The sequence below is a fragment of the Pseudomonas fluorescens genome (assembly GCF_900636825.1).
GTDB classification, from domain to species: domain Bacteria; phylum Pseudomonadota; class Gammaproteobacteria; order Pseudomonadales; family Pseudomonadaceae; genus Aquipseudomonas; species Aquipseudomonas fluorescens_BG.
Window position 1 is genome coordinate 4,191,296 of sequence record NZ_LR134318.1, and the last position, 57,671, is coordinate 4,248,966.

At 57.0% G+C, this 57,671-nt stretch carries 50 protein-coding genes (2 of these 50 running past the window's edge); 19 read left to right on the plus strand and 31 right to left on the minus strand.

The window, feature by feature from the left end; translation table 11 throughout:
- The 4 genes from hxsB to EL257_RS18985 all read left to right on the plus strand — a co-directional run.
- Positions 1–647, plus strand: partial view of a His-Xaa-Ser system radical SAM maturase HxsB gene (hxsB, locus tag EL257_RS18970; protein ID WP_126365202.1) — the 3' portion only. 811 nt of this gene lie to the left of the window's left edge; only the last 647 of its 1,458 coding nucleotides appear in the window; its start codon lies beyond the left edge, outside the window; its stop codon occupies positions 645–647.
- Positions 641–1,804: a His-Xaa-Ser system radical SAM maturase HxsC gene (hxsC, locus tag EL257_RS18975; RefSeq protein ID WP_095007812.1), complete on the plus strand. Its 1,164-nt coding sequence runs from the start codon at positions 641–643 to the stop codon at positions 1,802–1,804. Before hxsB ends, hxsC begins: the two co-directional genes overlap by 7 nt.
- A 517-nt stretch (positions 1,805–2,321) precedes the next feature.
- On the plus strand, positions 2,322–2,933 hold the full coding sequence (locus tag EL257_RS18980; RefSeq protein ID WP_126365204.1) for a hypothetical protein: 612 nt from the start codon (positions 2,322–2,324) through the stop codon (positions 2,931–2,933).
- A gap of 190 nt (positions 2,934–3,123) precedes the next feature.
- Positions 3,124–4,002 carry a hypothetical protein gene (locus tag EL257_RS18985; protein WP_197722575.1) on the plus strand — a complete coding sequence of 293 codons (879 nt, stop codon included), beginning with the start codon at positions 3,124–3,126 and terminating at the stop codon, positions 4,000–4,002.
- Positions 4,003–4,344: 342 nt separating this feature from the next.
- Here EL257_RS18985 and EL257_RS18990 read toward each other — a convergent pair whose 3' ends face one another.
- Positions 4,345–4,950 (minus strand): arylesterase, encoded by a 606-nt coding sequence (locus EL257_RS18990; RefSeq protein WP_172604504.1) that lies wholly within the window; start codon positions 4,948–4,950, stop codon positions 4,345–4,347.
- A 10-nt stretch (positions 4,951–4,960) separates the two neighbouring features.
- Here EL257_RS18990 and EL257_RS18995 point away from each other — a divergent pair, with 10 nt between their 5' ends.
- The 3 genes from EL257_RS18995 to greB are packed head-to-tail and all read left to right on the plus strand — an operon-like array spanning position 4,961 to position 8,680.
- Positions 4,961–5,644: an ABC transporter ATP-binding protein gene (locus tag EL257_RS18995; RefSeq protein ID WP_007964778.1), complete on the plus strand. Its 684-nt coding sequence runs from the start codon at positions 4,961–4,963 to the stop codon at positions 5,642–5,644.
- On the plus strand, positions 5,644–8,148 hold the full coding sequence (locus tag EL257_RS19000; RefSeq protein WP_126365209.1) for an ABC transporter permease: 2,505 nt from the start codon (positions 5,644–5,646) through the stop codon (positions 8,146–8,148). The genes EL257_RS18995 and EL257_RS19000 overlap by 1 nt, the downstream gene beginning before the upstream one ends.
- Positions 8,149–8,182: 34 nt before the next feature.
- Complete coding sequence (gene greB / locus EL257_RS19005; protein WP_126365211.1) at positions 8,183–8,680, plus strand: transcription elongation factor GreB; 498 nt, start codon at positions 8,183–8,185, stop codon at positions 8,678–8,680.
- 6 nt (positions 8,681–8,686) lie between these two features.
- Here greB and EL257_RS19010 read toward each other — a convergent pair whose 3' ends face one another.
- The 3 genes from EL257_RS19010 to EL257_RS19020 all read right to left on the minus strand — a co-directional run bounded on the left by EL257_RS19010 (position 8,687) and on the right by EL257_RS19020 (position 11,214).
- Positions 8,687–8,995, minus strand: coding sequence for a class I SAM-dependent methyltransferase (locus EL257_RS19010; protein ID WP_126365213.1), 309 nt, complete (start codon positions 8,993–8,995; stop codon positions 8,687–8,689).
- 249 nt (positions 8,996–9,244) lie between these two features.
- Positions 9,245–9,679 carry a DoxX family protein gene (locus tag EL257_RS19015; RefSeq protein WP_126365215.1) on the minus strand — a complete coding sequence of 145 codons (435 nt, stop codon included), beginning with the start codon at positions 9,677–9,679 and terminating at the stop codon, positions 9,245–9,247.
- A 113-nt stretch (positions 9,680–9,792) separates the two neighbouring features.
- Positions 9,793–11,214, minus strand: a complete 1,422-nt coding sequence (locus EL257_RS19020; RefSeq protein WP_126365216.1) for a transglycosylase SLT domain-containing protein — start codon at positions 11,212–11,214, stop codon at positions 9,793–9,795.
- Between the two features lie 235 nt (positions 11,215–11,449).
- Between EL257_RS19020 and EL257_RS19025 the strand changes: the two genes are divergently transcribed.
- The 3 genes from EL257_RS19025 to EL257_RS19035 all read left to right on the plus strand — a co-directional run bounded on the left by EL257_RS19025 (position 11,450) and on the right by EL257_RS19035 (position 14,462).
- On the plus strand, positions 11,450–12,256 hold the full coding sequence (locus EL257_RS19025) for a TatD family hydrolase (RefSeq protein WP_126365218.1): 807 nt from the start codon (positions 11,450–11,452) through the stop codon (positions 12,254–12,256).
- 170 nt (positions 12,257–12,426) lie between these two features.
- Positions 12,427–13,908: a methyl-accepting chemotaxis protein gene (locus EL257_RS19030; protein ID WP_126365220.1), complete on the plus strand. Its 1,482-nt coding sequence runs from the start codon at positions 12,427–12,429 to the stop codon at positions 13,906–13,908.
- Positions 13,909–14,096: 188 nt separating this feature from the next.
- Positions 14,097–14,462, plus strand: a complete 366-nt coding sequence (locus EL257_RS19035) for a terminase (RefSeq protein ID WP_126365222.1) — start codon at positions 14,097–14,099, stop codon at positions 14,460–14,462.
- A gap of 1 nt (position 14,463) precedes the next feature.
- On the opposite strand, the gene EL257_RS19040 is transcribed toward EL257_RS19035, so the two are convergent.
- The 3 genes from EL257_RS19040 to EL257_RS19050 all read right to left on the minus strand — a co-directional run bounded on the left by EL257_RS19040 (position 14,464) and on the right by EL257_RS19050 (position 16,628).
- Entirely contained in the window at positions 14,464–15,258 is a 795-nt protein-coding gene (locus EL257_RS19040; protein ID WP_126365224.1) for an acyl-CoA thioesterase, read from the minus strand.
- Positions 15,259–15,480: 222 nt separating this feature from the next.
- The gene (locus tag EL257_RS19045) at positions 15,481–16,239 is read right to left on the minus strand and encodes a CHAD domain-containing protein (RefSeq protein WP_126365226.1); all 759 of its coding nucleotides are present in this window, start codon (positions 16,237–16,239) and stop codon (positions 15,481–15,483) included.
- Positions 16,240–16,349: 110 nt separating this feature from the next.
- Entirely contained in the window at positions 16,350–16,628 is a 279-nt protein-coding gene (locus EL257_RS19050) for a hypothetical protein (RefSeq protein WP_016770894.1), read from the minus strand.
- A gap of 216 nt (positions 16,629–16,844) precedes the next feature.
- Between EL257_RS19050 and EL257_RS19055 the strand changes: the two genes are divergently transcribed.
- Positions 16,845–17,891, plus strand: coding sequence for a patatin-like phospholipase family protein (locus EL257_RS19055; protein ID WP_126365228.1), 1,047 nt, complete (start codon positions 16,845–16,847; stop codon positions 17,889–17,891).
- A 155-nt stretch (positions 17,892–18,046) separates the two neighbouring features.
- Here EL257_RS19055 and EL257_RS19060 read toward each other — a convergent pair whose 3' ends face one another.
- From EL257_RS19060 to kdpF, 6 genes are all read right to left on the minus strand, one after another.
- Complete coding sequence (locus EL257_RS19060) at positions 18,047–18,742, minus strand: response regulator (protein ID WP_126365230.1); 696 nt, start codon at positions 18,740–18,742, stop codon at positions 18,047–18,049.
- A gap of 48 nt (positions 18,743–18,790) precedes the next feature.
- Complete coding sequence (locus tag EL257_RS19065) at positions 18,791–21,442, minus strand: sensor histidine kinase (RefSeq protein ID WP_126365232.1); 2,652 nt, start codon at positions 21,440–21,442, stop codon at positions 18,791–18,793.
- Positions 21,443–21,665: 223 nt separating this feature from the next.
- Entirely contained in the window at positions 21,666–22,211 is a 546-nt protein-coding gene (gene kdpC, locus EL257_RS19070; RefSeq protein ID WP_126365233.1) for a potassium-transporting ATPase subunit KdpC, read from the minus strand.
- Positions 22,212–22,441: 230 nt separating this feature from the next.
- A complete protein-coding gene (gene kdpB / locus EL257_RS19075) occupies positions 22,442–24,499 on the minus strand; it encodes a potassium-transporting ATPase subunit KdpB (protein WP_126365235.1) in 2,058 nt (685 codons plus the stop codon).
- 10 nt (positions 24,500–24,509) lie between these two features.
- Positions 24,510–26,204: a potassium-transporting ATPase subunit KdpA gene (kdpA, locus tag EL257_RS19080; protein WP_126365237.1), complete on the minus strand. Its 1,695-nt coding sequence runs from the start codon at positions 26,202–26,204 to the stop codon at positions 24,510–24,512.
- A gap of 8 nt (positions 26,205–26,212) precedes the next feature.
- Positions 26,213–26,302, minus strand: coding sequence for a K(+)-transporting ATPase subunit F (gene kdpF, locus EL257_RS19085; protein WP_007899818.1), 90 nt, complete (start codon positions 26,300–26,302; stop codon positions 26,213–26,215).
- A gap of 415 nt (positions 26,303–26,717) precedes the next feature.
- On the opposite strand from kdpF, the gene eat reads away from it, so the two are divergent.
- The gene (eat, locus tag EL257_RS19090) at positions 26,718–28,082 is read left to right on the plus strand and encodes an ethanolamine permease (RefSeq protein WP_126365239.1); all 1,365 of its coding nucleotides are present in this window, start codon (positions 26,718–26,720) and stop codon (positions 28,080–28,082) included.
- Between the two features lie 1,297 nt (positions 28,083–29,379).
- Positions 29,380–29,547, plus strand: coding sequence for a DUF2897 family protein (locus EL257_RS19095; protein ID WP_100847753.1), 168 nt, complete (start codon positions 29,380–29,382; stop codon positions 29,545–29,547).
- Between the two features lie 52 nt (positions 29,548–29,599).
- Here EL257_RS19095 and fabF read toward each other — a convergent pair whose 3' ends face one another.
- From fabF to EL257_RS19115, 4 genes are all read right to left on the minus strand, one after another.
- Complete coding sequence (gene fabF / locus EL257_RS19100) at positions 29,600–30,874, minus strand: beta-ketoacyl-ACP synthase II (RefSeq protein ID WP_126365241.1); 1,275 nt, start codon at positions 30,872–30,874, stop codon at positions 29,600–29,602.
- Positions 30,875–30,903: 29 nt separating this feature from the next.
- Positions 30,904–31,698, minus strand: coding sequence for an SDR family NAD(P)-dependent oxidoreductase (locus tag EL257_RS19105; protein ID WP_126365243.1), 795 nt, complete (start codon positions 31,696–31,698; stop codon positions 30,904–30,906).
- A 205-nt stretch (positions 31,699–31,903) separates the two neighbouring features.
- On the minus strand, positions 31,904–32,239 hold the full coding sequence (locus EL257_RS19110) for a ComEA family DNA-binding protein (protein ID WP_126365245.1): 336 nt from the start codon (positions 32,237–32,239) through the stop codon (positions 31,904–31,906).
- A 110-nt stretch (positions 32,240–32,349) separates the two neighbouring features.
- Positions 32,350–34,344, minus strand: coding sequence for a polysaccharide biosynthesis protein (locus EL257_RS19115; RefSeq protein ID WP_126365247.1), 1,995 nt, complete (start codon positions 34,342–34,344; stop codon positions 32,350–32,352).
- A gap of 401 nt (positions 34,345–34,745) precedes the next feature.
- On the opposite strand from EL257_RS19115, the gene EL257_RS19120 reads away from it, so the two are divergent.
- From EL257_RS19120 to EL257_RS19145, 6 genes are all read left to right on the plus strand, one after another.
- Positions 34,746–36,911, plus strand: a complete 2,166-nt coding sequence (locus EL257_RS19120) for a glucosyltransferase domain-containing protein (protein WP_126365249.1) — start codon at positions 34,746–34,748, stop codon at positions 36,909–36,911.
- Positions 36,908–38,935 carry a hypothetical protein gene (locus tag EL257_RS19125; protein WP_126365251.1) on the plus strand — a complete coding sequence of 676 codons (2,028 nt, stop codon included), beginning with the start codon at positions 36,908–36,910 and terminating at the stop codon, positions 38,933–38,935. Before EL257_RS19120 ends, EL257_RS19125 begins: the two co-directional genes overlap by 4 nt.
- A gap of 81 nt (positions 38,936–39,016) precedes the next feature.
- The gene (locus EL257_RS19130) at positions 39,017–40,126 is read left to right on the plus strand and encodes a DegT/DnrJ/EryC1/StrS family aminotransferase (protein ID WP_126365253.1); all 1,110 of its coding nucleotides are present in this window, start codon (positions 39,017–39,019) and stop codon (positions 40,124–40,126) included.
- Position 40,127: 1 nt separating this feature from the next.
- Positions 40,128–41,063 carry a glycosyltransferase family 2 protein gene (locus EL257_RS19135; RefSeq protein WP_126365255.1) on the plus strand — a complete coding sequence of 312 codons (936 nt, stop codon included), beginning with the start codon at positions 40,128–40,130 and terminating at the stop codon, positions 41,061–41,063.
- Entirely contained in the window at positions 41,060–42,007 is a 948-nt protein-coding gene (locus EL257_RS19140) for a WxcM-like domain-containing protein (RefSeq protein ID WP_126365257.1), read from the plus strand. Before EL257_RS19135 ends, EL257_RS19140 begins: the two co-directional genes overlap by 4 nt.
- Positions 42,008–42,012: 5 nt before the next feature.
- A complete protein-coding gene (locus EL257_RS19145) occupies positions 42,013–42,408 on the plus strand; it encodes a GtrA family protein (RefSeq protein WP_331852505.1) in 396 nt (131 codons plus the stop codon).
- Positions 42,409–42,496: 88 nt separating this feature from the next.
- Here EL257_RS19145 and EL257_RS19150 read toward each other — a convergent pair whose 3' ends face one another.
- The 14 genes from EL257_RS19150 to rpsA all read right to left on the minus strand — a co-directional run.
- Positions 42,497–43,522, minus strand: coding sequence for an MraY family glycosyltransferase (locus tag EL257_RS19150; RefSeq protein ID WP_126365259.1), 1,026 nt, complete (start codon positions 43,520–43,522; stop codon positions 42,497–42,499).
- Positions 43,523–43,629: 107 nt separating this feature from the next.
- Entirely contained in the window at positions 43,630–47,817 is a 4,188-nt protein-coding gene (locus EL257_RS19155; protein WP_126365261.1) for a glycosyltransferase, read from the minus strand.
- The gene (locus tag EL257_RS19160) at positions 47,814–49,124 is read right to left on the minus strand and encodes an ABC transporter ATP-binding protein (protein WP_419866631.1); all 1,311 of its coding nucleotides are present in this window, start codon (positions 49,122–49,124) and stop codon (positions 47,814–47,816) included. The genes EL257_RS19155 and EL257_RS19160 overlap by 4 nt, the downstream gene beginning before the upstream one ends.
- Positions 49,111–49,929 carry an ABC transporter permease gene (locus EL257_RS19165; RefSeq protein ID WP_126365265.1) on the minus strand — a complete coding sequence of 273 codons (819 nt, stop codon included), beginning with the start codon at positions 49,927–49,929 and terminating at the stop codon, positions 49,111–49,113. Before EL257_RS19165 ends, EL257_RS19160 begins: the two co-directional genes overlap by 14 nt.
- Before the next feature lie 116 nt (positions 49,930–50,045).
- The gene (locus EL257_RS19170; RefSeq protein ID WP_126365267.1) at positions 50,046–50,987 is read right to left on the minus strand and encodes a glycosyltransferase family 2 protein; all 942 of its coding nucleotides are present in this window, start codon (positions 50,985–50,987) and stop codon (positions 50,046–50,048) included.
- A 466-nt stretch (positions 50,988–51,453) separates the two neighbouring features.
- Positions 51,454–52,407, minus strand: coding sequence for a UDP-glucose 4-epimerase family protein (locus EL257_RS19175; RefSeq protein ID WP_126365269.1), 954 nt, complete (start codon positions 52,405–52,407; stop codon positions 51,454–51,456).
- Positions 52,404–53,327, minus strand: a complete 924-nt coding sequence (locus tag EL257_RS19180; RefSeq protein ID WP_126365271.1) for a glycosyltransferase — start codon at positions 53,325–53,327, stop codon at positions 52,404–52,406. The genes EL257_RS19175 and EL257_RS19180 overlap by 4 nt, the downstream gene beginning before the upstream one ends.
- A 54-nt stretch (positions 53,328–53,381) precedes the next feature.
- A complete protein-coding gene (rfbA, locus tag EL257_RS19185; RefSeq protein ID WP_126365273.1) occupies positions 53,382–54,272 on the minus strand; it encodes a glucose-1-phosphate thymidylyltransferase RfbA in 891 nt (296 codons plus the stop codon).
- The gene (gene rfbD, locus EL257_RS19190) at positions 54,269–55,162 is read right to left on the minus strand and encodes a dTDP-4-dehydrorhamnose reductase (RefSeq protein WP_126365275.1); all 894 of its coding nucleotides are present in this window, start codon (positions 55,160–55,162) and stop codon (positions 54,269–54,271) included. Before rfbD ends, rfbA begins: the two co-directional genes overlap by 4 nt.
- Entirely contained in the window at positions 55,159–56,235 is a 1,077-nt protein-coding gene (gene rfbB, locus EL257_RS19195) for a dTDP-glucose 4,6-dehydratase (RefSeq protein WP_126365277.1), read from the minus strand. Before rfbB ends, rfbD begins: the two co-directional genes overlap by 4 nt.
- A 223-nt stretch (positions 56,236–56,458) precedes the next feature.
- Complete coding sequence (locus EL257_RS19200; protein WP_126365279.1) at positions 56,459–56,698, minus strand: lipopolysaccharide assembly protein LapA domain-containing protein; 240 nt, start codon at positions 56,696–56,698, stop codon at positions 56,459–56,461.
- A 27-nt stretch (positions 56,699–56,725) separates the two neighbouring features.
- A complete protein-coding gene (gene ihfB / locus EL257_RS19205; RefSeq protein ID WP_003189779.1) occupies positions 56,726–57,022 on the minus strand; it encodes an integration host factor subunit beta in 297 nt (98 codons plus the stop codon).
- A 149-nt stretch (positions 57,023–57,171) separates the two neighbouring features.
- Positions 57,172–57,450, minus strand: coding sequence for a hypothetical protein (locus EL257_RS19210; protein ID WP_126365281.1), 279 nt, complete (start codon positions 57,448–57,450; stop codon positions 57,172–57,174).
- A 214-nt stretch (positions 57,451–57,664) separates the two neighbouring features.
- Positions 57,665–57,671 carry the 3' portion of a 30S ribosomal protein S1 gene (gene rpsA, locus EL257_RS19215; RefSeq protein ID WP_027612422.1) on the minus strand. The gene runs 1,679 nt beyond the window's last position, so the window shows 7 of its 1,686 coding nt (coding positions 1,680–1,686); its start codon lies beyond the right edge, outside the window; the stop codon is at positions 57,665–57,667.

Sequence of the window (57,671 nt, forward strand, 5' to 3'; positions counted from 1 at the left end):
TTGATGAATACTTGCGTCTGGGCTTTGATGGCATCTTCCTCCGCACGCTCTCCCCTTACGGTTTTGCGATCAAGACCAAAAAATTCATGTCGTATGACACGGAGCGCTGGCTGGAATTTTACAAGGAAGGCCTTGAGTACATCATTGAGCTAAACAAGTCCGGCATACGATTTGTAGAGCAGTATTCTTCGCTCGTGCTGACAAAAATGCTGACATCAGGGGACCCTGGGTTTGTTGATTTGATGAACCCTGCCGGTGCTGGTATCGCAGCCATCGTGTTCAACTACGACGGATCGGTCTACGCCTCAGATGAAAGCCGTATGCTTGCCGAAATGGGTGATCATACGTTCCGTCTGGGCAACATTCTTGAGCACTCGTATGAGGAGATCATCCTCTCTGATCAGCTTCTGGATGCACTGGAAAACTCTTTCACCTTAAGCGCTCCAATGTGCTCTGACTGTGCATTTGAACCTTACTGTGGAGCGGAGCCCGTCTACCATCACGCCATTCACAAGGACGTGGTAGCAAGAAAACCTGAGTCCTCTTTCTGCAAGCGAAATATGGCGATTTTCAAGCATCTCATTGAGCTGATGGGAAGTGATGAGCAAACAAAACGGATTTTTATGGGTTGGGCCAACCGATGCTGAAACTCGGCGGAAAGATTATCCGCATCCATGCGGTTGATGTTCATAGGGACCTCACTCTGCTCAAGGTGTCGACCAGCCGGAATTTGCCTGAAGTCTTGCGACGGGAAATAGCCTACTTGGTTTCCGATCAGGAGATCCCCCGAGGATTCGCGCACTACCTTCTGCTTGAGAAACATCGGCAGTTGGTTGAGGTACTGCCTTCCGACTCTGATTACTCGATCCTACCGAATGACTACAGCTACATCGGTGACGGTGACGTTATCCGGCTTTCAGCAGATCGACAGAGCATTAGCGTGCTATTTCGAGCGTCGTCGCCGCACAACAGCATCCTGGTCACCGAGCAGTGTAATCATTACTGTCTTATGTGTTCACAACCGCCTAAGGCAGCTGATGACTCGTGGATACTTGACGAAATCGAGAGCCTGATTCCACTTATTCCAAAAGATACCCGCGAACTGGGGTTTACTGGGGGCGAGCCGACAACCAATCGGGAGCGCTTCCTTAAGATCATCAGCCTGACAAAAAGTTATCTGCCGAGAACCGCAATCCACATTCTCTCGAACGGGCGCAGCTTCAAAGACCCAGCGTTCGCTGAAAAGTATGCGCAGATTGAATTGCCCGACGCGATGATCGGAATCCCTGTCTACTCAGACGATCCGACGCTGCATGACTACATCGTCCAGGCCCAAGGCGCATTCGATGAAACCATTCAGGGCATTCTCAATCTGAAGCGCTTGGGCCAGAAAGTTGAGATCCGAGTCGTCATTCACAAGCTATCGGTGCAGCGCCTGCCTGAACTGTGTGAGTTCATCGCACGTAATCTGCTGTTTGTTGACCATGTAGCGCTGATGGGCCTTGAGATGATGGGCTTCACCAGGGCCAATCTCGATGAGCTGTGGATCGACCCAGTCGAGTACAAAGACACGCTCAGCAAATCGGTTGGCATTCTGGCCAAGTACGGCATGAATATCTCGGTCTATAACCATCAGCTGTGCTTGGTGAATCCAGACATCCAGCCCTACTACCGCAAATCAATCAGCGACTGGAAGAATGAGTACGCGCCTGAGTGCCAGAGCTGCACAAAACAGCGAGAGTGCGGGGGCTTTTTCGCATCAGGTGTTAAATTCGGCTACAGCAAGCACCTAATCCCATTCTGACTTTGGCTTCAAATCTGTCAGCAGCACAACACCTCGATGCGAGCGATTGGCTTACCCGTAGCGTTCGCGCAGGCGTTTTTCGGGCATGCTGGACCGTTGAGAAGACCAACGGAGTTGTTTCCACAGTCCTGAGCTGACAGCCAGAAAAATCGACTTCGTGTAACGCTTGTCAGGCGACGATCCTCACCCAGGCAATGCCAATGGGTGGGGCTGAAGTTGCATCGAACCGGCTCAATCTGACGGGCTTCGAAAAACCCTCACTATGTCAGTCCTTCCAAGCTTTACCTGACCACCCAGCGCGGTCCCTCCTCCAATCACCCGAAAAATCGATCTCCTAAAACGCTCACCACACGACGATTCCAACTCAGGTAATGCGATGGGATGGGGTCGCGCTTGCACCTCACCTGCGGTCCTCTGCTGGGTTTGCAAAAGCCCTCACTGTATCCGGCTATGCAAAACCCCTCACTATGGCAACAGGCACTCCCGCTTGTTGATCAGCCAACAGGAGGGGCCTGTCATGATCATCACCCTACTCACGTCCAACCAGCTTGATGAACTGGAGCAGCGAATTGCAGCCCGAGCCGATGCCCTGATTGCAGCTCGAACGGGACGCATCCAGATCAAGCCCAAGCCATCCAACGAGATCACCCCCAGCAACCGAGGCAGACCGCCCAAGTCAATCGCCAATCCTTTCCATGTATTCATCGGCCCACCCACCAGTTATGGTCGTTATCCCTTGTTCGCGATGGACATTATTGAGGGCATCGCACGGTTGGACTGGTATGACCGACGAACCGGTACTGGCGGGAAATCCATGCCGTTGTCCGTTCGGAATCTCGTGGTCATCCTTGAGATGCTCGAAAAGGTGACATCGGAATCTGTCAGCCAGACTCTACGCTTGTCGGAAAGACACGCCCAAAGATACGTCAAGGCAATCGAACTAATCATCCCGCACATGATGAAGGCCAGGCCCAAATCGCTGATTCTCAACATGGAGGAAATCCACGAGCCCGGTAACCGCGACTGGGAAAACGTCGACGAACTGACCCAGCCAAGCACCGATGAATTAGCCAAGTTGCATCACGACCTTCGGACTTTGGGAGCGATTGAATTACCGCCGCATGTATAGAAGATAAACCTTTGGAGACCAGTTCGACCAATTTGAAGGATCCATGCTGATGGTCTCCAGATCGAGGCTGTGGCCTTCCCGATGATTGCACGCATCACGCTGACCGCTTACCCAAAAGAGCCCCGTAAAGCCGACCCAACGTGAGATCGGTTGGAGCTAACTCAGCCCAAATCTGGGCAGTGTTCAATTAATGACCAACCTATTTGCCCGTCGCTGGGCAATCAACCAATCCAGTTCTTCTGATAGCGCCTTTCATGCCACGCCGGTTCCCTTTGTCGGGGTCTGGATGACCGGCTGTGGGTGCGACCTGAAGGGCGCTACCAAAAGGAAATCGACAATGGACATGAACAACACCACCGACACTCTGCTGCCTATCGCTATCGAGGGGCACACCTTCAAGCCAAACACTGATGGCCTGTGGAGCCTCAATGAAATCCATCAGACCTTGAGCCTTGCTGATGCTAAGCGACCTGGCCAATGGAGTAACGAGATCCGAACTGCTCTCGACCATAGTGGAAATTTCCATCTTGCTCATGGTGGCGCCAATCCAGGCACATGGGCAACCGAGGCCGGGACCATCGCTTACGCCATGTGGGTCTCACCTGACTTCTATCTGATGGTTGTTCATGCCTTCGTGACAATGCGCAACGACTCCATTCTGAGCGCCCGTATGGCTCTACTCGCAGCCGCTGAAGCAGACACCAAGCTCGCAAAGGCCATCCCTAAGGTTGATCTCGTAGATCGCCGATTGGCCGGTAACGGTGTCCCTTGGAATGAAGCCTGTCGAATGGCTGGGGTGACCAAGCCTCAACTGGCTAAACAGTATCTGGTCCACATCCAACGCTTCATCTCCAAGGATCACCCGACCGAGTACAAAACGATCCTCAAGCCGTCCGCTACAGGATTCGCTGGGGGCTTCTTCAAGTCCTGCTCAGTGAGCTATGGCAATGACGATGGTTTCCGGGTCACTGCCAAGGGCCTTGCGTGGCTCCAAGGTAAGGCGCAGGAGATCAATACCGCTATCGCTGAGAGAGCCCGTAGGAAGGCCGCTGAGCGCCGCAAGAAATAACCTTAAGGAGAAACCCAATGGACGGCTACAGGCTGCCTATCTGGTCTGCGTGGCTGTCCATCTGGCCTTGTTGGGCGGTAACTACCGTCACCCGGCTGTATGGGCTTTTCAAGGGGCCTTAACGAGAAAATACAGAAAATCTGGGAATGACCTCCTCATTGCATCTACAGGCTCAGGTTCCCCCGTGTGCCCTCGCGCAGGCGCCATAGGGCCCCCTCGCAGGCAGGCGATAAGGACCCTCAACGATGGGACAAAGGTGGGGCAAAGCTGCTACAAAAGCTCTGGACAGGCCCAACGACGGCTCCCTACAATCGGGCCTTCCTGATCCTCTCAGGGATTACTTCAAAGCAGCGGCTTCAGCATCGGCCACACGTTATCCAACAGCCGAGGCTGAGCTTCAGCAGTAGGGTGAATTCCATCACTCTGAACCATGGAAGGCACGCCACCTATGCCCTCCAGCAAGAAAGGCACCAAGGGAATGTCATTCTCTTCGGCTACTTTGGGGAATACTTCAGCGAAAGCAGTCGTGTAGCGAACACCGTAATTTGGCGGTAAGCGCATACCCAAAAGCAGCACCTTGGCCCCCGCCTTCTTCGACTGCTGAATCATGCCAGCAAGGTTTTGTTGCAATTGCGCTGGGGGCATTCCACGCAGACCATCGTTACCCCCCAGTTCGAGGATCACCAGCTCCGGCTTATGCTCTGCAAGCAGCGCTGGCAGCCGCGCCTGGCCTCCCGCACTGGTGTCGCCACTGATGGAGGCATTGACCACTTTATCGTCGAAACCCTCCTGTTTGAGCCGTTGTTCGAGCAACGACACCCACCCCAAGCGGGTATCCAGTCCGAAACCGGCGCTGATACTATCGCCAACGATCAGGACAGTACCCGCCGCTGCGTTCTGGGCCATGCACAACAAGGCCAGGCCAGCACTCAAAAACCATACACGCATCGGATTCTCCATGGGCGCAAGCATTCTCACCGCGAAGAACCTCAGCAAAGTGGTCCCTAGCGCGGAAGGTGAACTGACTATCCTGCACGAACTCAGCCTGGAACTGAACCAGGGCGACAGCCTGGCCATCGTCGGCGCGTCCGGTTCCGGCAAATCCACCCTCCTCGGCTTGCTTGCCGGGCTCGACTTGCCGAGCAGCGGCGAAGTCATCCTCGCCGGCCAAGGCTTGAGCAATCTGGATGAAGACCAGCGCGCGCGTATTCGCGCCGAGCATGTCGGCTTCGTCTTTCAATCGTTTCAACTGCTCGACAGTCTCAATGCGCTGGAAAACGTCATGCTGCCGCTGGAACTCGACGGCCGCAAAGACGCGCGTGAGCGTGCCACCGAACTACTCCAGCGGGTTGGCCTGGGCCAGCGCCTGACTCACTCGCCGCGCCAGCTCTCCGGGGGCGAACAGCAGCGCGTGGCGATTGCCCGTGCCTTTGCCGCCGAGCCCGATGTGTTGTTTGCCGACGAGCCGACCGGCAATCTCGACAGCCACACCGGCGAGCGCATCAGCGATCTGCTCTTCGAATTGAACAAGGAACGCGGCACCACTCTGGTGCTGGTCACCCACGACGAACGTCTGGCCCATCGCTGCCGGCGTCTGATCCGTCTTGAAGCGGGGTTGCTGGTCGCCCCTCTGGAGCCTTGATGGCACGTCTGCCGTTGTTGCGTCTGTTCAGTCTTGCCCTGCGCCAGCTCATGCGCGATGCCCGCGCCGGTGAGTTGCGCGTGTTGTTCTTTGCGCTGGTGGTCGCCGTCGCGGCGAGCACGGCCATCGGCTATTTCGGCGCCCGCCTCAACGGCGCCATGCTGCTGCGCGCGACCGAATTCCTCGGCGCCGATCTGGTGCTGGAAGGCAGCTCCCCGGCCCGCGAGGAACAAATCCGCAGCGGCACCGAGCTGCGCCTGAATCATGCGCAAGTGGTGGAATTCTCCAGTGTCATCGCCACTGACAACGGCATCCAGTTGTCGAGCATCAAAGCCGTCGACCGCGCCTACCCGCTGCGAGGCGAACTGAAAAGCGCCCCGGCGCCCTTCGCCGCCGAAGACATTGGCGGCGAGCCGCAACCGGGTGAAGCCTGGGTCGAGGCGCGCCTGCTGACCGCGCTGGACCTCAAAATCGGCGACAGCATCGATGTCGGCATGAAGACCTTGAAGCTGAGCCGCGTGCTGACGTACGAGCCGGATCGCGCCGGCAATTTCTACAGCCTGACGCCGCGGGTGATGATCAACCTCGACGACCTCGCCGCAACCGGCGTGGTGCAACCCGGCAGCCGCGTAAGTTATCGCGAACTATGGCGCGGCGAGCCGCAGGCGCTGGAAACCTATCGGCAATTGATCAAACCGGGGCTCGCGGCCAACCAGCGAATTCAGGACGCCCGCGACGGCAACCGGCAGATTGGCGGTGCGCTGGGCAAGGCCGAGCGCTACCTGAATATGGCCAGCCTGGTTGCCGTGTTGCTGGCCGGTGTGGCGGTGGCACTGTCGGCCAATCGATTCGCCAGTCGACGTTTCGACGCCAGCGCCCTGTTGCGTTGCCTCGGTTTGTCACGCCGGGAAACCATGGTCTTGTTCAGTCTGCAGTTGACTGTGCTTGGGCTGATTGCTGCGGTCAGTGGGGCGTTGCTCGGCTGGCTCGCTCAACTGGGTTTGTTCGCGCTGCTGCACGACCTGCTGCCGAGCGACGTGCCGCCGGGTGGCCTGTTCCCGGCCATTGCCGGTATTGGCACCGGGCTGGTGGCACTCGCCGGTTTCGCCTTGCCGCCACTGGCTGCACTCGGTCGTGTTCCGCCGCTGCGGGTATTGCGCCGCGACATGCTGCCGATTCCGTCGAGCACGTGGATGGTCTACGGCGCAGCACTCGGTGCGCTCGGGCTGATCATGTGGCGTCTGAGTCTGGATCTGCTGCTGACATTCGCCCTGCTCGGTGGCGGCGTGGTTGCCGCGGTGGTACTGGGCGGGTTGCTGTTATTGCTGTTGCAAAGCCTGCGGCGGATGCTCGCTCGAGCTTCTCTGCCTTGGCGCCTGGGTCTGGGGCAATTGCTGCGCCACCCGTTGGCAGCGGCCGGTCAGTCGCTGGCATTTGGCCTGATTCTGCTGTCGATGGCGCTGATCGCTTTGCTGCGCGGCGAGTTGCTCGACACTTGGCAGAATCAGCTGCCAAAAAACGCCCCCAACTATTTCGCCTTGAACATCTTGCCAGGGGACAAACAGGCCTTTGCCGATCACCTGGTGAAAGTCTCCGCGCAGGCCGCGCCGCTCTACCCGGTCGTGCCGGGGCGGCTGATCAGCATCAATGGCGATCCGGTGCAGCAGATCGTCAGCAAGGATTCGGCCGGTGATCGTGCGATTCAGCGCGACCTGAGTCTGACCTGGGCAGCGGACTTGCCGGCGGGCAACAAGCTCACCGCCGGTGAATGGTGGAACGATCAGCCCACCGGCGACGTACCGGGGGTTTCGGTGGAAGGCAAGGTTGCCGAAAGCCTCAAGCTGAAACTCGGCGATCACATGGTGTTCAATGTCGGCGGGGTCAATCGCGAGGCCCGAGTGACCAGCCTGCGCGAGATCAACTGGGACAATTTCCAGCCTAACTTCTTCATGATCTTCCAGCCCGGCACATTGAAGGATTTGCCGGCGACCTATCTGACCAGTTTCTATCTGGCACCGGGTCATGATCAGCAGATCGTCGAACTGTCGCGCACCTTCCCGGCGGTGACCATCCTCCAGGTCGAAGCCCTGCTCGAACAGCTGCGCAGCATCCTCGCCCAGGTCACTCTGGCGGTGGAATACGTGTTGTTGTTTGTGCTGGCAGCGGGGATGGCGGTGCTGTTCTCTGGTCTGCAGGCGACGCTGGATGAACGCATTCGTCAAGGTGCGCTGTTACGCGCATTGGGTGCCGAACGGCAGTTGCTGATCAAGGCGCGGCGTATTGAATTCGGTTTGCTGGGTGCAGTCAGCGGCCTGCTCGCGGCGATTGGCTCGGAAGTGGTGAGTCTGGTGCTGTACCGCTTTGCCTTTGACCTGCCGTGGCATCCACATCCATGGCTGCTGGTGCTGCCATTGATTGGCGCGGCGCTGATCGGCGGCGCCGGCGTGTTCGGCACACGTCGCGCGCTGAATGCGAGCCCACTGACAGTGTTGCGCGAGGGTTGATAGACTCCAGCGGTCTTAATCACAAGAAGTTACCATGAGCCGTTATCGCCCTCCCCGCACCGCCGGCACCGCGCTGATCACCCCCGAAGGTGAAGCGCGGATGCGCGCCGAGTTCCATGAGCTGTGGCATGTGCGCCGCCCCCAGGTCACGCAAGCTGTCAGTGAAGCGGCGGCGCAGGGTGATCGCTCGGAAAACGCCGAGTACACCTACGGCAAAAAGATGCTGCGCGAGATCGACAGCCGGGTGCGCTTTCTGACCAAACGCCTGGAAGCGCTCAAGGTCGTCAGCGAGAAACCCAGCGACCCGAATAAAGTCTATTTTGGCGCTTGGGTGACCATCGAAGACGAAGACGGCAAACAGTCGCGCTACCGCATCGTCGGCCCGGATGAACTGGATTTGAAATCGGGTCTGATCAGCATCGACTCGCCGCTGGCCCGCGCCTTGATTGGCAAGGCGCTGGACGCGGAAGTCCGGGTGCAGACGCCAACCGGCGAGCAGTTCGTTTACATCGTGGCGATTGAATACCCCTGAGCCGGATCAACGACGGGTAATCAGACCTTGGCGCGCGACGCGGGTCAGTTGCTTGATCATTTCCGGCGCATCTTCTGCACTGGACGCCTGAATCACTGCAAGATCGAAACTGTCATTGGCAAACCGCGCCAGCGACTCGCCGTCTTCAACGAACTGGATCAGGAACGCGGCAGGACCGCCGCTGCGACGTGGCCAGCCATCGAGATAACGCAACAGCGTCGGCTGATGTTTGCCGCCAAGAAGGATTTTCGGGTTGCGCTGGGTGATATGTGCCGTGATCGGCGCGGGACGTGCTGGAGGGCGTAGTGCGTTCATCGTGTCGTGTCTCTGCCTCAAATGTCTGCATGGCAGGTGAGAGGCAACACCGAACCAGCGCTTTAGCGGTATTTCGAAGCCCTGTTCCAGCTTCTGACGGCAACTGTTGAAGTCACCTGGCGCCCCGCAAGTAGCTGTTTAAATCGGCGCATGGGCAACATCCTAGAGAACGTGACCGATCGGTGTCAAGAATCAGCCGCAACAAAAAAAGGCCCGCTCAATGCGGGCCTTTTGCTTGAGCCAGAGCCTTCAACCGGCGATGGCGCGATCCGCCGAAAGCTTGCGGGCGCCTTCGATCAGCACCGCGATGCTGCCGGCCAGCAAGGCCAGGGCGAACTCATAACCGTTGTTGGCCATGAACAGACCGTTGCCGATATGCACCGAGAAAATCGCGACCAGCGAGAGGAACGCCAGACCCAGCGCCGCCGGACGAACCAGCAGACCGATGATCAGCGCCAGACCGGCGAAGAATTCGGTACCGCCCGCCAGCGAAGCCATCAGGTAGCCCGGGGTCAGACCGATGCTTTCCATCCATTGCGCGGTGCCGGCCAGGCCGTAACCACCGAACAGACCAAAGAGTTTCTGCGAACCGTGGGCGGCGAAGATCACGCCGACAGCAATGCGCAGGACAGTCAGGCCGTAACCGGCACGGGTGAACAGAACCTTGTTGATCAGAGAGCTCATGGTGCATTCCTTGTGGTGCAGAAGTGTTTATGTGTTTGGGTTGGTCGCCATATTAATCAGTTTATTCCATGTTTAAAGCGCAAATATTTCGCCATAACAATCGAATTATTAGATTACTTCCGTGTGACCACTTTCTGCTGCGCGGGCTCCAGAGACTCGCGCTGTCGGTCGAATGCCAAGTAGTACTTGTTCACGCTATTAACATAGCTGACCGGCCCCATTCCCACCTGCTCCATGGCGATGCGCTCGACCTGAAAAAACCATTGGTTGGGGTTCAAGCCGCGACGGCGGGCTTCGGCGCGCATGCCCTGCACGCGTTCCGGGCCGATGTTGTAGGCCGCGAGCGTAAACGCCATGCGCTCGCGCTCGTTGAGCTTGGGACTGTTGAAGAACTTGCGGCGGATCATTGCCAGGTACTTGGCACCGGCCTGCACGTTTGCATCCAGATTCTGGATATTGTTGACACCCACCCGTTGTGCGGCGGACGGCGTGATCTGCATCAACCCGGTCGGCCCGCTGCCGCTGCGGGCATTGGGCTGCAAGCGCGATTCCTTGAAGGCCAGCGCGGCGAGGTTGAGCCAGTCCATGTTTTGCGCATCGGCGTGTTTCTGCAGGGTTGGGCGCAACTTCTCCAGACGTTGGCGATCAGCCTTGGCCAGCGGATTGTGCACTTGATACAGGCGTCGGTAGATGCGCAGAAACGCCGCGTCTTCGTTTGAGGGTTTCTTGTAACCGGTGAGAAAGCGATCGATGCTTGCACGCAACATCGACGCGTCGCGTCGCACGAACCAATGCTCCTCGCCCGGCTCGCCGAGGTTGAGTTGCCGGTCGAGACGCAGCTTCGGCAGAATCTTGCCCCAGCGTTCGGCAATCGGTTGTTCGACAATGGTCAGGTGAAAGATCCCGCCCTGGACCATTTCCAGCACATCCTCCACCGCCAGCGTCGGATCGACCCATTCGATGTTGATCGGCGCCAGTTTGTGCAGCGCCAGTTTCTGATTGAGCTGACTGACCGCCTCCCCCGCGGCGCTGCCGGTTGGTAACGCGAGGGTCTTGCCGGAAAGCTGCTCGACTTTGGTGTAGCGCCGCTCGCCCTTGATACCGACCAGCACCAACGGCACATTACTGGCGATCGGTTCGCTGCTGGCGACCGCATAACCGGATGGCAGATCGAGCAACTCGCCCGGCGCGACCATGTCGCCCTCGCCACGCTGCAAGGCACCGAGCAATTGGTCCTTGGCTTTGGGAATGATCTTGAGGGTGACTTCCTGGCCGTCGCGGGCATGGCCGTTGAGGTATTGCTCGAACGCGCGCAGGCGATGGTATTCGACGCCGATGGCCTGGCCCTGAACTTCGCCGGAGCTGTTGCGGCTCTGATTGACCAGCACGCGCAACACTCGGCTGCTGCGGATATCCGACAGGTCGCGCACTTTCGTCGCTGGCACGGCTTGCAGCGGCCCGGGCAGGCGCGCGACCGCCGTCATCGGCAGCAGCAACGCACCACACAACAGGAGCAAAACCGAGGGACGAAACATCCACTCTCCGAAAGGATACGGGGCGATTGCGCCGTCAAATAGGCGACATCACCGGCGAAAACAGAGCGCTTTGTGCGCTGGTAAAGTGCGAGAGACTGGCACAGTGATGGCATTACTGCCACCCCACGGTCTTCCGCGGCCTCAACAGACAGTCATAAGTCATTGTAGTTCTTGGCTTTTCTTATGAATCTACAGCTCTGGTATGCTTTCCGGCCTTCGGCCCGAGGTAGCAACCATGCAACTCATCGATATCGGCGTCAACCTGACCAACCCAAGTTTCGCCGACAAACACCAGGGCGTGCTTGACCGCGCCTATGCCGCCGGGGTCTGCCAACTGGTGCTGACCGGCACCAGCGTCGAGGGCAGCGAACAGGCGCTGGAGCTGTGCCAGCAACTCGATGAAAGCGGCCAGCGACTGTTCGCCACTGCCGGTATTCACCCGCACTCGGCCAGTGACTGGAACGCCGACAGCGCCCGCCGCTTGCGCAGTTTGCTGAAGGAATCGAACGTCGTTGCCGTAGGCGAATGCGGACTGGACTTCAACCGCGATTTCTCTCCCCGCCCGCAACAGGAGAAAGTCCTCGAAGAACATTTGGCAATGGCGGTCGAGCTGCAACTGCCCGTGTTTCTGCATGAGCGCGATGCCAGTCAGCGTTTGCTGGAAATCCTCAGAGATTTCCGCGATCAACTGCCGGCCGCTGTGGTGCATTGCTTCACTGGCGAACAAAAAGCCTTGTTCAGTTACCTCGACCTGGATTTGCACATCGGCATCACCGGCTGGATCTGCGATGAACGCCGAGGCACGCATCTGCATCCGTTGGTCAAAGAGATCAAACCGGGGCGGTTGATGCTGGAGAGCGATGCGCCTTATCTGCTGCCGCGCACGCTGCGACCGAAACCGAAAAACGGCCGCAATGAGCCGGCATATCTGACCGAAGTGCTGCGCGAGGTTGCGCTGCATCGCGGCGAGACCGAAGAAGCACTGGCCGCGCATACCACCGCGTGCGCCCGGGTTTTCTACAACCTTCCGACATTGGTTTGAACCGCAAAAAGATCGCAGCCTGCGGCAGCACCTACACCGGTACGGCGTAAATCCTGTAGGAGCTGCCGGAGGCTGCGGTCTTTTGATCCGCATCAACAAACGGCTCTCAGCATAGCGGCACAATACTGGCACCTTGCCAAAACTGTTTCCGCTATCAGAGAAGACCTTCCATGGGTGCCTGGCTTAGCAATATCTCGCTGAAATACAAATTCTGGGCGGTCAACGCCGTTGCCTTCGTCACGACTCTGCTGCTGGCGCTGTACGCCGTGCACCTCGAACAGCAGGCGCGTAGTCATGCCGCCCAAGCGTCTGCTCAGGCCCAGGCGCAATTACTCAAGGCCTGGCCGTCCGGGCAGCCATTGCCCAAATTCGCTCAGCTACTTACTTTCAAACGCGGTGAGGCGCCACGGCTCAACGATCAGCCACTGCTGGAAGTCACCGAGAGCGACGGCTGGAACGCGATCAATACTTCGCCGCTGTTTGGCGAGAACCCGTTACTCGGCGCAGAAGTGTTCAGCCGTGCCGACGGCGGGCGAGCAGCCGTCATCGCCTATGCACCGAGCCTGAGCCAAGTGTTCAGCGAACGCTTCGCTAACTATGCGTTGGCGGTGTTCATCCTGATGCTGGCGATGCTTGGCGCTTCGCAACTGCTGATCCGTTTTCTGCTCAGCCAGCTGAACACGCTGAAAGACGTCATGCTGCACGTTGAACAGTCCGGTGATTTATCGGCGCGCGTGCCGCTGGCTGGCAAGGACGAAGTCGGGCAGATGGCCAATGCCTTCAACGCGATGCAGGCCGGTTATCAACGCGTGGTAACCACGGTGGCCAATAGCGCACGGCAACTGGATGTCGGCACCGCGCGGCTGGCGTCGAGCATGAATGAAGTGCGTCAGGGCATGCTTGGCCAACAAAGCGAAACCGATCAGGCGGCGACGGCCATCAACGAAATGACCGCCACCGTTTATCACATCGCGCAGCATGCAGGCGCCACCCGCGATTTGTCGAAAGCTGCCGATGGCTTGGCTGGCAGCGGCCAGCAAGTGGTCGCACGGGTGCAACATTCGATTGCCGGGTTGTCCAGCGGGGTGCAGCAAACGGCGCAAATGATTCAACGCCTGGCCGAGGACAGCCAGAAGATCAACGGCGTGGTCAGCGTGATTCACAGCATCGCCGAACAGACCAACTTGCTCGCGCTCAATGCCGCGATTGAAGCCGCACGCGCCGGGGAGATGGGCCGCGGTTTCGCCGTGGTCGCCGATGAAGTGCGCAACCTGGCCAAACGTGTGCAGACCTCGACCGACGAGATCACCAGCATGGTTTCGGCGTTGCAGGCCGGCACCCGCGATGCGGTGGATTTCATGCAGGAGAGTTCCTACAAGGCTGACGATTGCGTGCAACAGGCGCAAGAAGCTGGCGCGGCGCTGGCGGAGATCACCGGCGCGGTGGCGCAGATGCGTGAAAGCAATACGCAGATTGCCGTGGCGGCGGAACAACAGAGTCAGGTCGCCGAAGAGATGAACCGGGCGGTGGTGAGTATTCGGGACGTGACCGAGAACACTGTGCGGCAGACCGTGGATTCGGCGACGACGAGCAATGAGTTGGCGACGTTGGCTGGGGCGCTCAACAAGGCGATCGGGCAGTTGAAGCTCTAAGATCAAAGGATCGCAGCCTGCGACAGCTCCTACAGGGGGAAAGCATTCCAATGTGGGAGCTGCCGCAGGCTGCGATCTTTTTTGTACATCATGCCTATGATGCCAATAGCCAACCTCGATTCGCCGCCCTCCCCGCGCGGGCCTATTCTTCAACCATGAAGTTCAACATGGATTGAGGAGTAGTAAACATGGGCAAACGTCACCCCAACCTTCCTGCGTGGCAATGGCGCGCCTACCCGGGCAATCATCAGCACCCGACCAATCTGGTGCTGCACCTGCTGGCCGTGCCGTTGTTCATCGTCGCGTTCCTGCTGATCGTCTCCGGGGTTTTCAGCCTGAGCCTGGCCAGTGTGGCGATCGGCGTGATCGGCATCATCGCGGCGCTGGGTTTGCAGCGCCAAGGTCACAGCCTGGAGGCGCAAGCCTCCGAGCCGTTCAGTGATCGCAAAGATGCGGTATCGCGCTTGCTGGTCGAGCAGTTTCTGACCTTCCCGCGCTTCTTTCTCAGCGGTGGCTGGTGGCGTGCCTGGCGTGAGCGCCACCGTCGGCATTGACTCAGGCGAAGATCGTGACCGTCTGGCGGCTCATGGCAATCAGTTCTCCCTCAGCACTCCACAGCTTCGCGGCGACATGGCCGTAGCCGTCGGCGGCGTATTCGATATCGGCGAGGTATTGGCACCAATCCAGCGTACTCAAGTCGTGTAGCGGCTGGACGAATTCGATGGTCCAGGTCAACGTGCTACCCGGCGCAGGCTTCTTCAGATACGGCAACAGCGCCGGTGGCCAGGCATCAACCAGAGCCAGCAGATGCGCCTCGTTGACCGGCTCCTCTTTGACATCCCCACGCAAGCGCACCCACCCGCCCATCTGGCGCGATGGCGTCCCGGTGAACGGCATGCCGCCGATGGTCCAGCGCATCGCCAGATGGCGCATGAACTCCGGAGTCACGCCTTTGATGTAAGGCAACTCCTGGCATTCGTCCCAATGTTTCATGGTCGGCGCCGGGTACGCTTCAACAGCTACTTCCGAGGGCCGCGAGGCTCCGAAGCTGCCTTGAATGATCGTCACCACCTGACCATTTTGCATGGCCCGGCCCAACACCTGACTGACGGCTTTGCCTTCGCGCAGCACATCGACCTCGAAACTCACGGGCACTTCGGGTTCGACCGGGCCGACAAAGGTGATCGCCAGCGAGCGCACCGGGCGCTGCGCAGGCACCTTGGCGCGCATGGCTTCAAATTGCAGCGCGGCCACCAACCCGCCAAAACTGGCACGGCCCTGACCCCATTCGGCAGGAATGGTCACTTCAGGTTGTTGGCGGACAGCATCGAGCAGATCGCAAAAGCGCATGACAACCTCAGAGAGCGAGAAGGAATGCAGCGATCTTAACCAGAGCTGTGGGGTACCGCAGCGTCTATTCCGGTCAAATGGGCTGACAGAAAGGCCTTGGAGTACCACAGCCCCTGTAGGAGCTGCCGCAGGCTGCGATCTTTTGATTTTGATTTGAAAAAAACGAGATCAAGATCAAAAGATCGCAGCCTTCGGCAGCTCCTACAGGGGGGGGTGGCGATATCAGGATTTGAAGCAGCGGGCGCTGAGTTTTTCCAGGACTTGGTCGGCCTTCAGCTCTGCCTTGATCAACCCGGCTTGCCAGGTGGCCACACACGGTTGCAGATCGGTTTCCTGCTCGGCGCGCGCCAGCCATTGCCAGCAATCGTGCCAGTCGCCTAATGCGCCCTGTGCAGACTTCAAATGTTTAAGCGCCGGTTGCGGCAAGCGATCCAGCTCCGGATAAGCTTCGATGCCGTAACGCACGCGCTTGATCAGCAGGCGCAGGCGATGGCGGTCGTGAGCCGGGTCGTGCAGCGCCGCGTCGAGTTTCTGCCACTGCTTGCCGAGGCGTTTTTCAATGCGTTTATCCAGCCCCTTGAGCAAACCCTGGCGCTGAGATGCACGCAGGAAACGCGGAAAAGCATCCAGAATCATCAGCAGTGAGGCCACTTCCGCACTGGCCGCCAGCGCCGGATACGCCTCGGCCATTTGCGCCATGCGCCGCTGCGCCGCCTCGGGTTGATCGTGCTTGAGCAGATACGTCGCGAGCACTTCGCGATCGCGCCACGGCGTGGTCAGATCACCCACTGCCGAAGCCGCTGCTTCCAGTTGCTCGACTCCCGGCAGCCCACGCAGCGGTCGCAACAGGCTGCGCAAACGTCGCACCGTCGTGCGCAAATCGTGCAACGCCTCGGGATCGGTGCGCGCGGCCAGTCGCGCCTGACACGCCAGCAGCCGTACATCCAGGCTCAACACATGAGCCACCAAGCGATCAATCATGGGGTCTACTCCGTAGACAGCTGCAAGTTGCGAGCTACAAGCTTCAAGCTTCAAGCTGAACGCGGTCGCCTTGAGCTTGCCGCTTGCAGCTAAAACTTGCAGCTGCTTTTCTATCTTCCTGCGCGGGATTCGCGAATGTAGAAGCGGGCTTTCTCGGCTTTTTTGCTGCAGCCTTCGAAGCCTTCAAATTGTTGCTGGGTCTTGGCGGCGGTCAGCAGTGACAGGGCTTTGGAGTAACTGACGGTGCCAGCAAAGCCTTCGGCCTTGGCCAGATCCAGCTCATGCCAGGCCGCGTCGAGCTGGCTGCCGCAGCTGTCGCGGTACGCGGTTTTGCCGGCGCACCCGGCCAGAACCAAAGCCATCAACGGTACACAGATCCAGGCTTTCATCACTCACACCTCAAGGTCAGGTCAACAGTCGTGCAGGTAAGACGGTCCGGCAGCGAAAAAGTGCCTCGGCTGCCGGTGAAACCGCGGTGACGCAGAGCATAGCGCTGAAGCGCCAGAGGACCGCGAAAAACGACGTCACTGACGCGCGCAACGACCTTGGCGATTGAGCCGCTTGCGCGATACGTGCATTGTGCAGACTTGTCGGGAGGAAGTTTGATGAAAAAGCGTGTCGCCTTGGTGCTGGGCTCCGGTGGCGCCCGGGGCTATGCCCATATCGGGGTCATTGAAGAAATCGAAAAACGCGGCTACGACATCGCCTGCATCGCCGGTTGTTCGATGGGCGCAGTGGTCGGCGGGATCTACGCCGCCGGCAAACTGGATGACTATCGACGCTGGATCGAAAGCCTCGATTATCTCGATGTGTTGCGCCTGGTCGACGTAAGTTTTCGCCTCGGTGCGATCCGCGGTGAAAAAGTCTTCGGGCAGATCCGCAAGATCGTTGGCGAGATCAATATCGAAGACCTGCGCATCCCCTACACGGCCGTCGCTGCCGACCTCACCAATCAACAGGAAATCTGGTTTCAGGAAGGCTGCCTGCATCAAGCCATGCGCGCTTCGGCGGCGATTCCCAGCCTGTTCACCCCGGTGATGCAGGGCAACCGCATGCTGGTGGATGGCGGCATTCTCAACCCGTTGCCGATCGTGCCGGTGGTGTCCAGTCACTGCGATTTGATCATTGCGGTGAATCTCAATGCGACCAATCAACGTCAATACAAACTGCCGGTGATCGAACGTCCGCCGGCGTTTCGCTCGCGCTTCGACAGCCTGATCACTTCGCTGGGGTCGAAACTGCCGTTTCGGCGCAAACAGGCCGAGCAACTGCTGAAGCTGGAACAGGAAGCGCTGCGCGCGGAAGCGGCGGACATCAATCCGTGGCTTGAAGGCGTCGAGCCGGAAAGCCAGCAACCGGCTGCGGCGCCCGAGCGCGAAGGCGCGCCAAAATCGGCGACCGGTTCATTCATCATCGACAACGTCGGCCCGGCGTCGCTGCTGGATTTGATCAACCAGAGTTTCGAGGTGATGCAGACGTCGCTGGCGCAGTACAAAATTGCCGGTTATCCACCGGATATCCTGATCAACGTGCCGAAACGGGTGTGCCGGTTTTTCGAGTTTTACAAGGCACCGGAGTTGATCGCGCTGGGGCGGGAAATTGCCAGTGATACGCTGGATCGGTATGAGCGCGAGCAAGGGGATCACAGCTGATTTTTTTGCTGACTGTCAGTCCGTCATCGCTAGCAGGGCTAGCTCCCACAGGGGTTTTGTGAACAACCTACAGAGAGATCACAACTAGCTCCAACAGGGGTTTTGTGAACGACGCAATCCAGTGTGGGAGCTAGCCCTGCTAGCGATGGGGCCGCTCAGCCAACCTCACTCAACAGCCGATAACCCACCCCCGCCTCAGTCACGATAAACCGTGGCCGCGTCGGATCATCCGCCAGTTTCTGGCGCAGATGCCCGACCACGATCCGCAGATAATGACTGTCCTCGGTGTGCGTCGGCCCCCAGATATCCTTGAGCAATTGCTGCTGAGTGATCACCCGTCCCGGATGCCGCGCCAGTTGCGCGAGCACGGCGTATTCCTTGCGGGTCAGCGCGACTTCGAGGCCATCGAGCAACACCCGTCGATAAGCGAGATCCACCGTCAGCGGGCCGAAACTCAGCGCGGCCTGCTGCGTTTCACCGGTCGGCGCCTGGCGGAGCAGAGCGCGCACTCTGGCGAGAAATTCCTGAATGCCGAAGGGCTTGGTCACATAGTCATTGGCGCCACCGTCCAGCGCCTCGACCTTCTGCCCTTCACTGGCGCGCACCGACAGCACCAGCACTGGCGTCGTCGCCCATTCGCGAAACTCGCGCAGCACCTGCTGGCCGTCCATGTCCGGCAGGCCGAGATCGAGCACCAGCAAGTCCGGTTTGTTCAGCGCCGCCTGCGCAAGGCCCTCGGACCCAGTGCCGGCCTCGAGGACTTTGTAACCTTGGGACGCGAGGCTGATGCGCAGGAATTTGCGGATCTGCGGCTCATCGTCGATGACCAGGATGGTCGCGGTCTGGCTCATGAATTCACATCAACAGAGAAGATTGGCGAGAGAGTAGCGCAAGCGGCATCAGGCTTCATTGTCCAATCCCGGTTGCGTCTGCAAGGGCAAGTGCAGCGTGATGCAGGTGCCATGGCCATCGATGCCCTCGGCCACCGTGATGCGTCCGCCGTGAGCGCCGACCATGCCCTGACAAATCGCCAGGCCGAGGCCGGTGCCCTGCCCGCCACGATCACCACGCGCAGCGGTGTAGAACATGTCGAATATTTTCGCTCGTTCTTCCTCGGGAATGCCCGGCCCTTCATCGCTGACCGAGAAGAAAATCTCGCGGTCATCGGCGCCGGCGCGCACTTGCAGGCGACCTTGCGACGGCGAGAAACGCGCAGCGTTTTCGATCACGTTGACCAAGGCCTGTTCGATCAGAGCTGCATGCACGAAAAGCAACGGCAACTCGCCGGGCACCTCGGTGCTGACTCGCAACGGCGCCAGCACCGCGCGCAGACGACTGAGCGCACTGCCGACAATGTCCGCGGGCGACACCCAGTCCCGAGCCAATTTCAAAGCGCCGTGACCGAGGCGGGTCATGTCGAGCAGATTCTGGATATAGCGGTCGAGACGCTCGGCTTCATCGCGCGTGCCTTCAAGCAGTTCGCGGCGATCCTCCAGCGGGATCGCTTCGCCCAGCGCCAACAGGCTGTCGATGCTGCCGCGCATGGCCGTCAACGGCGTGCGCAGATCGTGCGACACCGAGGCCAGCAGCGCGCTGCGCAGTTGCTCGGTTTCGCCATGCAGACGCGCCGCTTCCAGGTCGTCCGCCAGCTGCGCCCGCGCCAACGCTTGCGCCAGCGGCTGACTCAATGCGGTGAGCAAGCGGCGGCGCTGGCCGCTCAACGTCTGACCCTCTTTGGCACAGACGCCGAGCAATGCCAGCGGGCCATCCTCAACGGAAAGCGGCCACCACCACCAGCGGCCGAACGGCAGCGTGCCGGTGCCCTTGCCTGCCGGTTGATCGTGTTGCCACGCCCAGTCGGCAGCGGCCCGTTCCGCTTCGCTGAATTGCAACGGCCCGCCGGTCTCAACCGCCCAGCCGCCCTGCCCATCGCGATTGAGCAGGCACAGTTGCAGATCGCTCCAGCCTTCGAGGTGCTGCGCGGCGGCGCTGACCACCGCTTGGCGATCGGTTGCGGCGGTGAGTTTTCGCGACAGGTCGAGCAGTTCGCTGGTCTCTTCCTGGGTGTCGCGTAACGCCTGCAATTGCCGGCGCTGCCGCGCGGCGAGATTGCCAGTGAGCGCTGCCATCAACAGGAAAAACAGTAACGTCAGCACGTCTTCTTCGCGCTGGATACTGAACGAAAAATTTGGCGGAATGAACAGAAAATCGTAGGTCAGAAACGACAGCGCCGCACAGGCCAACGCCGGGCCGAGGCTGCTGCGCACCGCCACCAGCAGCACTGCTGCGAGAAACACCAGCGAGATGTTCGGCAGCGGCAATACGCTCGACACCGCCCATGCCAAACCACTGGCCAACAACGTCGCAACCAGCGCCAGCGCATAATCGAACCACACCAACGTCACCGGGTTGCGCGGGCGCGGCTGATGCTGTTCGTGGTCACTGTCGAGCACGTTGATTTCCAGGCCATGGGCCTGACGGAGCAAGCGCGCCGCCAGCCCGCCACCGAACAAACGCCGGCGCAGACGTGGCCGCGACTGACCGACCAGCAGCAGACTGGCGCGACGTTCGGCGGCATGCTGGATCAGGGTTTTCGCCACTTCACCCGCGCGCAGCAACACCACCTCACCACCGAGACGTTCGGCCAATTGCTGGGCACTTTGCAGGCGCAACCGCGATTGCTCGTCACGAGCGCTGCCGTTATCGACATGCACCAGACTCCACGGCAAATGGCGGCGCTGGGCGACGCGACTGGCGTGACGCACCAAGCGTTCGGCCTGCGCATCGCCGTCGACGCCGACCAGCAAACGCCCGCGCACCGCGGGGGCAGCCTGACCGAGCTGGCGATAGCCTTGCGCAAGATCGTTATCGACCTGCGCGGCGGCGGTCTGCATCGCCAGCTCGCGCAGCGCGGTGAGATTGGTCTGCGTGAAAAACGCGTCGATGGCGGCGCGTGCTTGCTCCGGCACGTAGACCTTGCCTTCGCGCAGACGCTCGAGCAGTTCACGCGGCGGCAGGTCGATCAGCAGCAGCTCGAAGGCTTCCTGCAAGACCCAGTCCGGCAGGGTTTCGCGCACCTGCACACCAGTGATGCCGCGCACCTGATCATTGAGGCTTTCCAGATGCTGAACGTTAACGGTGGTGAACACGTCGATGCCGGCAGACAGCAGCTCCTGAATATCTTGCCAGCGCTTGGCGTGGCGACTGCCGGGGGCGTTGCTGTGCGCCAGTTCATCGACCAGCACCAGCTTCGGCTGGGCGGCGAGGATGCCGTCGAGGTCCATTTCTTCGAGCAGCACGCCACGGTATTCGCTGCGCAACAGCGGTTGTTGCGGCAGGCCAGCAAGCAGTGCCTCGGTTTCGGCACGACCATGGGTTTCGACCACGCCGGCGAGGGCTTTCACGCCCTGGCGCAGTTGCGTATGCGCGGCCTGGAGCATGGCGTAGGTTTTGCCAACACCGGGGGCGGCGCCGAGGAACACCTTGAGGCGGCCGCGGCCATCACGGGGCAGGTCTGCTAACAGTGCGTCGGCGCGGCCGGAGTCGCTCATGCTGGGATTGCCTTGTTCGGTTGGAAATTGGTGAAGCTTCAAAAGATCGCAGCCTTCGGCAGCTCCTACAGGTGATGCGATTTGATCGTTCCAACGCTCTGCGTGGGAATGCCGTCCGGGACGCTCTGCGTCTTACCAAATCGGACGCGGAGCGCCCATTGATGCATTCGTGGGAACGATCGATGCTGACTGTAGGAGCTGCCGAAGGCTGCGATCCTTTGATCTACAGGTTTTGCAGTGCCAGATTCAGCTCAAGCACATTCACTACCGGCGGGCCCACCAGCGGCTGTTCGATGTGCGCGTCGAGCAGTCGCTGCAAGGTCGACACCGGCAGGTTTCGCGCTGTCGCGACTCGCGCCAGTTGATAGGCAATTGCTGCCGGTGGCAAGTGCGGATCGAGGCCGCTGGCGGAGGTGGTCAACAGCGCCAGCGGCACCGGGCCCTGGCCAGGGACCTGCAACTTGTTGGCATCGTCGATCACCCGTGTGGCGAGTGCCGGATTACTCGGGGCGAGGTTGCTGGCGCCACTGGCAACCGTGGTGAAGGCACCGGCGGACGGGCGTGGGTGGAACCAGTTGTCACCGGTGAAATCCTGGGCGATCAGGGCCGAGCCGCGGATTTTGCCGTCGGCGTCGTGGATCAGGCTGCCGTTGGCCTGAGCCGGGAATGCGACTTGCGCGACGCCGGTCACCGCCAGTGGATAGGCGACGCCGGTGATCAGGGTCATCAGCGCCAACAGGGTCAGGGCCGGGCGTATCATTGTGGACATTTCAAAATCCTCGAATTCGTTTGGCAAACTTCAGTTGTGTGTCAGGAATATCTATTCCCCCTCACCCCAGCCCTCTACCCCAAGGGGGCGAGGGGGAAAGGAAGCCGATCCTGGTGCTGTTCAAAACCTGAGCTCGGCTCGGAATTTCAGGTCGGCGAACCTCGCACAAACACCTCGGTCAGTCCCCTCTCCCTCCGGGAGAGGGTTAGGGTGAGGGGCTTTTTTCAGCCTCACACCAGATGCAACGCCGTGAGCAGCATGTCGATCGCCTTGATCCCCACGAACGGCACCAGAATCCCGCCCACCCCGTAGATCAACAAATTGCGTCGCAACAACGCTGCCGCACTCGCCGCTTGCACCCGCACGCCGCGCAGCGCCAGCGGAATCAGCACGACGATGATCAACGCGTTGAAGACTATCGCCGAGAGGATCGCGCTCTGCGGACTGGTCAAGTGCATGATGTTCAGCACACCCAACTGCGGATAAATCGAGGCAAACAGCGCCGGCAGGATCGCGAAGTATTTGGCGATGTCGTTGGCAATCGAAAAGGTCGTCAGCGCACCACGGGTGACCAGCAATTCCTTGCCGATCTGCACCACATCGAGCAGCTTGGTCGGGTCGCTGTCGAGATCGACCATGTTCGCCGCTTCGCGCGCCGCTTGCGTGCCGTCGTTCATCGCCATGCCGACGTCTGCCTGGGCCAGCGCCGGGGCGTCGTTGGCGCCGTCGCCGCACATCGCGACCAGACGACCGTCGTTTTGCTCATGACGAATGCGCGCCAGTTTTTTCTCCGGCGTGGCCTCGGCGAGCACGTCATCGACGCCCGCCTCAGCAGCAATCGCGGCAGCGGTCAGCGGGTTGTCGCCGGTGACCATCACCGTGCGGATCCCCAGTATGCGCAGTTCGGCAAAGCGCTCGCGGATGCCCGGTTTGACCACGTCCTTGAGGTGAATCGCACCGAGCAATTTGCCGTCGGCACAGACCAGCAGCGGAGTACCGCCGCTCTGCGCAATCTTGTCGACTTCCCGCGCCAGCGCCGGTGCCAGATCGGTACGTTGCTGACCGAGAAACGCCAGCAATGAATCCACCGCGCCCTTGCGATACACGCGGCCCTGATAATCGACGCCGGACAAACGCGTCTCAGCGCTGAACGGCACGGCGGTCAGGGTTTCCAGCGCCGGCTCCGGTTGCGGATGCAGACCGCGCAGGAACTCGACAATGGATTTACCTTCAGCGGTGTCATCGGCCAGCGAGGCGAACAACGCACCTTCGGCCAGCTCACGTGCGGTCACACCCGGCGCCGCATAAACCGCGCTGCAGCGACGATTGCCGAAAGTAATGGTGCCGGTCTTGTCGAGCAGCAGCACATGCACATCACCCGCCGCTTCCACGGCGCGACCGGACTTGGCGATCACGTTCAGGCGCACCAGACGATCCATACCCGCGATGCCGATAGCCGAGAGCAAACCGCCAATGGTGGTCGGAATCAGCGTGACCAATAACGCCACAAGGAACACCAGCGGCAGGCTGCCATTGGCAAAGTGCGCGAACGGTTGCAGGGTCACGACCACCAGCAGGAAGATCAGAGTCAGGCCGATCAGCAGAATATCCAGCGCGACTTCATTCGGGGTCTTCTGGCGTTTCGCGCCTTCGACCAGCGCGATCATCCGATCGAGGGTTGATTCACCGGGGTTCGCGGTGATCTTCACCAGCAACCAATCGGACACCAGTCGTGTGTTGCCGGTGACGGCGGAACGGTCGCCGCCGGACTCGCGAATCACTGGCGCCGATTCACCGGTAATCGCCGCTTCGTTGACCGCAGCGATGCCTTCGATGACTTCGCCGTCACCGGGGATCATCTCGCCGGCTTCGACACGCACCACATCGCCTTTGCGCAGACTTGCGGCGGGCACGATCTTGAAGCTGGCATCAGCCTGTCGGCAGCGAGCGCCGAGACCTTCGCTGCCGGACTTGAGGCTGTCGGCGCGGGCCTTGCCCCGACCTTCGGCCAAGGCCTCGGCGAAGTTGGCGAACAGCACGGTGAACCACAGCCACAAGGCGATTTGCGCGGCGACGAAGGTTGGCACTTCGGCATCGGGGAGAAAGCACAGGACAGTGGTGAAAACCGCTGTCAGTTCGACCACGAGCATCACTGGCGAACGAGCCAATTGCCGAGGATCGAGCTTGACGAACGCTTGCACCAGCGCCGGCCGCCACAGGGCCGAGATCGCCGTTTTCGCTTGTTCCGGCGCCTTGACAGCGGCGGGTTTGATTGCGGGCATATTCATCGATAAGTCCTCAGAAGCCTAAGCTCAGATGTTCAGCGATAGGGCCCAACGCCAGCGTCGGCAGGAAGGTCAGGCCGCCGACCAGCAGAATGGTCACGGTCAGCAGCGTGACGAACAGCGGGCCATGGGTCGGGAAGCTGTTCTGGCCGATCGGTGCGCTTTTCTTCATCGCCAGGCTGCCCGCCAACGCCAGCACCGGAAGGATGTAGCCGAAGCGACCAATCAACATGCCCAGGCTAAGCATCAGGTTGTGGAACGGCGTATTCGCGCTCAAGCCACCGAATGCCGAGCCGTTGTTGGCGCTGGCCGAGGTGTAGGCGTAGAGCAACTGGCTGAAGCCGTGCGGGCCAGGGTTGCTGATCGTCGCCGCTGCACTGGGGACCGTAGCCGCAATCGCGCCGAGCACCAGCACGCCCACCGGCATCACCAGCAAGGTCACCACCAGCAATTGCACTTCCCGCGCCTGGAGTTTCTTGCCGAGGTATTCCGGCGTGCGGCCAATCATCAAACCGGCGAGGAACACGGCGATCAGCACGTTGAGCAACATGCCGTAGAGCCCCGCGCCGACGCCGCCGAAGATCACTTCGCCGACCATCATGTTGACCAGCGCGACCATGCCGCTGAGCGGGTTGAGGCTGTCGTGCATGCCGTTGACCGAACCGTTGGATGCAGCCGTCGTGGTCACCGACCACAGCACCGTGGCGCTGGTGCCGAAACGCGCTTCCTTGCCTTCCAGCGGCGCGGTCTGTTCGACGGCGGCATTGTTCAGGGTCGGATTCGGTTGATACTCGGCCCACAGCGACGTGGCGCCGCCGATCAGGAATAGTGCGAGCATGCAGGCGATGATCGCGCGGCTCTGCCGCAGGTCCTTGACGTAATGGCCGAAGGTAAACACCAGCGCCACCGGAATCAGAATGATTGAAGCGACTTCGAACAGGTTGCTCCACGCCGTCGGGTTCTCGAACGGATGCGCCGAGTTGACCCCGAAGAAGCCGCCACCGTTGGTGCCCAGTTGCTTGATCGCAATCTGACTGGCCGCCGGGCCGAGCGGGATCACCTGATCAACGCCTTGCATGGTCACAGCATTCACATACTGCGCGAATGTTTGCGGCACGCCCTGCCAGACCAGAAACAGCGCCAGCAGCAAGCACAGCGGCAATAGCCCATAAAGGGTGGCGCGGGTCATGTCGACCCAGAAGTTACCGAGGGTTTTCGTCGATTTGCGCCCGATGCCGCGGCACAGCGCAACCAGCACGGCGAGACCGGTGGCGGCGCTGACGAAGTTCTGCACGGTGAGACCGACCATCTGGCTCAGATAGCTGAGCGTGGCTTCGCCGCTGTAGGACTGCCAGTTGGTGTTGGTCATGAAACTGACCGCGGTGTTCAGCGCCTGCGTCCACTCCTGCCCCGGCAGATTTTGCGGGTTCAGCGGCAGATGATCCTGAAACAACAGGATGGCGAACAGCAGCAGGAAACCGGCGAGGTTGAAAGCGAGCAGCGCCAGTGTGTATTTCTGCCAGCTCTGCTCCGCCTGCGCATCGACCCCGGCGAGCCGATAGCAACCGCGCTCGACCGGGCCGAGGATCGGCGTCAGCCATGTGCGCTGGCCCTCCATAACTTTGTAGTAGAAACGCCCAAGGAACGGCGCCGGCAGCAACACTAGCGCAAAAAAACCGAGGATCAGCCAATAGTCGTAACTGTGCATAGCCGCTCCTAGTTCCGGTCTGCGCGCAACAGCGCAACCAACAGATAAATGAACAGCCCCACTGCCAGCAGCAGCGACACCCCGTCCAGAACGCTCATGGAAAATCTCCGTGTTACGGCGTATTGCCGTGTGTGAGGTGATTGTCGGGAAGGAGGCTGTAAAGGAACGAGAGCGACGGCGCGCGCGGGGCATAAAGAAAGCGTAAAGAGTGGGGTGATGTGCGGTTTACCGCGGTGTTTGCGCTGGCCTCATCGCTGGGAAGCCAGCTCCCACAGGTTTCTGGGGTGTACGCAATATTTGTGACCGACCGAGATCACTCTGGGAGCGGGCTCGCCCGCGATGGCGGCGGTGCTGTCGCCACCGCACCCAAATGGCGCACCGATTTATTGATGCTGCGACTTGAACATCCCCCCAGCGACAGCTTTGAACTCATTACGACTTGTTTCAGCGCACTGGCACGGCCACTGCACGCGCCCTCCCCCGAGCTTTCCAAACCGTTCAGGGAGCAAGCGCATGAACACACAACTCAAACCCACGCTGGGCACGTTGCATCTGTGGGGCATCGCCGTGGGGCTGGTGATTTCCGGGGAATATTTCGGCTGGAGTTACGGCTGGGGTGTGGCCGGCACGCTGGGCTTTCTGGTCACCTCGTTCATGGTCGCAACCATGTACACCTGCTTCATCTTCAGCTTCACCGAACTGACCACCGCAATTCCCCACGCGGGTGGCCCGTTTGCCTATAGCCGTCGCGCCTTCGGAGAGAAAGGCGGATTGATCGCAGGATTGGCCACGCTGATCGAATTCGTCTTTGCGCCGCCGGCCATTGCGTTGGCCATTGGCGCCTACCTGAATGTGCAATTCCCGACGCTTGACCCGAAACACGCCGCGGTCGGCGCCTACATCGTGTTCATGGGTCTGAACATTCTCGGGGTGAAACTGGCGGCGACTTTTGAATTGATCGTCTGCGTATTGGCCGTTGCTGAACTGCTGGTGTTCATGGGTGTGGTCGCGCCGGCGTTCAGCTTCAGCAACTTCGCCCTGAATGGCTGGGCCGGTTCCGACGTATTCGGTGCGCCGGCGATTGCCGGTATGTTCGCGGCCATTCCGTTTGCGATCTGGTTCTTCCTCGCCATTGAAGGCGCGGCCATGGCGGCCGAAGAAGCCAAGGATCCGAAACGGACGATTCCAAAGGCTTATATCAGTGGGATTCTGACGCTGGTGTTGCTGGCGATGGGCGTAATGTTCTTCGCTGGCGGTGTCGGCGACTGGCGCACCCTGGCCAACATCAACGATCCACTGCCGCAAGCGATGAAAACCGTGGTCGGCGACAACTCCGGCTGGCTGCACATGCTGGTGTGGATCGGCCTGTTCGGGCTGGTGGCGAGTTTCCACGGGATCATTCTTGGCTATTCGCGGCAATTTTTCGCCCTTGCCCGCGCCGGTTATCTGCCTGCCTCTCTGGCTAAACTCTCACGCTTTCAAACGCCACACCGCGCCATCATCGCGGGCGGCCTCATCGGCATCGCAGCCATTTACAGCGACGGCTTGATCAACCTCGGCGGCATGACCCTCACGGCGGCGATGATCACCATGGCGGTGTTCGGCGCAATCGTGATGTACATCATGAGCATGCTCAGCCTGTTCAAACTGCGTAAATCCGAGCCAAATCTGGAGCGCACCTTCCGCGCACCGTGCTATCCGCTGGTGCCGATGATCGCGCTGGTTCTGGCAGTGGTGTGTCTGGTGGCGATGGCCTGGTTCAACACGTTGATCGGCTTGATCTTCCTCGGGTTCATGGCGGTGGGATTCTGTTATTTCCTCCTGACCGGACAACTGCGTGCCGATGCGCCGGCGGATGCGATGCTGACCGGCCTTTGATCCCCATGTAGGAGCTGATGAGGGAACCGAGGCTGCGATCTTTTGATTTTTTTAAAGATCAAAAGATCGCAGCCTTCGGCAGCTCCTACAGGGAATCGGGTGCGGCGGGCATAAGCGGCCTAGCACCAGCGGATGCAATGCTCACCGGCCTCTGATTCCCATGTAGGAGCTGACGAGGGAACCGAGGCTGCGATCTTTTGATTTTTTTTAAGGTCAAGAGATCGCAGCCTTCGGCAGCTCCTACAGGGATTCGGGTGCGGCGGGCATAACCGGCCTAGCACCAGCGGATGCGATGCTGACCGGCCTCTGATTCCCATGTAGGAGCTGACGAGGGAACCGAGGCTGCGATCTTTTGATTTTTTTAAAGATCAAAAGATCGCAGCCTTCGGCAGCTCCTACAAGGAATCGGGTGCGGCGGGCATAAGCGGCCTAGCACCAGCGGATGCGATGCTGACCGGCCTCTGATTCCCATGTAGGAGCTGATGAGGGAACCGAGGCTGCGATCTTTTGATTTTTTTAAAGATCAAAAGATCGCAGCCTTCGGCAGCTCCTACAAGGAATCGGGTGCGGCGGGCATAAGCGGCCTAGCACCAGCGGATGCGGTGCTCACCGGCCTCTGATTCCCATGTAGGAGCTGACGAGGGAACCGAGGCTGCGATCTTTGCTTTTTCAAAATCAAAAGATCGCAGCCTTCGGCAGCTCCTACAAGGAATCGGGTGCGGCGGGCATAACCGGCCTAGCACCGGCGGATGCGATGCTCACCGGCCTCTAATCCCCATGTAGGAGCTGACGAGGGAACCGAGGCTGCGATCTTTTGATTTTTTTAAAGATCAAAAGATCGCAGCCTTCGGCAGCTCCTACAAGGAATCGGGTGCGGCGGGCATAAGCGGCCTAGCACCAGCGGATGCGGTGCTCACCGGCCTCTGATTCCCATGTAGGAGCTGACGAGGGAACCGAGGCTGCGATCTTTTGATCTTTAAAAAAGCAAAAGATCGCAGCCTTCGGCAGTTCCTACAGGGATTCGGGTGCGGCGGGCATAAGCGGCCTAGCACCAGCGGATGCGGTGCTCACCGGCCTCTGATTCCCATGTAGGAGCTGACGAGGGAACCGAGGCTGCGATCTTTTGATCTTTAAAAAAGCAAAAGATCGCAGCCTTCGGCAGTTCCTACAGGGATTCGGGTGCGGCGGGCATAAGCGGCCTAGAATGGAACCACTGCGAAGTCATTTCGCTCATAAGTGGTAGCAGCATCGCACAGCGAAACCCTCGCCCGTCGATCTGCGATTAAGGAGAGCCGTTATGCCCTGGTATGCCTGGTTGATTCTGGTTGTTGCAATCGGCTCGATCGTTGGCGGTCTGATGATGTTGCGCGATACCGCCAACAAGGTCGAACTGACCGATGAAGAACGCAAACGCGTGGCCCAGCGCAACGCCGAAGCGGATGCCAAAGAGGCGCAAGACCGCTGACAAAGAACCCCGCCTCAATGGCGGGGTTTGTTTATGCGAGCCCGACTGGGCTTCATTCGTTCCAACGTTTGAACAACACGCTGGCGTTCACGCCGCCGAATCCGAAGCCGTTGGACAAGGCATATTCGATCGGCATTGACCTTGCCTCGCCGTGAACAATATCCACCCCTTCGCTGGCCGGGTCGGGATTATCGAAGTTGAGCGTCGGCGGCACCTTTTGATCGCGGATAGCCAACAAGGTGAAAATCGCCTCCAACCCGCCGGCAGCGCCGAGCAAGTGACCTGTGGCGGATTTGGTCGACGTCACGGCGATTTTATTCTGCGTGCCGAACAACGCCTTGATCGCCGCCAACTCACCGAGATCGCCCACCGGGGTCGAGGTCGCGTGGGCATTGAGATGCTGGACCTGATCCGCTCTGATGCCGGCCTGTGCCAATGCCAATGTCATCGCCCGACGCGCACCGCTGCCATCCTCCGGCCCGGCGGTCAGGTGATAAGCGTCGGCGGTCGTGCCGTAGCCGACCAGCTCGGCCAACGGCTGCGCACCGCGTGCCAAAGCATGCTCAAGCGACTCGATCACCAACAACCCGGCGCCCTCACCCATGACGAAGCCGTCGCGCCCGCTGTCAAACGGCCGCGAGGCACGCTCCGGGGTGTCGTTGTAACCGCTCGACAACGCACGCGCGGCGGCAAAACCGGCGAGGCTGACGCGGTCGATGCAAGCCTCTGCACCACCACACAGCGCAATATCCGCTTCGCCGGAACGAATCAGCCGTGCTGCATCGCCAATCGCCTGAACCCCGGCGGCACATGCCGTCACCGGTGCGCCCAGCGGACCTTTGAGTTGATGCTGAATCGATACATGGCCGGCGGCTAGATTGACCAGAAAAGACGGAATGGTAAACGGCGATAAACGCCGCGGGCCACGGTTGTCGGTGGTGCGCACGGCATCGGCAATTGCGCCGAAACCGCCGACGCCGGAGCCGATGATCGTCGCCGTACGCTCCTGATCGTTGACGTCCTCAGGATGCCATCCAGCCTGGGCCAACGCTTGCCGTGCGGCTTCCATGGCGAAGAGAATGAAGCGGTCCATCTTCTTCTGCTCTTTAGGCGGCGTGGCGCGATTCGGATCAAACCCGGCCTCCGCATCTTCCTGCAAGGTCAGCACTCTGCCACCGACGCTCGTCGGCAAATCCGCCACCACCGCTTCGTCCAGTTTGCGCAAACCGGAACGACCGGCCAACAAACGTTTCCAGACGGCTTCGACATCACTCCCCAACGGAGAAACCAGGCCCATGCCCGTGACTACGATTCGACGCTGATCCATACCGTGGTTACCTCTGCAATGATCTTGTATTACTTGTAGCGCTGAGCAGCCGAACTGCGAGAAAGGTTCGGCGCCATGACATGGCGTGCGGCAACGAAAGCCTGCCATTGCTCCGCGTCAGGCAGCGAAGGAATCGTGATCAATTCGCCCTGATCCAATCCCGCGAGCGCCGCATCGACCATTTCACTGGCTTCCATGACCATCTCCGCCGGAATGACGCTGGCGTCGATACCGGAGCGCTCCCAGATCTCTGTGCGGGTAACACCAGGCAACACCGCCTGAACCTGCACACCCGTGCCCTCGAGCTCCGCGTTCAGTGACTGCGTCATGCTCAGGACATAGGCCTTGCTCGCGCTATAGGCGGCATTGAATTGCTCGGGAAACAGCGCCACCACCGAACCGATATTGATGATCGTGCCGCGCCCGGCTCTGGTGAAACCGGCGGCAGCGGCCGATGCCAGACGTGTCACAGCAGTGATGTTGAGCTGAATCATGCGCTCCAATTGATCAAGGTCAGCATTGGCCAGCAGGCCGTCCACAGCCACCCCCGCATTGTTGACCAGCAAGCTGATGTTGGAGTCGCTACGCAGACGCTGCTCAAGTTTCAGCACATCATCCTTTTGCGTCAGATCGGCTTTGAGCACCTCGACCTGAACACCGTGGGCGTCACGCAACGTGCTGGCGGCGCTGTCCAGGCGTTCCTTGTCACGGGCTACCAGCAAGAGATCGAATCCGCGAGCCGCAAGTCGCTGCGCATAAATCGCCCCGATACCCGACGATGCGCCAGTGACGAGAGCCATACCTTTGGGTTGGACAGAATTCATGAAAGTGCTCCTGAGAAAAATCGCCGCCGGAACGATGTGTGCCAGACTACGCTGGATTTATTATAGGCATAATTCGAAGTGAATATGATAGCCATAATCTTAATCCATCCGTTCAACGTCTTTTGGGCACTGAGTACGCAACGGCAGCCATTACCCAATGAAAAAGGCCGGTCACTGACCGGCCTCCTGGCATAGAACAAACAGCTTAGTTGACTTCCAGCTTGTCGCGATTGCGATCAAGGATCGCCTTGCCGATCCCCTTCACTTCCAATAATTCATCCACGGAAGTGAACGGTCCGTTTGTTTCGCGATAGGCAACAATCGCCTTGGCTTTGGCTTCACCTACCCCAGACAGCTCCTTTTGCAGCTTGGCCGCATCGGCTTCATTAAGATCGACCTTCGCGCTTTCGGTGGAAGCCTTGGCGTCCATCGCCACCACTGCGCTCGACGCTTGCACAGGAGCAACCGGCGCAGCAATCGCGGCAATCGAAGCGCTTGTAAGCAGGGCGAAAATCAGGGAATAGAAGTAACCGGTACGCATAAGTGACGCTCCATCATCGTTTGAGATAGCAGCTTTTCCGAAGCTGCCTCTCAAACTTAGGCGATGGTTGGAGCCTGTCAAAAATGTGTCTGTTACAGAGTGTGAAACAATCAGGGTTCGAGGCGACGCTGCTGGTAGATCCAGTCAACGATTTCGCCGTCGGGGGTGTAGCCGGAGACGGTTTCACGCAGGAGTTGGCGGACTCTGGAATAGTCGTCTTTCTCGACTGCAACGAGCAATTCGCCGAGCTTGCTCTTCAGCACATCCCAAGGCAGGTGATCTTCATTGGCCGTCATGATCATCGGATGTGGCGTCGCAGCGACGTTGTCACCGATCAGCAATTCTTCGTAGAGCTTCTCGCCGGGACGCAGGCCCGTGAACTCAATCGAGATATCGCCTTGCGGATTGCGGTCGGAACGAATACTTAGCCCGGAAAGATGGACCATTTTCTCCGCGAGTTCGACGATTCTGACCGGCTCACCCATATCCAAAACGAAGACATCTCCACCCTGCCCCATCGATCCGGCCTGGATGACCAGTTGCGCAGCCTCGGGAATTGTCATGAAGTAGCGAGTGATCTTGGGATGCGTGACCGTCAGCGGACCGCCTGATCTGATCTGGCTGTGAAATAGCGGGATCACCGAACCAGACGAACCCAGCACATTGCCGAAACGCACCATGGTGAAACGCGTTTTGTTGACTCGGGAGACATTGGACTTGTCGCCAAACAGTACCGGGGCAATCTCGCGGCTCAAAGCCTGCAGGGTCAACTCCGCCAGACGTTTGGTGCTGCCCATGACATTGGTCGGGCGCACGGCTTTATCCGTAGAAATGAGTACGAAGTTTGCAACGCCAGATTGCAACGCCGCCTGCGCGGTATTGAGCGTACCGATGACGTTATTGAGAACACCTTCAGCGATATTGTGTTCGACCATCGGCACATGCTTATAGGCTGCCGCATGGTAAACAGTATCGACCTTCCAGGTTTTCATCACGTCGAGCAACTTGTCCTGATGGCGGATCGACCCGAGGATCGGCAGTAGCTTGACAGGTACCGATTCGCGATTGCCACGCTGCTCCAGCTCCGAAAGGATGCTGTAAAGGTTGAACTCGCTGTGTTCAAACAACAACAGCGTGGTCGGCTGAAGGGAAAAGATCTGTCGGCACAGTTCAGAACCAATGGAGCCGCCTGCTCCTGTGACCATGACAATCTTGCCCTTGATACAGCGCTCCAGCAGATCAGGCTGAGCCGGTACCGCGTCGCGTCCCAACAAGTCGGCAATATCGACTTCCTGAATGTCTTCGACTCGCACACGCCCGCTGGCCAGGTCTGTGAAATTGGGGACGCTGCGCACGTGTAACGGAAAGCCCTCCAGCAAATTGAGAATTTCTCGACGTCGAGCACGGGTCGATGACGGCAGTGCCAGCAGAATCTCCTGGGCACCGGTGACGTCGATCATTTGCTGAATATGTTTGGGCTTATAAACCTGAAGGCCGGAAATCGAGCGGTCAGAGATTCCCGGGTCGTCATCGATAAAAGCGACCGGACGCATGACCCGTCCCATGCGCAATGCGGCGACGAGCTGATTGCCAGCGACACCAGCGCCGTAGATAGCAACTTTCGTCAAACCGTCGTCACGACTGGCGAAGGGCACATGTTGAGCCGCGGTGAACCAGTCGCCCATAAAATAATGGCGCATGCAAAGGCGTAATCCGCCGATGATCACAAGGCTTAGCCACCAGTAGTTGAAGATTATGGAACGCGGCACGACTGCTTCGTGATTGCTGTACCAGTAGACCACAAGCGCGAGAATCAACGAGGACAGACTGACCGCTTTGATGATCACCACAAGAGCGTCATTGCCGAAATAACGCATCACTGCCCGATACATGCCGAACCGTATGAAAAGCGGGATGGCGATGAGCGGAGCACAAATGAACAGCCAGAGGTGCGCCTTCAACGGGTTCACCAGCTCATCGATGCCCAGGCGGACGATAAATGCGAGCCACAACGCGACCCAGACGAGCACAACGTCCGTCAGCACTTGGATCAATCGCTTCTGGCGGCGTGGTAACCCCAACAAAAACTCGCGCATTCTGTCCATATTCTCCTGTACCAATCTGGCCTACTCCATTGGTTTAATCGGCGGAGACATTGTACGGAGGTAAAGAACTTCGTTACAGAAAAAAGAATACGCCAGTGAGGAAAACCAGTTTCCCTGACGAAAGGCACGAAATCGACCCCGTTCACAACGTTTTGCATTCGCGAGCATCGCCGATGTCTGTGCTGCGGCTTGCGGGCTAAACGAGTATACTGCGCCGCGAATTCTTGCACCTCGCCATTGTGGATTCGGGATCGGCAAGGGTCATTGCTGACACTGGGCAATTCGAAAACTGCTTATCCAGGGTAAGCAATGACTCTCATAATGGCTGCAGGCTGGAGAACGTGCGGTACTCGCCGCTTAAGAAAGACGACAGTCAGAAGACGATAAGGAAGCGAAAGCACGTGACAACAACAGGATCCAGCAACCCACTTAAAGCCTTTGTAAAATGGGTTCTCTCTGGAATTTTAATTACGCTGACCATCGCTTCCATCTTACTTAAGAGCACTGCACTGGCTCCCGTCATCAGCATTCACACCAACCAATTCCCGGCGGCGAAGTCTCAGCTGTTCTTTAAACATAACGAAGAATATAGCGAGCGCAATTCTGAGATCAGCAAGCTGAACAACAGCGATCACTCGTTTAGATTTACGCTTCCACGGTTCGACAACAATGTGCGCTGGGACCCACTGGAGGCAGCTGGAACTTTTTACGTAACCTCCGCCACCATCAATGTGCTTGGGTATACCAAGCCTATTGAGAGCAAAAACCTCATACCGCTGGCGCAGATAGCTATCACCGCAACCGGTGACAAGTACACTCAGTTCACCGTCCCCACAGGCGCGACCGATCCCCAAATCAACATACAACTAAACGGCAAGGCGCTCGATAAAATCAGGTTAGTCTTTTCGCTTGCCATTGCAGCGTTCATGGCAACAATAATTTTGCTCTGGATCAAATGGCATCACCGAATTCTTGCAATGCTGCAAAGCGAAAACCGTTGCACAATTGCTCTTAGAACATTTATCGCCAGAGAGCATTTCACAGCGAGCGAGTTCGCCAGACTGGTAGCGATCGCCGTTACTCTGAACATCATACCGATCGTCAATTTTTTCCTATCCATCGACGATGAGGTTGGAGCCTTTCGCACGGATCCTTCCATCTGGATCGCCGACGGACGCTGGACCGCATTTCTGGTAGAGAAGTTCATCTTCCCCCAACCCGTGCTGCCGTTCCTGCCGAACTTTTTCTTTTACATCTGCCTCGCGCTGTCTTACATGTTATTACTTCGGGCTTTCCGCTTGCAGCTTAACTGGGCGACGACATTGGGGTATGCCGTATTAGTTGCACATCCAATCTGGTGGTTCATTGGTGAGTTTTATTCGAATATTCCATCAACTGGCATTGGTGTGTTGACACTGTCTACCGGAATTTATCTTTTTTCCGGTTTTAAACCCCAGAGAAGCAAAAACAGCGCTTGCATTTACAGACTACTCGCTTGCGGCTTTTTATTGGCCGTGGCGATCGGCGCGTATCAATCCTTGGCTATGTTTTACATCAGCGCTGGACTAGCGGTAACCATATTCAATTACCGCGACGACAACCAACAACACAATTTCGTATTTGCGCCGACGTTTAAAAGATCCCTCTTCCTGTTCGGAACGGTCGCCTGCGGCGCGGTTATTTATTTTGCGATCAACAAATTCGCTCAATACCTTTATCCTTCGGAAAGAAGTTATATTGATAATTTCCTTCGCATGCAGGAACTGATAGATACACCGTTTCAAATCATCAACCTGGTGATGACCGAAGCCTTCAAACTCTATTCAGGCTCACCTCAATCATATGGCGTGGCGTTCTTCAGCTCTGCCATCATATTGTGCTTGGCGATCGTACTTCTTGTCACGCAGAAGACTTGGCAAGCCGCCTGCGGCATGGCATTGCTAGTTGCAACAATGCTCATTACTCCCTTCCTGCTAAACTTTGTCGCCGGCGGAATCTACCTTCCGTTGCGCGCGATGCTTGCCGTCTCATTCATTATCTGGATCGCCACGATCGTGATATTGGAAAGGGAAGGCATGCTGCGGATTTTCGCCGCAAGCCTTACGTTATTTCTGCTATTTCAAATGCTTTCAGTCAATGCGCAGTATTCCGCCAGCACCATTATGGCGACTAATCACGACCGGTTTACCGCGGAAGCCATTTATACCCGCATTGCAAAGGTAATCCCGAACTTCGACAGGACTGCGCGTGTAGAAGTGGACATCTACGGAAAACTTCCTTTCAGTAGTCGCTACCCAGATCCTTCAACTTCGACCATGAGCTCTTCATTCTTCGATTGGGACAATGGTAATGCCAGCAGAATGATTCGCTATATCCAGCTGGTAGGCTTCGGCAACGTTCAACCCGTACAATACCAGCAACGGATAGGCCTGACACCTGAGTTCGCCGGCATGCCGATCTGGCCAGCCGAAGGATCCGTGCGCTACAAGGACGGTGTAGTTCTCATCAAGATGGGTGATGCGGTAGATCCAACGCACGCTCTGTATATGGAAAATGACAAACCATGAGCGATCTCAATCCTACTGCCAAACCGTTTCGGCGCCGGCACATTTTGGTATTCCTCCTACTCACGCTAATCGCGTCCATCGCGATCGGCAAATTAGCCGGAGTGTTTGGCCGGATGCAGCATAGCGTCTGCGTTACGGCCGTCTCTTCGGATAGTGGTATTACTCAACTATTTTATTCAGACCGTGCGGCCGAGTTCTCGGAAGAAAACTCTCAGAGCGCCATCATTCACGCAGGTCAGCAGAAAGTCTGCTTTACCACTGGTACTGGCGCCAAGTTTCTAAGATGGGATCCGAACAATAATCCGGCGACGATGGTCGTCAAAAGGATAACCATCAACTTTTGGGGATTGAAACAGAAGCTCGACCTACAACAACTTGAGCCGTCATTGTCTGTTTCGAAGACTCCGGATAGCGAAAGTGATACGGCTTACGCTTTCAACGACAACGATCCGCAAATTTATTTCACATTACCGAGCACATTTTCGCATATAGAAAATCTGGCGTGCGTGTTGATACTGTGGCTTAGCTTAACAACTACCGCAGTTTTCACCGGACACGTGTTCAAGGAAGCGCTCCTTAGAAAAAAACCTGCCTATTTGATGGGTGTGTTCACTGTCATAGCGTTAATTCTGGTCTATCAGATCACCGGGAAAATTGCGGTAAACGACGGCGCCGGCTGGGATGGGCAGACTTATCTCGGCCTTCTTGTTCAGTGGAAAAACACCGGTGTAGTTCCTAACGACCCCTATCGAATCAGCCGGATTATTGGGTTTCTGCCGCTGGTGCTGGCCGAGTTCTCATTTGGCTTGAGCATTAGCAAGCTGATAGTGATGCAAACGGTCCTGAACATCGTCGGCATCGGCATCGGCGTTGGCTTTTTCATGGACTACTTGCTCAAGTGCGGTCTTCCCCTGAAAAGAGCGTTCCAGTATTCCGTGTTGTTGCTGGCAAGTTGGCCGGTACTGGTGATGTCTACCTATTACCCGATCCTCAGCGATCATCTCGCGATCATTTTGACGTGCGTAGGCCTGTGGTGCCACGTGGAAAAACGCTTCCTCGGGCTGGCAGCCATCTGCGCGATTTCACCGTTTATCATGCCGGGATATTTTCTCGTTCCGTTCATCTTGCTGTGTTTACCTAATCAACCACAGGCGCTTACGGCCTTTAGCCGCTTTTCATTGTCGACGAAGTGGAGAATCGCAACGTTCGTCGCCCTGTCCATAGCCATGATCCTGTATGTAGTGACATGGATGTTGAAAATCGACGATGACACACTGCTGCACAAGGGTCTTTATCTGACTCCGGCATGGCTTGATCTGAGATTGGTCAGCTCCGTATTGGTTGTCGCTGCGCTGGTAGTGATAGCCTGGGCGTGGAGCAGTCAACTCAAGAACAACGGGATTTTTGCCCACTTTTCGATGAAATGGTCCCTCTTAGCAGTGGGTGCTGTTGCAGTAGGCCACGCGGCGCTTTACATCGGTCTCGACTGGAACAGCGGCTTCAGGGGACCGCCGCTTATAGAAAACATGCTCTATCAGGCACTTAACGCTCCGCTTAAGCCCCTCGCAGCGCACTTTGTGTTCTTTGGCCCGGTATTTGTCGCTACGCTGTTTTTGTTGTTTAAAGCGCAACAACCCACTAACACCACGTACGCCATCAAGGCGATCTTGCTTGCCTTTATGCCAATATTTGCGATCGGTTCCGAGAGTCGCCAATGGATCTCGGTATTACCCTTATTCTTCGCATTTGCCGCTCAATCCAATATCAGTGACGTTAGAACTCGATTGCTCCTTTGGTTTTCCGCGCTCATGGCGTTGCCACTCTTCTGGCTGGCAAACTCAGTCGCGGACGCTTCTTCTTCGGGCCTGCCAATGTCAGATTTGAAATGGCAACTCTATTTTGGTCGACAAGGTCCATGGATGTCCCAGCCGGTCTACCTGAGCTCGCTAGCGATCATGTTTGTCTTCGTCACATTGTGGTTCTGGCCAACTGTGAAGTCGGACAAAAAAGCGCTGGCCCAGTAGGTTCGTTCGACATAACGCTCTGGTTGTGTAGTAAAATCGCGCGCATTCTCATGCGCGCAGTCAAAAAAACCTGGATGGATCATGGACGCAAATCACCAAATTCCTTTGTTTTCCGCGGTAGCGGCCAATGCCGGTATTGACTTCTCCGAGCCGCTAATGCGCGTCGTTAATCGCCATTGGTACATTTTGGGTGAAGAGGTCAAGAATTTCGAAAGCGAGTTCGCCAGTTATGTGGGTGCCGAGCACTGCATCTCCGTCGCGAATGGCTCGGAAGCACTGGAAATCGCTTTGCTCGGCATGGGCGTGGGGCCGGGTGACCGTGTTGTGACGGTAGCGAACGCGGGTTTCTACAGCAGCACTGCTATCCACGCTGTCGGCGCCGAGCCGGTATATGTTGATGTCGACCCGCTTACTCTGACCATGTGCCCAAATTCCTTGGAAAAGGCGCTGAACCAGCCTGCCAAGGTGGTCATCGTTACGCACCTGTACGGGCAGTTGGCAGACATCGAAACTCTCGCGAGCATTTCTCGCTCGGCCGGGGCAGCTGTGCTTGAAGATTGTGCCCAGTCCCATGGTGCGCGCTCTGAAAAAGGCCAGTGTGGCTCCTTCGGTGACTTGGCCTGTTTCAGCTTTTACCCGACCAAAAACCTCGGCGCACTGGGCGACGGTGGCGCGATCGTGACCTCATCCTCCGAGATCGCCGCGCGACTGCTGACGCTTCGCCAATATGGCTGGTCGGCTAAATACCACGTTACCGTACCGCACGGCCGCAACAGCAGACTTGATGAGATGCAGGCCGCAATCCTGCGAGTCAAGCTGCCGCTGCTCGACCAGTGGAACGAGCAACGTCGCGCCATTGCCCGACGCTACTGTGCTGCCTTCAGCAACCTGCCGGTGAAACTGCCTGCGAGCCTGGGCGACGACTTCGTAGCTCACTTGTTCGTGATTCGTGTCGAAAATCGTGACGCATTCGTCGCCTACCTCAAAGAGCACCAAGTCAGCACCGATATTCACTACCCGGTTCCCGACCACTGGCAGACCGCGTACACACCGCGCGAAACATTCAACCTGCCGGTCACCGAGGCGGCATGCACTCAACTGGTTTCCTTGCCTTGCTTCCCGGGGCTGACTGACCAGCAGGTCGATCGCGTGATTGAAGTGGTTAGCGGCTACTTCAAACAGGAGATTTAGGGTGCTGTCGCTCGTCATCCCGGTTTACAGGAACGAGGAATCCCTGCCATCGCTGTTCAAAGCCGTCGGAGATCTGAACGTCGAGCTTCAGGGTGCTCTGGAAGTGGTTTTCGTGGTCGATGGCAGTCCGGATCGTTGCTACGAAATCCTGCGTGATCGCCTTCCAGAGCAGAGTTTTGCGTCTCAGCTGATCCTGCTGTCGAAGAACTTTGGTTCTTTCATGGCGATCCGCACAGGCTTGCAGCATGCCAAAGGACGGACGTTCGCCGTGATGGCCGCCGACTTGCAAGAGCCGCCAAGCCTGGTGCTCACCATGAACCGGGTGTTGAATACCGAACCGGTGGACGTGGTGGTCGGAGTCCGCGAAGGTCGTGACGACCCGTTCCTGTCGAAACTGGCATCGAAAACTTTCTGGGGTCTGTACAAGCGCTATGTGATCCCGGAAATGCCTGCTGGTGGCGTCGACATGTTCGGCTGCAATCTGGAGTTCCGCGACAATCTGCTCAAGCTTGAAGAGCGCCACAGCTCGTTGATCGCGCAGATTTTCTGGCTCGGTTTCCGCCGCCAGGTTGTCAGTTACACACGCGTCGCCCGTGAACACGGCAAATCGGCGTGGACGCTGAAAAAGAAAGTCAATTATCTGATGGACAGCGTGTTCTCGTTCACTGACTTGCCTATTCGCCTGCTGATCCGCGTTGGCGCAGCAGGCTCGGCTCTTTCAGCGTTGTATGGTGTCAGCGTAGTGTTTGCAAAGATGGGCGGCCTCATCGACGTGCCTGGTTATGCCATGACACTGTTTACCATTACCCTTCTGGGCAGCCTCAATCTGCTAGGTCTGGGCGTGATCGGTTCGTACGCTTGGCGTACGTATGAAAATACTAAAGGGCGCCCTTTGGCGATCCCAATGAAAGTTTCTGAGTTTGGAGCCAATAAATGACTGATTCGCGGGATTTTTTTGTTCACGACCGTGCGATCTGCGAATCGTCCACTATTGGTGCTGGCTCGCGGATCTGGGCATTTGCGCACGTGCTGCCAAACGCCCTTATCGGTGCTGATTGCAACGTCTGTGACAACGTCTTTGTCGAGAACGACGTGATCATCGGCGATCGAGTAACGCTCAAGTGCGGCGTTCAGGTTTGGGACGGCATCACTATCGAAGACGATGTTTTCGTGGGGCCGAATGTCACTTTCACCAACGACAAGTTTCCACGCAGCAAAATCTATCCGGAAGCGTTCTCCCGAACCATCATCCGTAAAGGTGCGTCGCTGGGTGCCAACTCGACGATTCTACCCGGTATTACCATAGGTACTTCGGCAATGGTCGGCGCAGGCGCGGTCGTTACCAAATCCGTTCCACCAAATGCCATCGTGGTCGGTAACCCGGCGAAGATCATCGGCTATGTCGATGCCAAGCCCACTGATGGCACGGTAGTAGACAACCCGGTCAAAGTCGGCAAATCGGATGTTTACCCTTGCGGCGTCACACTGCACCGCATGATGGAAGCGGTAGATATGCGCGGCAGCCTGAGTGTCGGCGAATGTGGTAAAGACGTCCCGTTCGAAGTAAAACGTTACTTCCTCGTGACCGACGTTCCGACAGCAGAAACCCGTGGTGAACACGCTCATCGTGAATGCCACCAGTTTTTGGTCGCGGTCAAAGGCACGGTGCATGTGGTTGCCGACAATGGCAAACATCGCCAGGAGTTTGTACTGGACCACCACACTTTGGGCCTGTTCCTGCCAGCGATGACCTGGGGTATTCAGTACAAGTACTCGGCAGATGCGGTACTGCTGGTATTCGCTTCCGAGCACTATGCCTCTGACGACTATATCCGCGATTACGATCAATTCCTGATCGAGAAAAAAGCGCAGATTGGTTGATTGCCGTGAAAATCTCCAACCTGATGAAAATAAAGTTTTTCCGGTTCCTCCTTACAGGTGGGCTGAATACCGGAATCACTTATGCGCTGTATCTTGTTTTGCTCAGCGTGTTTCCTTATACGTGGGCCTACTCGATCAGCTATGTCTGCGGGATCGTCTTCGCATTCGTGATGAGCCGGTTCTTTGTGTTCAAGGAACATCAGGGAATCAAATCGATCCTGTTTTTCCCCCTCGTCTACGTCGCGCAATACGTACTGGGGATGTTTGTCGTCTGGTTCTGGGTCAAGCAACTCTCACTCCCAGAATACCTGGCACCGTTGGCGGCAATCATTCTGTCGCTACCGCTTACTTATGTGCTGACCAAGCTGGTATTCGTCAAATCCGGACCGGTTCCCCGCTAAAAAAAGAGGCAGACGGAATATTCCGCCTGCCTCTTTTTACGCACCTCACTGAACGCCTTTAGCGCCTCTAGTCAGATCTCGCACTTGCTCATGCCGATACATCCTTTTCGGATTTACCCGCATTGAACTGCAACCCCAGAACGAAAAGTGGCACGTAAGCCAGCAGAACGCCGAGAAGACCATCGAGCTGGAAATACACTACAGCCACGGCGACCGGCAGCAGCCAAAGCAGATTGATCAAGCAGACGGCAACAGTCACCGGAAGATGCTTCCCATAATGGCGTGAAGCGAATTGGTAGGCATGGCTGCGATGTGCCTCATACACTTTTTCGCCCCGTAACAGACGCCTGAACAGGGTCATGGTCGCGTCGACGACAAATACCCCGAGCAAAATCAGCCAACCCCAGAAGTATTGAAATGAGGAACCGGCAGCCTGTATTGACAAGATCCCCAAGGCAATACCCAGAAAGCCGCTACCGGCATCGCCCATGAAAATCTTAGCCGGCGGAAAATTCCACAATAGAAATCCGCCCGCACAACCGGCTAACAACAAGACCGGCTCCATGAGCCCGACAGTCCCGCCCAAGGCGTACAACACGCACGCACCGATACACACCGTTACCGCCTCGACGCTTGCAATTCCGTCAATGCCGTCCATGAAGTTATAGAGATTGAGCATCCAGACGAGGTAGAGGGTAGCCAGTGCGAACCCGATCCAGCCGAGATCGAAAACCTGTCCAAACAGGCTGACTGGCGGCAGACCACCCAACCAGGCCAACGCCCAGATCGCCGCGCAGAAGTGCCCAAGCAAGCGCCAACGCGCGGCAATATGGCCGTGATCATCCATGAACCCGATGATCGCTACCAAAGCGCCCGCCCCGGCCACTGCGACAAAATCTCTGAGTGCAATCAAGTCAGCTGCATACAGCGAGCACAATGCGACAAGAAACGTTACGACGATCGCAACGCCCCCACCCCTCGGCGTTGGAACCGTGTGTGAGCTACGGGCGTTGGGGATATCCATCAGACTTTTGGCAAGAGCATACCGGCGCAAAACAGCAGTCAGAATGAACGTAATAATTAATGCGATCAGCACAAACCAGCTGAAATTCATCGCGGCAGTAGCTCCAAATTAAAGCCAGCATTCGTCACTGACAAACAAAAACCATTGCGCCCGCTCTGCCAATCAAGGTGTTTGATCAGCCAAGCGGGCGCACTTCATCAGTTTTTGTTCACGTCCACGATCTCGTGCAGCGGGCGCCTGCTTAGCACCCGCTTGATTTTTTGCCGTAGCGAGTAAGGCACCGCATTGCTGATGCGTTCCATACGCGGATGACGGTAAAGCGTCCAGATGGCCAACAGCGCGATTTCCTTGGTCGTCAGCGGCGCCTCATAAGCGATCGTCGCGGCCGAGAACTTCGGCAGTTCAAAAACTGCTCGCTGATGGCTGTGATTATCGCTGCCGGCACCGCATAAAGCCGGGTAGTCAGAGCTATAAAACGCAGGCTGGTACAGGCTGGTGTCGACGACCGGCGCAGTCAGCCGCTCTCCGGCAGCGAGCCTTTTCGCAAATTTGCTGATTTGCCCCATCAGCTCGGCTGGCGTGATTCCATATTGATAAACAAGGGTGTTTGCGCGCCCGGACAATCGCTCCGGGAACGCGCCAATGTTTGGCGCAATGATTGGCAACCCTGCCTGCAGCGCATAGCTGAGGGTATAGCTGTAAGTTTCCGGGCACTGGCTCGGAAACAGGATGACATCAAACTCATTGGCGGCAATCAGCGAAGGAAGCTCACTGGCATCATAACGACCCGTAGTCAGAACGCCGTCCAACTCTTTGTAACCGAAACCGACGAGCCGGAAGTTAAGCGGTGCATTGACCGCCGCTGCCGCCGCTGCCACTTGCTCCAGATAATCGGCACCCTTTTCTTTGCCCAAAGCACCTATCACACCCACGTTGTAACGGATCTTTTGCACGATCGGCGCGACATCCCGGCCAATGCTGCGCTCGTGCTCCACATGACCTGCGACGACAGCGTTAGGCAACTCGTAGTTGAGTCGATAGTTGGCAAGGGTGTACGCCGAAGGGAACACTACTGCCTTCGCCCCCTCGATAAATCCGCGCAACTGCTCTCGCCATTGGGCCGGCGAAACACCGTCAGGCAACTGGAAATCAGGGTTGACGATATCGTCGGCATACTGTCCCGGATAGACGCCCTGCGCATCGGTCAGAGTCGGGTTACCGCACAGCCAGTAATAATCGTGAACCGTCAACGCATATTCAGCGCCCAATTCTGCCGGTAATTGAACCAACTGCGAATTGAGACCGAGTGTGTGGTGGAAATGTACAAAGCCGACACCGCAGCCCTTCAAGAACTCGACCAACAACGTGTGCTCTTCGGGCAACTGGAAAAGAAGCTCATCGGCACCCGGGAAACTGCCCATGCGCAAAGTAACGGCGCAATGACCACGGCGAGGTGCCAGGAACAGACAGCAAACATCGGACTCGAGGGCGTCTGCCAACTCGTCCAGGTGCTGCTGCACTCCGCCCCCGGCCTCATGCGAAATGTGCAAGACCTTCGGCCGCTCCAACGAGGCGATCAATTGCGCCAGACGTTTTACCCGCACCGCCTTCAGCGGATCTGCGGCGATGAACCTCTGGATATCCAAGTGATAATCCGGATGGAGTTCGGTGATGACCTTGGTTGCATGCTCGGTCAGCGCTTGCTTGGAAGAAGAAAAACTGACCCCGCCCTCATGAAATGCATACAGGTTAGGGGTCAGGATATTGAGCCAGCCGGCCTTCAGCCCGCGCTGGCACAGATCATTTTCCTCACCATACCCTTTGCCAAACTTCTCTTCGTTCAGCAGACCCACAACATCCAGGCATTCGCGGCGAATGTACATGCAGAAGCCCACACCCGTCGGCGCCTGGCTTACCGGCAATCGGGGGCCGGCAAACACGGCATCGATCTGCTCGACGCTCAAGCCGAAGGCTGGCTGGTTTTCATAAAGAAACGCCGGAAAACTGCAAATAGTCGCGTTGTTGGAAAACGGAGTAACGGTACCAATGTTCGGCGCAATATAAGCTTCAGCGGTCAAACGCTCCAGCCAGTCCACCGGCACGATAACGTCACTGTTCAGGAAAACGATATCGTCCTGGCTGGCGTGGCGCATGCCGCGATTGACGGTTTTGACGAAGCCCAGATTGACTTCGTTTTCAAGAACGGTCATCACCTGCGGCCATTGTTTCTGCAACTCAAGAAGCATGGCCTGCATGCCTGCATCCGGGCTGGCATCATTGATCGCAACCAATTTGGAATTGAACGCAATAATCCCTGGCATGGCGGCCAAAATGCAGCGCCGAGTCATTTCCACATCTTTATAGATCGGCAGAATGACGCTGACCGAGTGAGTGCGCGTGACAGGCGCTTCAACTACTTCTTCAACCGGCTGGGGCAGATTGGCTTCGTGCCCTCGCAGATAGTTAGTGAACCCTCGCTTGGAAGTCTCCACCCTGCTGCGCAGCGCCCCTTTACCGTGCCGCAACGAGCGCACCAAGAAGCGCACCGGCTTGGTAATGAACCAGGAGTTGGAGTTGATGACCTGTTGATAGTCGGCTTCCCGCTGTTGCAGTTTGGCATTCAGCGCTTCGATTTCCTGCCTGGCGTCAGTGACAGCGCTTGCAAGCGCTTCGCGGGTCTGAGCCAAGGCGAACTGCGAGTTGCTGAAAGCGGAAAAAAGATTATCTTCGACAATCAGGCGATCTTCGCCCCACGCGGTGAATTCGCTCGCGCTTCGGCCGTTGATAGCATTCTGAATCTGCGCCTCAATTGCCAGAAACTCTTTCACATCTTCTTCGCGAATCGGGTATCCGGCAGCTTCGCAAGCTTTGAATACAAAGTCTTTACGGGTAATTGGGCCTGCCTCTGCCCCCTTGCTGATTCGGGTAATGGAACCCAGAAACTGCGTGAGCGTTTTGAACAGCAGAAACTCGTAGCGGACGTTACTAGTGAGCGTCCACTCTTTATCGATCAACTGCGCACGCCCTTCCAGATCAACCACAATGTTCTGCGGCACCGCATCGACCAATGCTCCCGACACCTCGCCTGGCTGGCTCTCGGCGTTATCACAAAGCATTTTGAGTATGCTCAGATAGTCCTCGAGGAAGGCGCCGATATCCGCGTAAGTCCAGCCCTCGGCATTGACGATATCGATCAGCTTGGTGCCAAGCACGTAACCATTGACGTAGGGCTCGGACGCTGCAAGATTGAAGGTGACGAGCGAATGCCCTTCACCCTCATCGATCGTCTTTCCGAGTTTCTGGTAATGCACATTGATCGTGTTTTCGGAATCCCGACGAAACTCCGAGCGTTTGCAATACACAGAGCGGCGATCGCAGCTGTAATGAAACGCCAGGGTCTGCGGCTCAACCGCATTACGCGAGACAGGAGAGGCACCTACGAGGAAGGAGTTGGCCATATCCATGCCCAAGCCGTTCTTGAAGATCTGCGACCACGCTAACTCCAGCGAGAAGGTGCACAGATCTGGCAGTTGCGGATCTCTCTGAACACTCTGCGATGCGAATGCACTGGCATCGAACTGAGGATCTTTGAATCCCTCTTCAGTGATGATCGATACCGGCAACTTGTAATCCGGAAACGGCGCAAAGAACTCGTTCGAGGTGAATCCAGCATTCGCCAATAACGACGCCAAGGCTTTTTTACCGTAAGTCTGCACGGTAGCGCTGCTATAGCGCCCCTCGACACCGTACATCGGCGTCGTCACGTGATCTTCAGGCGCGCCGGCGAAATATTTCAGGCCGAGCTGGTTTTCGATCGCGATGATAAGCAAGCCGTCAGGCTTGAGCAGCGAGCGAACTTTCGCAAGCATCGTCGCCCCCGGATTGTCACCGGATACGAACAGATTGGCGTACTCGAAAACGCCGATCAGGGTGATGACATCGAACTGGGTATCGATGCTGAAATTCTCGAACGACTCGGCCAGCACGGATACGTTCGGCAGGTCTCGGGTGCGCGCACGAGCGATACTGGCGCGACGCGAGCTGCCTTCCAGCGCCAGGACCCGGCCGCCCTGCTCACCCAAATAGCGGGTGATTGCACCACAACCGGCACCAATCTCGAGGACATCACCACGAAGATCGGCATCGAACACTCGCAACAAGTTTGAACGGGTACTGGAGAGGTAGTAAAGCGATGGCCAATCGGTGCACGATCTGCGCAGCTCATCAGAAAAAACACTGACGTCGCTGGCCTGGTCGATCAAGAATTTTATGCGCAGTTCGGTGGTATCACCATCGCTGTAGTTGATGCTCGAATAATCCGGTCGCGACCAGATGTTGAGCTCGTCATTAAGCTGATAGCCCGCTTGCTTCAATAAAATATTCAATTTGAAACCTTCTTGGCACGAATGCTGGAATCCAGATTTACAAGCCCAAAAAATTTGTCAGTCGGACGAACCTGGAAATGGATCGAGTCATAACGTCTGTCACGCGGGGTTACTTCTTCGCCATCTTTGGTCGAAACTCCGACGGAAATGAAGTAGTCACCTGGCGCCAGATCACAAGAAATGAGCACTTCAACTTCGACGATCTCGCCCTTTCGCCCGCACGTTCTGAACTCCAGACAATCCAGCGTTTCACTATTGACGCCATAGAGGGTAACGCCCTCTTTGGTCTTGATCGTCATCCCGAGAATCGGGCACACCAGGTCAGTATCGAAGCGTACGAATACCGCAAGTTTGATCTGCGCGCCGGTGTCCAGGGCAATAGGGTACTCAAGGCCCCCTGCACTAAGGTGGAAGTCAATGATGGTCGCCGATCTGTCGCCCCAACGATATTCGTTCGGGTTGTAGTTCGGATGCGTTTCGAATACATCGAGGCCGCCTTCAGGCGTTTGATAGGCCGCCAGCTCATCCGACGCTTCGCCGATTTCGACAGACGCCGATTGCTGAGTCTTGCCGAACAACAAATCGAGGTACCGGTTGACGACCATGCGCGGCTCACCCTCTGCGAGCTGCACACCATCGTTCAACAGGAAGGCGTGATCACAATGCGTCACGATTTGTTCGCTGGAGTGAGTCACCAACAGAATACTAGTGCCGTTTTCCTTGAGCTTTTTCAACCGGTCAAAGCAACGGGCTTGAAACTTCGCGTCACCCACTGCCAGCGCTTCATCGACAATAAGAATGTCGGGCTCGACTTGCGCCTGAACGGAGAACGCCAATCGCACCAACATACCGCTCGAATACGTCTTCACCGGCTGATTGATGAAATCGCCGATATCTGCGAACTCAATGATCGCGTCATATCGGGCGTCAATTTCTTCTTTGCTCAAACCCAGAATGGATGCATTCAGGTAAACGTTCTCGCGTCCGGTAAACTCGGGATTGAAGCCCGAGCCCAGTTCGAGCAACGCGGCGATCCGGCCATGGGTTTCGACCGTACCACCGGTTGGATTCAACGTACCGCAAAGAATTTGCAGCAAGGTGGATTTGCCGCTGCCGTTGCGACCAACGATACCGACCGTTTCGCCTTTGCGAATTTCGAAAGAAACGTCGCGAAGCGCCCAGAATTCACGGCAATATTTTTTCTTCCCGCGACTGAGCATCTGAAGCAGTCGGTCGCGCGGCTTGTCATAAATCTCGTAACACTTGCTGAGATTTTGAACTTTGATAGCGACTTCAGATGACATCAGCAAATCCTTTTCGTGTTTTCTGAAACCAGGCGAATCCTAGCCACGCAATCAACGCCGAACCGACGAGATAAATGCCCAACACAGTAAAGTCGGGCAATTTCCCCCAGAACAGAACATCCCGGGCATATTCGATTGCAGGTGTCAGTGGATTGAGCATCAGTAGATGTTGATACTTCTCAGGTAGCGCACTGGCAGGGTAGAAGATAGGCGACAGGAACATCAGGACAGTGGTCAGAATGCCAATGAATTGCGCGACATCCCTGAGGTAAACGCCAAGCGATGCCAAGGCCCACGTCAAACCCATAATCATCAGCAGCAGTGGCAAGATAATCAATGGGAACAACAGAACGGTCAGGTGCGGCGCGCCGAACAGTATCAAGTAGGCCAGCAGCCAGACAGTCAGACTGATGACCATGTGAAAGAGAGCTGAGCCGACCGTGATCCAGGGAAGAATCTCCAGCGGGAACACTACTTTCTTGACGTAATTGGCGTTCGAGAGGATTAGCGTCGGACTTCGATTGAAACACTCCGCAAAGAAGTTGAATACGATAAGTCCGGCGAACAGAATAAGTGCAAATTCGGTTTTCGAGTCACTGCCGCCGCTCCATCGGGCCTTGAACACGACGCTGAAGACGAACGTGTAGACAATCAACATGAACACGGGGTTAAAGAACGACCACAGAATCCCCATGAACGATCCACGGTAACGCCCAACGACCTCCCGTTGTACGAGCGCTGCGATCAGGTTCCGGTTGCGCCAGAAACTACTGACCATTTCCTTTGGCGACGTGGAAAAATTAAGCATTAAACACACACCTGAGATAAATCGAGGGAGGCAGACTTCATATAAAACTCTCTTGTTCAAATACCGGGTGGACGCCGCGGAACGATGTTTGCAGACCGTCCTGCAAGGTGATGACATCAAATTCTGTTGAGCACCGCGGCCAGCGCCAACCCAAGATTGCCCAAACACGTCTGGCGGTAGACTTTGGCGCGATAAAGCCAGACGAAACGGTTGTAACCCTTCGAATCACGGGCTTTCTTGAAATGCTCCAAAGTCTGGAGGCTTTCTGCACTCAAGCGGGAACGAACTGTTTCGAGTGCAGCAATATTTATGTCATTCCAGTCACGAAATCGGCCGGTAGACATCAGTCGCAAGCGCATGATACGTGCGCGCATTCCCGAGTTGGCGCCAATCAGATTCGCCTCATGCTGCCTGTACAGAATGGACGGTGACGCGTCGTACACCACTTTGCCGCCCACTCCAGTAACCAGCAGATAGGCCCACCAGTCATGAGAGACAATATCCAGTTCAGCGCCAGCATGGCAAAACACGTCGCGGGCCAAGTGGTTAAACACCATGGTGTTACCCCCGGCCAGACTCTGTACCAATGCATTAGCGAAGCTGGCGGGACGAGAAAATAGTGGCGAGCAGCCGATAACCGTCTCCGAGTCACCAATCAACTCGGTCCGGGCGCAATACAAAGCTGGAACATCGGAAGGTAATGCCTCCAATACCTGCACGGCAGACTCGAGTTTATTGGCTTGCCAGATATCGTCCTGATCGGCCCATGCATAGAAGTGCGATTGCTTGGGCGCATTGCAGGCAACGGACATGAAATTAGCCGCGAACCCTCGCTTCGGCCCTTGCAAAACCGTCAGCCGGCCTTCCCCCCAAGTCGCGCTGTACTGGCGCAGAATATCCAGTGTCGCATCGGTAGAACCGTCATCAGAAACGACTACATTCCATTCGCGATAGGTCTGGCTGGCTATCGAGTCCAATTGCTGTGCCAGAAAGCGCTCACCATTGTAAGTACACATCAGAACTGTCACGCGAGCCGGTTGCGTTTCATGACCTTGCATATCAACGCCAGACCCGCTGCCAGGTTGCTCGCCTGTCTGATCATATTGTGTAAGAGGGGCTACCACCGAGCACTCCATTGCAGTGAAGATAAAATAATGACGACGCCGTTTCGCTCAACATCACGATGTACAGCCTGGGCAGCCTGAGAAACAGCTACTTCTCTCACGAACCGCTCCCGACAGCGCAAAATTTGCCATTATAAGTCATACCAATTTGATAGCCCAGTGACATCACCACCTTTAGCAGCACAAGCTCGCTTTTAGGGTATGAAAAAAAAGTGATCTGAACATCGCTCTTAAACCGGAGAACTCCTGCCGAGGCCCAATGATCGGGCTGCGTAGGGTATCAAGGCCCCCTCATTGGCAAAAGGGTGGCAAACTGCCAATCCATCGAGAGACAGATCAACGGCAGTACTTTGTCGAAGTCATAGTGCAAAGGTGGCAGCTGCAGAAAATGCCGAACCGCCTAGCGCTTCTGAAAATGGTTGGCAGTGATCAGAAGTGCTTCGCTCACACTGACGGGCGGAGTCCACTCCAGCACCGTGCGCGTCTTTTCCATGTCGACCTGTAACGTGCCGCAGAGCCGCTGGGCTACAGCTTTTCTACCCAATAAAGCCGCCCCAAGACGCAGGAGAAACGGCGGCACGGGCAACAAACGCGCTCGCACGGTCAGAGCATCCGCCATTCTTTGAAGCAATTGAGTAGTCGTGAGGTCTTCGCCGTCACTCACCAGAAACGTTTGATTGGCTGCCTTGGGATGATCGATACAGGTCACCAAAAGATCTACCAGATTGCTGATGGCCACTAGGCTGCGGCGATTGCGTAATGCTCCCAGTGGTAGGGGAAGACCTTTTTTCAACCAGCACATCATACTTAAAAAATTAGCCTTGACGCCTGGCCCGTACACCAGAGGCGGTCGAATAATCACCACGTCCATTGCGGTTTCCAGTGCGATCTGGCGCACGACATCTTCTGCCTCGCACTTGGAAATACCGTAAGGATCAACAGGAGAAGGAATGTCGGCTGCGGTAAAGGGCATCCCGGCGGATGTTTCTTCGCCATTGACCTTGATGGAACTGACAAAAATGAAGCGCTTAACCCCGGACGCCGCCGCATGACGGGCCAGCCGCGCAGTGCCCTGCACATTCATTTGACGAAACATGGCAAGCGGATCGGCCGCCGCCTCGCTCATGACATGAACCCTCGCCGCACAGTGAATCACTGTCTGAACGTTGTTCAGCGACGGCAGGGCAACACGTTCATCCAGATCAAAAGGCACTACATCGCACAAACCGCTTAATCGCGTCTCGCCACGCACTGCTGCAACAGGAGCGTAGATCTTGTCGAGCAGCAGGCGAAACACCACTGCCTCGCCCACAAACCCCGTAGCTCCGGTCACCAATACCCGAGCACCTTTCATTTGGTTTTTTTCCTGATAACGGCAGTTGCGCAACAAATGAAGAAAAAGAACAATTTATCCCTGGTTCGCCGCCGACATTCACGCGCACTTAAAGACAGTCGCATTAACTGTCGACGACCCAAAGATAACCATTGCCGCACGAATGGATCATCGGCGAGGCCAACTAATTGGGCAATCATTCGAATCTGAGAAAACCACCACCCGTCATGAATGGTTTTGTAGCGCGCAATCAGCGGATTGATACCGGTATTAGCCCCGACCTGATTACTTTCGTGCTGGCGATAACGCATCGATGGCTGCGGATCAATGAACCAGCGCAAACCATGGCTGCGTGCGAAGGCATAGCAATACCAATCATGCAGGCTGACCATTTGCAATGCGTCCCAATGACTGAGTAATGACGCCTTCAACGGCCGCATCATCTTTCTACTCATTACATAGGTACAACCCGGCCCAGCAGCCTCGAAGAGAAAGTCCCAGCGGGTTTGCGGCTGGGCCTTGTCCAATAACTGATTGCGACCATCAGGCCAGAACGCAACTACGTTACTTGAATACGCATCTACGCCTAGGGTCTCTATCGCTCGGATAGCCCGTTCGATCTTGTCCAGATGCCAGACGTCATCCTGGTCAGCAAATGCGACGTAATCGTAGCCTTCAATATCAACATCACGGATCAAACGGAAGAAATTGCGCGAAGCTCCACCAAACGCGCCGGCATCAGGCAGGACATTGATGCGCGGCTGCTGCGCGGCTTGATCCGCGCACCATGCCTCAGTTCCGTCGGTCGAAGGATCAATGCTTATATAAACGGTTACGTCGACAGCTGTCTGACCGAGGATCGTGGCCAACTGCTCCTCGATCCACTGCATGCCATTGTAGGCGGCTAGCAGGATCGCAACCTTGGGATGTTCTACTGGCATGCCATTCCTGCTTGCACCGATAAGACACAGCTGTGCGAAAGTTGCGACTCCCGATCAGGCAGATGGCGAATCCAGCAACTTCTGAAGGTATTGACCATAGCCCGTCTTCTTAAGCGCATCGGCTTGTGCGCTGAGCTGTTCGGCGGAAATCCAGCCGTTGTGATAGGCGATCTCTTCCAGGCACGCCACTTTCAAACCCTGGCGCTGTTCGATCGTATGGACGAAATGGCTGGCTTCAAGCAGGGAGTCGTGGGTACCGGTATCCAACCACGCAAAGCCACGACCGAGCATTTCGACGCTCAGCGTCTTGCGCTCAAGGTATGCACGGTTAACGTCGGTAATCTCCAGCTCTCCGCGCTCGGAAGGCTTGATGTTTTTTGCGATCTCGACAACGTCGTTGTCGTAGAAGTACAGGCCTGTCACCGCGTAATTAGATTTTGGTTTTAGCGGTTTCTCTTCAATGCTGAGCGCGCGGCCGGTTGCATCGAATTCAACCACGCCAAAACGCTCAGGGTCGGACACGTGATAACCAAAAACGGTCGCGCCATTTTGCTGTTCGGTCGCAGAACGCAAGTTGTCCGAGAAGTGCTGACCATAAAAAATGTTGTCACCCAGAATCAGGCAGCATGGATCATCACCGATGAACTCTTCACCAATGATAAACGCCTGAGCCAGGCCATCGGGGCTAGGTTGCTCGGCATACGTCAGTTTGATGCCGTACCGGCTGCCATCACCCAACAATTTGCGGAAGCACGGCAGGTCTTCAGGTGTAGAGATGATCAGTATTTCACGCATACCAGCCAGCATCAGCACTGACAGCGGATAGAAAATCATCGGCTTGTCGTAGATCGGCAACATCTGCTTCGAGACGCCAAGAGTCAGCGGGTGCAAGCGCGTGCCCGAGCCGCCGGCGAGGATGATGCCTTTACGATTTGTCGTGGTCATTTGTTCAGAACTTCCCTAAGCATTCGGGTTACGCCACTTTGCCAATCCGGCAAGTGTAGAGAAAAATTGTCGCGCAGCTTCTGAGTGTTCAAACGTGAGTTCAGAGGCCGACGAGCGGGGGTTGGGTAAGCGGTTGTATCAATCGGATTGATCGAGCTGACAGCGAGTTGTTCGCCGATCGCCTTTGCGAATTCGATGACGTGACTTGCATAGCCATGCCAGGAAATCTCACCGGCGGCCGCCAAGTGATACAAACCGCCCAATTCATTACGATTGCGAACCTGCTGAATTGCCGACGCCGTAACGTCGGCGATCAGATCGGCGCCAGTCGGGGCGCCGATCTGGTCGCAGATGACGCTCAAGCTCTCGCGATCCTTGGCCAGACGCAGCATGGTCTTGGCGAAGTTGTTACCTCGAGCGGCGTAGACCCAACTGGTACGAAAGATCAGATGCTTGCAACCGGAAGCAATGATCGCTTGTTCGCCGGCAAGCTTGCTGGCGCCGTAATAATTGACTGGATTTACAGCGTCTGTCTCCTGCCAGGGATCTAAACCCTCGCCACTGAAAACGTAATCGGTCGAATAGTGAACAAGCCAGGCATTCAAGATGGCTGCTTCTTCGGCCATAACCTGACTTGCCTTGCCGTTTACGCGGTCAGCGAGCTCTTGTTCAGACTCTGCTTTATCGACCGCAGTGTAGGCAGCTGCGTTGACGATGACGTCAGGTTTGACCTGACGAATTGTCGCGCGCAATGCGTCGAGATCCGCCAAATCGCCGCTCAAACCGTTAACAGCATGACGATCAAGCGCGATCAGCTCGCCCAGCGGTGCGAGCGAGCGTTGCAGCTCCCAGCCAACTTGTCCGTTTTTGCCCAGCAGAAGGATTTTCATGCCTTGTTCGAGCGATCCGCATAGTTCTGGTCGATCCACTGCTGGTAGCTGCCGCTCTTCACGTGCTCAACCCACTCAGTGTTGTTCAGATACCACTCGACAGTCTTGCGAATACCTGTCTCGAACGTCTCTTCCGGTGTCCAGCCCAGTTCACGCTGAATCTTGCTCGCGTCGATGGCGTAACGGACGTCATGACCAGGGCGATCCTGGACATAAGTAATCAGGCTGGCATGCGGGCGATGTGCCGAGTCAGGGCGCAACTCATCGAGCAACGCACACAGGGTATGCACCACTTCGATGTTTTGTTTTTCGTTATGACCGCCAATGTTGTAAGTCTCACCGATAACACCTTCGGTGACGACTTTGTACAGCGCACGAGCGTGATCTTCTACGTACAGCCAGTCGCGAACCTGATTGCCTTTGCCATAAACCGGCAGAGGTTTGCCTTCCAGCGCATTGAGAATGATCAGCGGGATCAACTTCTCAGGGAAGTGGCAAGGACCGTAGTTGTTCGAGCAGTTGGTCACTAGCGTTGGCAGGCCATAAGTACGGGCCCAGGCGCGAACGAGGTGATCGGAACTAGCCTTGCTGGCCGAGTACGGCGAGCTTGGCTGATAAGGCGTGTCTTCGGTGAAGAGGTCTTCCGGACCTTCAAGGTCTCCGTAAACTTCGTCAGTCGAAATATGATGGAAGCGGAAGTTGGCTTTACGCGCGTCATCCAGTGCCGCCCAATAATGGCGGGCAGCTTCCAGCAGAGTGTAAGTACCGATGATGTTGGTCTGAATGAACTCGGACGGACCGGTAATGGAGCGATCAACGTGGGACTCCGCGGCCAGGTGCATGATGGCATCCGGTTGGTGCTCACGCAGAACACGGTCGATCTGATCACGATCGCAGATGTCGACGCGCTCGAACACATAGCGCGAATCACCGCTGACTTCAGCGAGCGACTCAAGATTACCGGCATACGTCAGCTTATCGACGTTAACGACAGAGTCGTTAGTGTTGGAAATAATGTGACGGATGACTGCCGAGCCGATGAACCCGGCGCCGCCGGTAACTAGAATTTTCACGCGAAACCATACCCTTGAGCTGCGGACAGTGACGCAATGAGCACTGTCTAATCCATGAATGCGGAAGCCGTCGAATAGGAGACTTCCGTCAGAGTCAGTCTGAATCGATGTGGGAATAGGCCACTATCGAACAAGGGACGCATTTTACAGCTTAATGAATCTTTTACTAATGGATATAGACAGGTAGAGACGCAATTTCGACAGACGCATGCGCCTGCCGCTGTCAAACAAGACGCTTGCGTGCTGCTCTGGACGAACGTCCCAGGAACAGGCCAAGTAATGGGCCGAAAATCATCCCGATCAGCAAGGCGAGGACGACGATCAGCGACACCGGTAACTCAGGTCCCGCCCAACCCAAAAACAACAAGGAGACAGATTGCTGGTTTTCAAGGACGAAGGCCAGAATTGCCAACACCAACAAAAGCATGAAAACGCCAAGCAGAACGCGCTTGAGGTTACGCATGAGTCACTCCTTGAAATGCGAAGACGATCAAACCCCCTCCTCCTCTTCCTCATTGACGCGGTCACGCAGTTCTTTGCCCGGCTTGAAATGCGGGACAAATTTACCGTCGAGGCTAACGGACTGGCCAGTCTTTGGATTGCGACCAACGCGCGGCGCACGATAGTGCAGAGAGAAGCTGCCAAACCCACGGATCTCGATGCGATCACCGGTGGCCAGGCATTGGGACATTTGTTCAAGCATGGTCTTGATGGCCAGCTCCACATCCTTGGATGAGAGTAGCCCTTGATGGGTGACAATTCGTTCGATCAACTCCGACTTCGTCATATTTTTCCCTTCTTTTTCAAGCAGCTAGATCAGCGCTTGAAAGGTTTTAGCACGCCCGGAAGATTTTGAACAGCCCAGGGATTGACATATCTTCCTGCGCGTCGAAACGCCCATTTTCAGGGCGCCAAACCCACTCAGCTTCCACGTACCTAGCGACACATCACCAACATCTTTCGGGTTACGAAACCCGCAGGATTAAAGCCGAAGGGATATTCATCTTCATCCTTGGCATCGTCAGAGCGCGTAATCACCTTGTAGCCTGCGCCTTTGCACTCCTTCGCCGCGCGTTTTTGACACTTCTCCCAGCCGGAGCCTAAACCCGAACAGTCGATTTCTATGCCACTGACTCCACGCGAGGCATGCGTCTTGGCGCTTGTGGTACAGCCCGCCAACATCAACACTGCGACGACGAGAATAAACTTGTTCATCCACTTCCTTATGCCAGGCATAGCCCGGCGACTGCGCACTTGAAATCAAGCTTAGTCGCGAATAGGCGATTGATCCGATTAAAGAAACAGACCACCCACAAAACGGATTGGTTTCACCCGCACCGTTGATTCGAACCAGGAAGATGCCCGACTTCCAAATCGCAGGCACAAAAAAGGGCGACCGAAGTCGCCCTTTTTCATGATCAAGCAGAACTTAGTTC

Bases quoted from the DNA above. Each gene is read 5' to 3' on its own strand.
- hxsC (WP_095007812.1), top strand. From the start codon at position 641: ATGCTGAAACTCGGCGGAAAGATTATCCGCATCCATGCGGTTGATGTT.
- EL257_RS18980 (WP_126365204.1), top strand. From the start codon at position 2,322: ATGATCATCACCCTACTCACGTCCAACCAGCTTGATGAACTGGAGCAG.
- EL257_RS18985 (WP_197722575.1), top strand. From the start codon at position 3,124: ATGACCAACCTATTTGCCCGTCGCTGGGCAATCAACCAATCCAGTTCT.
- EL257_RS18990 (WP_172604504.1), bottom strand. From the start codon at position 4,950: ATGCGTGTATGGTTTTTGAGTGCTGGCCTGGCCTTGTTGTGCATGGCC.
- EL257_RS18995 (WP_007964778.1), top strand. From the start codon at position 4,961: ATGGGCGCAAGCATTCTCACCGCGAAGAACCTCAGCAAAGTGGTCCCT.
- EL257_RS19000 (WP_126365209.1), top strand. From the start codon at position 5,644: ATGGCACGTCTGCCGTTGTTGCGTCTGTTCAGTCTTGCCCTGCGCCAG.
- greB (WP_126365211.1), top strand. From the start codon at position 8,183: ATGAGCCGTTATCGCCCTCCCCGCACCGCCGGCACCGCGCTGATCACC.
- EL257_RS19010 (WP_126365213.1), bottom strand. From the start codon at position 8,995: ATGAACGCACTACGCCCTCCAGCACGTCCCGCGCCGATCACGGCACAT.
- EL257_RS19015 (WP_126365215.1), bottom strand. From the start codon at position 9,679: ATGAGCTCTCTGATCAACAAGGTTCTGTTCACCCGTGCCGGTTACGGC.
- EL257_RS19020 (WP_126365216.1), bottom strand. From the start codon at position 11,214: ATGTTTCGTCCCTCGGTTTTGCTCCTGTTGTGTGGTGCGTTGCTGCTG.
- EL257_RS19025 (WP_126365218.1), top strand. From the start codon at position 11,450: ATGCAACTCATCGATATCGGCGTCAACCTGACCAACCCAAGTTTCGCC.
- EL257_RS19030 (WP_126365220.1), top strand. From the start codon at position 12,427: ATGGGTGCCTGGCTTAGCAATATCTCGCTGAAATACAAATTCTGGGCG.
- EL257_RS19035 (WP_126365222.1), top strand. From the start codon at position 14,097: ATGGGCAAACGTCACCCCAACCTTCCTGCGTGGCAATGGCGCGCCTAC.
- EL257_RS19040 (WP_126365224.1), bottom strand. From the start codon at position 15,258: ATGCGCTTTTGCGATCTGCTCGATGCTGTCCGCCAACAACCTGAAGTG.
- EL257_RS19045 (WP_126365226.1), bottom strand. From the start codon at position 16,239: ATGATTGATCGCTTGGTGGCTCATGTGTTGAGCCTGGATGTACGGCTG.
- EL257_RS19050 (WP_016770894.1), bottom strand. From the start codon at position 16,628: ATGAAAGCCTGGATCTGTGTACCGTTGATGGCTTTGGTTCTGGCCGGG.
- EL257_RS19055 (WP_126365228.1), top strand. From the start codon at position 16,845: ATGAAAAAGCGTGTCGCCTTGGTGCTGGGCTCCGGTGGCGCCCGGGGC.
- EL257_RS19060 (WP_126365230.1), bottom strand. From the start codon at position 18,742: ATGAGCCAGACCGCGACCATCCTGGTCATCGACGATGAGCCGCAGATC.
- EL257_RS19065 (WP_126365232.1), bottom strand. From the start codon at position 21,442: ATGAGCGACTCCGGCCGCGCCGACGCACTGTTAGCAGACCTGCCCCGT.
- kdpC (WP_126365233.1), bottom strand. From the start codon at position 22,211: ATGTCCACAATGATACGCCCGGCCCTGACCCTGTTGGCGCTGATGACC.
- kdpB (WP_126365235.1), bottom strand. From the start codon at position 24,499: ATGAATATGCCCGCAATCAAACCCGCCGCTGTCAAGGCGCCGGAACAA.
- kdpA (WP_126365237.1), bottom strand. From the start codon at position 26,204: ATGCACAGTTACGACTATTGGCTGATCCTCGGTTTTTTTGCGCTAGTG.
- kdpF (WP_007899818.1), bottom strand. From the start codon at position 26,302: ATGAGCGTTCTGGACGGGGTGTCGCTGCTGCTGGCAGTGGGGCTGTTC.
- eat (WP_126365239.1), top strand. From the start codon at position 26,718: ATGAACACACAACTCAAACCCACGCTGGGCACGTTGCATCTGTGGGGC.
- EL257_RS19095 (WP_100847753.1), top strand. From the start codon at position 29,380: ATGCCCTGGTATGCCTGGTTGATTCTGGTTGTTGCAATCGGCTCGATC.
- fabF (WP_126365241.1), bottom strand. From the start codon at position 30,874: ATGGATCAGCGTCGAATCGTAGTCACGGGCATGGGCCTGGTTTCTCCG.
- EL257_RS19105 (WP_126365243.1), bottom strand. From the start codon at position 31,698: ATGAATTCTGTCCAACCCAAAGGTATGGCTCTCGTCACTGGCGCATCG.
- EL257_RS19110 (WP_126365245.1), bottom strand. From the start codon at position 32,239: ATGCGTACCGGTTACTTCTATTCCCTGATTTTCGCCCTGCTTACAAGC.
- EL257_RS19115 (WP_126365247.1), bottom strand. From the start codon at position 34,344: ATGGACAGAATGCGCGAGTTTTTGTTGGGGTTACCACGCCGCCAGAAG.
- EL257_RS19125 (WP_126365251.1), top strand. From the start codon at position 36,908: ATGAGCGATCTCAATCCTACTGCCAAACCGTTTCGGCGCCGGCACATT.
- EL257_RS19130 (WP_126365253.1), top strand. From the start codon at position 39,017: ATGGACGCAAATCACCAAATTCCTTTGTTTTCCGCGGTAGCGGCCAAT.
- EL257_RS19140 (WP_126365257.1), top strand. From the start codon at position 41,060: ATGACTGATTCGCGGGATTTTTTTGTTCACGACCGTGCGATCTGCGAA.
- EL257_RS19150 (WP_126365259.1), bottom strand. From the start codon at position 43,522: ATGAATTTCAGCTGGTTTGTGCTGATCGCATTAATTATTACGTTCATT.
- EL257_RS19165 (WP_126365265.1), bottom strand. From the start codon at position 49,929: ATGCTTAATTTTTCCACGTCGCCAAAGGAAATGGTCAGTAGTTTCTGG.
- EL257_RS19170 (WP_126365267.1), bottom strand. From the start codon at position 50,987: ATGCAAGGTCATGAAACGCAACCGGCTCGCGTGACAGTTCTGATGTGT.
- EL257_RS19175 (WP_126365269.1), bottom strand. From the start codon at position 52,407: ATGAAAGGTGCTCGGGTATTGGTGACCGGAGCTACGGGGTTTGTGGGC.
- EL257_RS19180 (WP_126365271.1), bottom strand. From the start codon at position 53,327: ATGCCAGTAGAACATCCCAAGGTTGCGATCCTGCTAGCCGCCTACAAT.
- rfbA (WP_126365273.1), bottom strand. From the start codon at position 54,272: ATGACCACGACAAATCGTAAAGGCATCATCCTCGCCGGCGGCTCGGGC.
- rfbD (WP_126365275.1), bottom strand. From the start codon at position 55,162: ATGAAAATCCTTCTGCTGGGCAAAAACGGACAAGTTGGCTGGGAGCTG.
- EL257_RS19200 (WP_126365279.1), bottom strand. From the start codon at position 56,698: ATGCGTAACCTCAAGCGCGTTCTGCTTGGCGTTTTCATGCTTTTGTTG.
- ihfB (WP_003189779.1), bottom strand. From the start codon at position 57,022: ATGACGAAGTCGGAGTTGATCGAACGAATTGTCACCCATCAAGGGCTA.
- EL257_RS19210 (WP_126365281.1), bottom strand. From the start codon at position 57,450: ATGAACAAGTTTATTCTCGTCGTCGCAGTGTTGATGTTGGCGGGCTGT.